This is a genomic window from Pseudomonas sp. Marseille-Q1929 (assembly GCF_017316265.1).
Classification (GTDB): Bacteria; Pseudomonadota; Gammaproteobacteria; order Pseudomonadales; family Pseudomonadaceae; genus Aquipseudomonas.
This window is the reverse complement of sequence record NZ_JAFLWU010000021.1, coordinates 56,850-103,412: the sequence shown is the minus strand read 5'-3', so window position 1 is coordinate 103,412 and position 46,563 is coordinate 56,850. Positions and strand designations below refer to the sequence as shown.

The 46,563-nt window shown below is 61.6% G+C and carries 40 protein-coding genes (1 of these 40 cut by a window edge); 18 read left to right on the top strand and 22 right to left on the bottom strand.

Going from position 1 to position 46,563, the window contains the following annotated elements:
* Positions 1 to 91: 91 nt before the first annotated feature.
* The 6 genes from J1G37_RS20895 to J1G37_RS20870 form a co-directional block, all read right to left on the bottom strand.
* Positions 92 to 1,186, bottom strand: coding sequence for a PepSY-associated TM helix domain-containing protein (locus J1G37_RS20895; RefSeq protein WP_207045171.1), 1,095 nt, complete (start codon positions 1,184 to 1,186; stop codon positions 92 to 94).
* Positions 1,187 to 1,249: 63 nt separating this feature from the next.
* Entirely contained in the window at positions 1,250 to 3,688 is a 2,439-nt protein-coding gene (locus J1G37_RS20890; RefSeq protein ID WP_207045169.1) for a TonB-dependent siderophore receptor, read from the bottom strand.
* A 205-nt stretch (positions 3,689 to 3,893) separates the two neighbouring features.
* Complete coding sequence (locus tag J1G37_RS20885) at positions 3,894 to 4,862, bottom strand: FecR family protein (RefSeq protein WP_207045167.1); 969 nt, start codon at positions 4,860 to 4,862, stop codon at positions 3,894 to 3,896.
* Entirely contained in the window at positions 4,859 to 5,377 is a 519-nt protein-coding gene (locus tag J1G37_RS20880; RefSeq protein ID WP_177059263.1) for an RNA polymerase sigma factor, read from the bottom strand. Before J1G37_RS20880 ends, J1G37_RS20885 begins: the two co-directional genes overlap by 4 nt.
* A gap of 100 nt (positions 5,378 to 5,477) precedes the next feature.
* On the bottom strand, positions 5,478 to 6,185 hold the full coding sequence (locus J1G37_RS20875) for a 3'-5' exonuclease (protein ID WP_207045165.1): 708 nt from the start codon (positions 6,183 to 6,185) through the stop codon (positions 5,478 to 5,480).
* A complete protein-coding gene (locus J1G37_RS20870) occupies positions 6,182 to 8,104 on the bottom strand; it encodes a putative nucleotidyltransferase substrate binding domain-containing protein (RefSeq protein WP_207045162.1) in 1,923 nt (640 codons plus the stop codon). Before J1G37_RS20870 ends, J1G37_RS20875 begins: the two co-directional genes overlap by 4 nt.
* A 246-nt stretch (positions 8,105 to 8,350) precedes the next feature.
* On the opposite strand from J1G37_RS20870, the gene J1G37_RS20865 reads away from it, so the two are divergent.
* Complete coding sequence (locus J1G37_RS20865) at positions 8,351 to 8,797, top strand: response regulator (RefSeq protein WP_017738467.1); 447 nt, start codon at positions 8,351 to 8,353, stop codon at positions 8,795 to 8,797.
* Between the two features lie 177 nt (positions 8,798 to 8,974).
* Here the strand turns inward: J1G37_RS20865 and J1G37_RS20860 are convergent, their stop codons facing one another.
* Positions 8,975 to 11,152, bottom strand: a complete 2,178-nt coding sequence (locus J1G37_RS20860) for a malate synthase G (protein WP_207045149.1) — start codon at positions 11,150 to 11,152, stop codon at positions 8,975 to 8,977.
* 266 nt (positions 11,153 to 11,418) lie between these two features.
* Between J1G37_RS20860 and J1G37_RS20855 the strand changes: the two genes are divergently transcribed.
* A complete protein-coding gene (locus J1G37_RS20855; protein WP_124527166.1) occupies positions 11,419 to 11,931 on the top strand; it encodes an ACT domain-containing protein in 513 nt (170 codons plus the stop codon).
* A 223-nt stretch (positions 11,932 to 12,154) separates the two neighbouring features.
* Here the strand turns inward: J1G37_RS20855 and rarD are convergent, their stop codons facing one another.
* The 5 genes from rarD to J1G37_RS20830 form a co-directional block, all read right to left on the bottom strand.
* Positions 12,155 to 13,039: an EamA family transporter RarD gene (gene rarD / locus J1G37_RS20850; protein ID WP_207045147.1), complete on the bottom strand. Its 885-nt coding sequence runs from the start codon at positions 13,037 to 13,039 to the stop codon at positions 12,155 to 12,157.
* Positions 13,040 to 13,216: 177 nt separating this feature from the next.
* Positions 13,217 to 14,191, bottom strand: coding sequence for a serine/threonine protein kinase (locus J1G37_RS20845; protein WP_207045144.1), 975 nt, complete (start codon positions 14,189 to 14,191; stop codon positions 13,217 to 13,219).
* 171 nt (positions 14,192 to 14,362) lie between these two features.
* Complete coding sequence (locus J1G37_RS20840) at positions 14,363 to 16,261, bottom strand: PhoX family phosphatase (protein WP_207045130.1); 1,899 nt, start codon at positions 16,259 to 16,261, stop codon at positions 14,363 to 14,365.
* Between the two features lie 79 nt (positions 16,262 to 16,340).
* Positions 16,341 to 17,105, bottom strand: a complete 765-nt coding sequence (locus J1G37_RS20835) for a TOBE domain-containing protein (RefSeq protein ID WP_207045128.1) — start codon at positions 17,103 to 17,105, stop codon at positions 16,341 to 16,343.
* 58 nt (positions 17,106 to 17,163) lie between these two features.
* Complete coding sequence (locus J1G37_RS20830; protein WP_207045126.1) at positions 17,164 to 17,901, bottom strand: ComF family protein; 738 nt, start codon at positions 17,899 to 17,901, stop codon at positions 17,164 to 17,166.
* Positions 17,902 to 17,993: 92 nt separating this feature from the next.
* Here J1G37_RS20830 and bioB point away from each other — a divergent pair, with 92 nt between their 5' ends.
* From bioB to J1G37_RS20780, 10 genes are all read left to right on the top strand, one after another.
* On the top strand, positions 17,994 to 19,049 hold the full coding sequence (gene bioB / locus J1G37_RS20825) for a biotin synthase BioB (protein ID WP_122513954.1): 1,056 nt from the start codon (positions 17,994 to 17,996) through the stop codon (positions 19,047 to 19,049).
* Positions 19,050 to 19,209: 160 nt separating this feature from the next.
* Positions 19,210 to 20,391, top strand: a complete 1,182-nt coding sequence (gene bioF, locus J1G37_RS20820) for an 8-amino-7-oxononanoate synthase (protein ID WP_207045124.1) — start codon at positions 19,210 to 19,212, stop codon at positions 20,389 to 20,391.
* Positions 20,384 to 21,115: an alpha/beta fold hydrolase gene (locus J1G37_RS20815; RefSeq protein WP_207045121.1), complete on the top strand. Its 732-nt coding sequence runs from the start codon at positions 20,384 to 20,386 to the stop codon at positions 21,113 to 21,115. Before bioF ends, J1G37_RS20815 begins: the two co-directional genes overlap by 8 nt.
* Positions 21,108 to 21,920, top strand: coding sequence for a malonyl-ACP O-methyltransferase BioC (bioC, locus tag J1G37_RS20810; protein ID WP_207045119.1), 813 nt, complete (start codon positions 21,108 to 21,110; stop codon positions 21,918 to 21,920). Before J1G37_RS20815 ends, bioC begins: the two co-directional genes overlap by 8 nt.
* On the top strand, positions 21,917 to 22,597 hold the full coding sequence (gene bioD, locus J1G37_RS20805) for a dethiobiotin synthase (protein ID WP_124527157.1): 681 nt from the start codon (positions 21,917 to 21,919) through the stop codon (positions 22,595 to 22,597). Before bioC ends, bioD begins: the two co-directional genes overlap by 4 nt.
* Positions 22,598 to 22,703: 106 nt before the next feature.
* Positions 22,704 to 22,985: a pyrroloquinoline quinone biosynthesis protein PqqE gene (locus J1G37_RS20800; RefSeq protein ID WP_207045118.1), complete on the top strand. Its 282-nt coding sequence runs from the start codon at positions 22,704 to 22,706 to the stop codon at positions 22,983 to 22,985.
* Positions 22,986 to 23,327: 342 nt separating this feature from the next.
* Entirely contained in the window at positions 23,328 to 25,133 is a 1,806-nt protein-coding gene (locus J1G37_RS20795; RefSeq protein WP_207045116.1) for a phenylacyl-CoA dehydrogenase, read from the top strand.
* Positions 25,134 to 25,341: 208 nt separating this feature from the next.
* Entirely contained in the window at positions 25,342 to 26,631 is a 1,290-nt protein-coding gene (locus J1G37_RS20790) for a GGDEF domain-containing protein (RefSeq protein ID WP_207045114.1), read from the top strand.
* Positions 26,632 to 26,721: 90 nt separating this feature from the next.
* The gene (locus J1G37_RS20785; RefSeq protein WP_207045112.1) at positions 26,722 to 28,491 is read left to right on the top strand and encodes an acyl-CoA dehydrogenase C-terminal domain-containing protein; all 1,770 of its coding nucleotides are present in this window, start codon (positions 26,722 to 26,724) and stop codon (positions 28,489 to 28,491) included.
* Between the two features lie 123 nt (positions 28,492 to 28,614).
* Positions 28,615 to 30,393 (top strand): acyl-CoA dehydrogenase C-terminal domain-containing protein, encoded by a 1,779-nt coding sequence (locus J1G37_RS20780; RefSeq protein ID WP_207045110.1) that lies wholly within the window; start codon positions 28,615 to 28,617, stop codon positions 30,391 to 30,393.
* 226 nt (positions 30,394 to 30,619) lie between these two features.
* On the opposite strand, the gene J1G37_RS20775 is transcribed toward J1G37_RS20780, so the two are convergent.
* Positions 30,620 to 31,519: a LysR family transcriptional regulator gene (locus J1G37_RS20775; RefSeq protein WP_207045108.1), complete on the bottom strand. Its 900-nt coding sequence runs from the start codon at positions 31,517 to 31,519 to the stop codon at positions 30,620 to 30,622.
* A gap of 209 nt (positions 31,520 to 31,728) precedes the next feature.
* On the opposite strand from J1G37_RS20775, the gene J1G37_RS20770 reads away from it, so the two are divergent.
* Both J1G37_RS20770 and J1G37_RS20765 read left to right on the top strand, forming a co-directional pair.
* Positions 31,729 to 32,988, top strand: coding sequence for an aminotransferase class III-fold pyridoxal phosphate-dependent enzyme (locus J1G37_RS20770; protein ID WP_207045105.1), 1,260 nt, complete (start codon positions 31,729 to 31,731; stop codon positions 32,986 to 32,988).
* A 183-nt stretch (positions 32,989 to 33,171) separates the two neighbouring features.
* Complete coding sequence (locus tag J1G37_RS20765; protein ID WP_010207008.1) at positions 33,172 to 33,330, top strand: YqaE/Pmp3 family membrane protein; 159 nt, start codon at positions 33,172 to 33,174, stop codon at positions 33,328 to 33,330.
* A gap of 5 nt (positions 33,331 to 33,335) precedes the next feature.
* Here the strand turns inward: J1G37_RS20765 and pqqE are convergent, their stop codons facing one another.
* From pqqE to J1G37_RS20720, 9 genes are all read right to left on the bottom strand, one after another.
* On the bottom strand, positions 33,336 to 34,466 hold the full coding sequence (gene pqqE, locus J1G37_RS20760; RefSeq protein ID WP_017739526.1) for a pyrroloquinoline quinone biosynthesis protein PqqE: 1,131 nt from the start codon (positions 34,464 to 34,466) through the stop codon (positions 33,336 to 33,338).
* Positions 34,459 to 34,734, bottom strand: a complete 276-nt coding sequence (gene pqqD / locus J1G37_RS20755) for a pyrroloquinoline quinone biosynthesis peptide chaperone PqqD (protein ID WP_207045103.1) — start codon at positions 34,732 to 34,734, stop codon at positions 34,459 to 34,461. Before pqqD ends, pqqE begins: the two co-directional genes overlap by 8 nt.
* Complete coding sequence (gene pqqC, locus J1G37_RS20750) at positions 34,731 to 35,483, bottom strand: pyrroloquinoline-quinone synthase PqqC (protein WP_017739525.1); 753 nt, start codon at positions 35,481 to 35,483, stop codon at positions 34,731 to 34,733. Before pqqC ends, pqqD begins: the two co-directional genes overlap by 4 nt.
* Before the next feature lie 11 nt (positions 35,484 to 35,494).
* Positions 35,495 to 36,406: a pyrroloquinoline quinone biosynthesis protein PqqB gene (gene pqqB / locus J1G37_RS20745; RefSeq protein ID WP_207045100.1), complete on the bottom strand. Its 912-nt coding sequence runs from the start codon at positions 36,404 to 36,406 to the stop codon at positions 35,495 to 35,497.
* A 69-nt stretch (positions 36,407 to 36,475) separates the two neighbouring features.
* Positions 36,476 to 36,550 (bottom strand): pyrroloquinoline quinone precursor peptide PqqA, encoded by a 75-nt coding sequence (gene pqqA / locus J1G37_RS20740; protein ID WP_003194766.1) that lies wholly within the window; start codon positions 36,548 to 36,550, stop codon positions 36,476 to 36,478.
* A 159-nt stretch (positions 36,551 to 36,709) separates the two neighbouring features.
* Entirely contained in the window at positions 36,710 to 39,064 is a 2,355-nt protein-coding gene (pqqF, locus tag J1G37_RS20735; protein ID WP_207045097.1) for a pyrroloquinoline quinone biosynthesis protein PqqF, read from the bottom strand.
* 48 nt (positions 39,065 to 39,112) lie between these two features.
* A complete protein-coding gene (locus J1G37_RS20730) occupies positions 39,113 to 39,907 on the bottom strand; it encodes a carbon-nitrogen hydrolase family protein (RefSeq protein WP_207045094.1) in 795 nt (264 codons plus the stop codon).
* A gap of 11 nt (positions 39,908 to 39,918) precedes the next feature.
* Entirely contained in the window at positions 39,919 to 41,610 is a 1,692-nt protein-coding gene (locus tag J1G37_RS20725) for an NAD(P)/FAD-dependent oxidoreductase (RefSeq protein WP_207045091.1), read from the bottom strand.
* A 146-nt stretch (positions 41,611 to 41,756) separates the two neighbouring features.
* The gene (locus J1G37_RS20720; protein ID WP_207045088.1) at positions 41,757 to 42,203 is read right to left on the bottom strand and encodes an Lrp/AsnC family transcriptional regulator; all 447 of its coding nucleotides are present in this window, start codon (positions 42,201 to 42,203) and stop codon (positions 41,757 to 41,759) included.
* Between the two features lie 333 nt (positions 42,204 to 42,536).
* Between J1G37_RS20720 and J1G37_RS20715 the strand changes: the two genes are divergently transcribed.
* From J1G37_RS20715 to J1G37_RS20700, 4 genes are all read left to right on the top strand, one after another.
* Positions 42,537 to 43,916 (top strand): integrase, encoded by a 1,380-nt coding sequence (locus J1G37_RS20715; RefSeq protein ID WP_207045085.1) that lies wholly within the window; start codon positions 42,537 to 42,539, stop codon positions 43,914 to 43,916.
* A gap of 73 nt (positions 43,917 to 43,989) precedes the next feature.
* A complete protein-coding gene (locus J1G37_RS20710; RefSeq protein WP_207045083.1) occupies positions 43,990 to 44,568 on the top strand; it encodes a hypothetical protein in 579 nt (192 codons plus the stop codon).
* A gap of 79 nt (positions 44,569 to 44,647) precedes the next feature.
* Positions 44,648 to 44,848, top strand: a complete 201-nt coding sequence (locus tag J1G37_RS20705) for an AlpA family phage regulatory protein (protein ID WP_207045081.1) — start codon at positions 44,648 to 44,650, stop codon at positions 44,846 to 44,848.
* A gap of 118 nt (positions 44,849 to 44,966) precedes the next feature.
* On the top strand, positions 44,967 to 46,563 hold the 5' portion of the coding sequence (locus J1G37_RS20700; protein WP_207045079.1) for a YfjI family protein. Its footprint extends 245 nt past the window's final position; the window shows 1,597 of its 1,842 coding nt (coding positions 1–1,597); it begins with the start codon at positions 44,967 to 44,969; its stop codon lies off the right edge, out of view.

The window sequence follows — 46,563 nt, the reverse complement described above, 5'->3', positions numbered from 1 at the left end:
CCCAGCAACGCCGCAAACAACCCCGCCGCACTGAGCAAACCAATCCCCAGCGGAATCGCAAACACCTTCCAGAAACTCGACTGTCTTGGCTTCATGTCTTACGCCTGACGATCCACAGATAAACCCCACTGCCCAACACGATGATGGTCAGCACATCCAGCACCGCCCACAAGATCTTCATCGGCATGCCGCCATAGTCGCCAAAGTGCAGGGGCTGGGACATGCCCATGGCGTCCATGTACCACGGCCGTTCGGCGATGGCCGTGACGGCCAGGGTGCTGGCGTCGATCAGCACCGGCGTGAGCAGGTGCGAGGTCAGGTGGGTGCTGCCTTTCATGAACACCGCATAGTGATGCTCACTGGAAAACCGCGTGCCGGGGAAGGCGATAAAGTCCGGCTGCATGCCGGGCGCGGCCTTGGCGGCGATGGTCAGCAACTCGCTGGCCGGTGCGCGTTGGCTCAGCGGTGGCGCGTGTTTGTACGGCTCGATCATGGCGCTGAGGCTGTCCTGGCGCCAGGCGGCGATGATCAGGTCGGCGCAGGCGCTGATCACACCCGTGACGCCCACCACCAGCGCCCAGGTCAGGGTGACCACGCCGAGCAGGTTGTGCAGGTCGAGCCAGCGCAAGCGCGTGGATTTGTCCTGGCGCACGGTGGCGAACTTCAGGCGACGCATGAACGGCAGGTACAACACCGTGCCCGAAATGATCGCCAGCACAAACAGAATGCCCATGAACGCCAGCAGCAACTTGCCCGGCAACCCGGCAAACATATCCACATGCAGGCGCAGCAGGAACAGGGTAAAGCCGCCATTCGCTGACGGCATCTCCACCGCATCCCCGGTACGCGCATCCAGCATGAAGGTGTGGGACGAGTTCGGCTCGGTGCCGGCGGTGGCGGCCATGATTGCAATCACGCCGTTCGCGTCGTCTTCGTCCCAGGCCAGGTACTGCATGGCTTCGCCGGGGCGATGGGCCTGGGCCTTCGCCACCAGTTGCTCCAGGTTGAGCTGCGGCGTGTCGGCGGGCATTTGCGCCAACTGTGGCTCGTTGCCCAGCAGGTGATCGATCTCGTGGTGAAACACCAGCGGCAGACCGGTGAGGGCGAGCAGCAGCAGGAACACTGTGCAGATCAGGCTGGTCCAGGTGTGGATGAAGGACCAGCGGCGGATGGTTTTGCTTTTCATCACGGCTCCAAGGCAAAAAGGGCCGCAGTTCAGGCGGCCCTTCGTCAGCGGTTTTTCACCGTCTTAGAATTTGTAATTCACGCTGGCGACTACGTTGCGTTGGTCGCCGTAGTAGCAGTAGAAACCATCGCAGGTGGACAAGTAGTCCTTGTTGAAGATGTTCTTGGCGTCGACCGCGACGGTCACACCTTTGAGGGTGTTGTTCACACGGCCAAGGTCGTAGTGCACCGACGCGTCGTACACGGTGTACGAGCCGACATGGCCCAAATCGGTGTTGGTGGCGTTGCCGTAGGTGTCGCCGACGTACCGCACGCCCGCACCCACACCAAAACCGTCCAGCACGCCGCTGCGCCAGGTGTAGTCGGCCCAGCCAGTGGCTTGGTTGCGTGGCAGTTGATTCATGCGGTTGCCTTTTTCGGCGGCAGCACCTTCGATGATTTCACTGTCGTTATAGGTGTACGAACCCACCAGCTTGAGGCTTTCGGTGACGTCGGCGCTGGCTTCCAGTTCAAGGCCGCGAACGCGCACCTCACCGATTTGGCGGGTGATGCTGCCTTCGGTCACGGTGGAGTTCTGCTGGGTCAGGTCAAACACCGCAGCAGCAAACAGTGCCTTGGTGCCCGGTGGTTGGTATTTGACACCGGCTTCGTATTGCTTGCCTTCGGTTGGCTTGAACGTTCCGGTGCTCGCCACTTGGGTACCGGTACCCGCCTGGAACGATTCTGCGTAGGACAGATACGGGGTGATGCCGTTGTCGAACACGTAGCTCAGCGCCGCGTTGCCGCTGAAATGCTTGTCGCGCTGGGTGTTGGTGGCGTCATTCAGGTTGTGGAACGTAGTGCCGGTATGCACCCAGTCCTCACGCCCACCGAGGGTCAGGCGCCAGTTGTCGAGAGCCATCTGGTCCTGGACGTAAAGGCCAGTCTGTTGGGTCTTTTGGGTGTAGTCGTACATTTTGAAGTACTGGACGTTGGAGAAGTCCTGCCCATACACCGGGCGGTTGAAGTTGATGGTCGGTACACCGGCCGAACCCCACAACCAGCGCGCATCGCTGTCGGACCGCTGATGATCGAGGCCCAACAGCAATGTGTGGCTCACTGGGCCGGTCTGGAAGTCGGCCTGGAAGTTGTTATCCACGGCGAACTGACCGATGTTTTCATCGACCTTGCCGGCAGAACGAGTGACGTTGCCAGCGTCGTCGACTGCGAGTTCCGGGCCGTTTGGATAGAACGCGCCCCCGGCCGTGATGCCTTGGAACGACAGATCATTCTTGGTGTAGCGCAGGTTCTGGCGGAACTGCCACGTGTCGTTCAGACGCGTTTCAAAGGCGTAGCCCAGCGCGTAGTAGGTGCGGTCATAGAATTCCCAGTCTGGATCGCCGAGGTTCTTGTGATGGGAGATCTTGCCGGCAGGGGAGCTGAGCTTGGTACCTTGCAGTGGCAAGAACTGCCCGGTGATCCCGGTATCGTCGCGGGTGAACTGGGTGAGCAACGTCAGCTTGGTGTCGTCGTTGATATTCCAGGTCAGGCTGGGGGCGACGTTGTAGCGTTTGTCCGGGATGTGATCCACGGCGGTATTGCTGTCGCGCACGACGCCGCTGATGCGGTAGAGGAACTGGCCCTCGTCATCGATCTTGCCGGTGCTGTCGAAGTTGATCTGCTTGTGGTTGTTGCTGCCGGCCTGCACTTCGATTTCATTCGAACTTTCGGCTTGCGGGCGACGGCTGACCATATCCAGCAAGCCGCCCGGTGGGGTTTGCCCGTAGACCGATGACGCCGGGCCGCGCAGGACGGCAATGCGCTCCAGGTCCCAGGTGTCGATTTTTGGCGTGGCGTAGTTGCCTTTCGGCAATGGCAGGCCGTCGAGGAATTGAGTCGGTACGAAACCGCGCACCAGCAACCAGTCACTGCGCGAGTCGGAACCGTAGCCGCTGCTCTGTACGCCAGCGGTGTAGCGCAGGGCGTCGTTGAGGTTGAGTACGGAGCGGTCTTCCATTTGTTTGCGGGTGATGACCGAGACAGAGCGCGGCAGTTCGGCAATCGGTGTATCGGTCTTGGTGCCGGCAGCGGTGCGTGTTGCGACATAGCCGTCCGCTGGCCCCCATGCGTTTTCATAGCTGCCTTGACCGGTGATATTGGTCTCCGGCAACGCCACCACACCCTCCGGAATCGCCACCAGCGTGTACGTCCCGGCGCTGCTTTGCTCCAGCTGCAAACCGGTGCCACGCAGGGCCTCGCGCAGTGCGCCTTGTGCATCGAACTGACCTTGGACCGGGGCAGAGGTCTTGCCGGCGGCGAGCGCCGGGTTGAGGGTCAGCGCCAGGCCCGCCTGGCTGGCGATCTGGTTCAAGGTACTCGCCAGGGGAGCCGCCGGCAGGTTGTAGGCGCGCACGCTGGAGGCCTGTTCGGCAGCGATTAGCAAGGGGCTGGCCAGCGGGGCGCTGAGGGCGATGGCCACGGCTAACAGGCTGGGGCGCAACAGGGTGTCTAGCGTGCGGGACATGGGGCGGCTCCTGAATGGAAATATTTCTCAATTGCCTAGGTGCCGAACGAGAATCGAAAAGTGATAGGGCTGGGTGGAAATATTTTTTTGGGGTGTTCTTGAGGGCCTCATCGCAGGCAAGCCAGCTCCCACCTTTGACTGTGTTCACCAATCAAATGTGGGAGCTGGCTTGCCTGCGATAGCAATCGCCCAGGCACCACAGAACCTAAGGCTTGCCGCCGACAGTCACCCACCACGGCGTGTGCTGTTCGATCTGCACCGGCAACGTCGGCAGCAGCGCATTCAGCGCCAGGGTGGTGTCATGCAACGGGAAGCTGCCGGTAATGCGCAGGTCCGCCACATGCTTATCCACACCCAGGTGCCCGGTGCGGTAGCGCGCCAGTTCCGCGACCACATCGCCCAGGCGCGCGTTGTCCACCACCAGCATGCCGCGCGTCCACGCATCGGTGGCGGGGGTGACGGCCAGCGTAGGGCCCAGGCCGTCGCTGCGCATCAGCACCTGCTGGCCTTCCTTGAAGATCTGTTCCTGCGGCAACGCTTCGGGCTGGGCGCCGACGGCCGATTGCAGCACGCTCAAGCGCGTGGCGTCGTCTTCGCGCCTGACGATAAACCGCGTGCCCAGTGCGCGCAGGCTGCCGTCGCGGGTCTGCACATAGAACGGCCGCGCATCGTTGTGGCCGGTCTCGACGAGGATTTCGCCTTCCTGCAACACGATCAGCCGGCGCTTTTCATCGAAGCGCACATCGATGGCGCTGTGGGTGTTGAGGTTTATCAGCGTGCCATCCGCCAGTTTCAGCGTGCGCTGCTCGCCGGTGGCGGTGCGCTGGTCGGCCAGCCAATAGTGGATCGGCACATAGCGTTCCCCGGCAAACAACGCCAGGCCGATGACCACGGCGATGCTCGCCAAGCCACTGCCGAGCTTGCGCACCCGCTGGCGAATGCCCTCGCGTGACTGCAACAACGCCACCCGCGCCGGGCCCGAGGCTGCGCTGAAACGCTGGTCGAGCATGCCCAGCTGGCGCCAGGCGCGGGCGTGTTCTTCGTCGCTGGCTAGCCATTTGTCGAACTCTTCGCGCTCCACCGGGCTGCCATCCCCCGAATCCAGGGACAGTTGCCAGGCAATCGCCGCATCCAGCACACGGGCCGAGACCGGTTTGGCGCTGATCACGCTCACAGCGGCTCGCCATACAAGGCGATGTAGCACTGGCGAATGCCCTGGGCCAGGTACTGGCGCACACGCGGCACCGACACGCCGAGGCGCTGGGCGATTTCGGCGTGGCCCAGGCCGTCGAGACGGTTATAGAGGAAGGCGGCGCGGGCCTTGCTCGACAGCTTGCCGAGCAGGCGGTCGATGGCCTTGAGGTCTTCGAGGATCAGTTGCTGCTCTTCCGGCGACGGGTGTTCGCTTTCCGGGATCAGCATCAATTCGGTGAGGTAGGCCTGTTCCAGCGCGGCGCGACGGAAGTAATCGAACAGCAGCCCCTTGGCGATGGCCACCAGGAACGCCCGTGGCTCACGGGGTTCGCGCAGCTCGTCACGGCCCAGCAGGCGCATGAAGGTGTCCTGGCTCAGGTCTTCGGCGCGGCTCGGACACGCCACGTTGCGTCGCAACCAAGCCAACAGCCAGCCACGATGGTCGCGGTACAACGCGCCAACAAGCTCACTGTGTGGGTTCTGGATCGACGACAAGGCATCACCTGGCAAACAAAACGTTTAAACTAACGAGAATTATTCGCGATTGTGTCAGAGGCGTCGGGTGGGCGCAATTGGCGTCTGTCGGCTGATGCTATTAAAACGAGGGCGCCTGTTTACGCCGTTTCCATTGGCTCAAACGCTCGTGCAGTGCTTGCGGCGTATCAATGTGCTGCTGCCGCGCGCGGCTGAACAGGATCAACATCAGCTCGGCCGTGGCCAAGGCGTCGGCGCTGGCGTGATGGCGTTCGCCCACGTGCAGGTTGAAGTGGTTGATCCAGTCGTCCAGCCCGGCTTCGCGGATATGCGCCTCGGGGCACAGCAGCGGGGCGATATCGGCCACATCCAGGAACGGATGGGCCAGGCGATAGCCCAGGCTGTCCTTGAGCGCCCGGCACAGCATGTGTTGATCGAACGGCGCATGGAACGCGAGCAACGGGCTGTCGCCGACAAACGCCATGAAATCCAGCAACGCTTCCACCGGATCACTGCCGGCGGCAATCGCGCTGGGGCCGAGGCCGTGGATCAACACGCTGGGGCCGGGCTTGGCTTCGGCCCGTTGCAAGGTGCGCTCGAACATCTGCGAGAAATCCACCGCGCCGTCTTCGATTACCACCGCGCCGATGGACAGCACCTGGTCGCGGTTGAGGTTCAGGCCGCTGGTTTCCAGGTCCAGGACCACCCAGCGCTGGCTGCGCAAGGTGCCCGCTCCCAGCGCGGCGGGCGTGGGCAACTGCGCCAGACACTGTTGTTGTGTGGGGTCAAGCCCTGGTTTTTTCGCACGCAACCAACTGAACAGACTCACAGCTGATACCGCAATGTCAGGCTGCTTTGCAGGCGCTGGGCCTGGCGCAGGGATTCGCGCAGGATGCGCCGGTCGAGGTGGTTGAGGCTGTCGGGATCGACGCGGTTGGAGTAGGGCTGGTTTTCCCGGGTCTGCAACTGGTGCTGCTGCATGCGGGTTTGCTGGATAAAGTGATACGCCTCCTCATAGGCGGCGCCGTCCAGCGGCTCGATGACTTCCTTGACCACCAGTTGGCGCAGACGCTCCAGGGTGTTGTTGGCGTGGATGCCATTGGCCAGCGCGAGCAGGCGCGCACCGTCGACGAAGGGCGTGAGACCCTGCACCTTGAGGTCCAGCGTGGCCTTTTCGCTGCCTTTGCGCGACAGCACAAACTCGCGGAAACGTCCTACGGGTGGGCGCTGGCGCAAGGCGTTCTCTGCGAGCATGCGCTGGAACAAGCGGTTATCGGCGACCTGATCGAGAATGCCCTGGCGCAGTTGCTCACAGCCGCGCTCATCGCCCCACACCACGCGCAGGTCGAAATAGATGCTGGAGCCCAGCAGATTCTCCGGCGTCGCCTCGCGGATAAATGCTGCAAAACGCCGCGCCCATTCGCCTCGCGACAGGCACAGCTCGGGGTTGCCGGCCATGATATTGCCCTTGCACAGGCTGAACCCGCACAGCGCCAGGCTCTGGTTGATCTGCTGCGCCAGCGGCAACAACTGGGCACGAATCTGCGCGGCTTCGGCGGCGTCCTTGGCGTCGAACAGGATGCCGTTGTCCTGGTCGGTGTACAGCGTCTGCTCGCGGCGGCCTTCGCTGCCGAAACACAGCCAACTGAACGGCACGCCGGGGTCGCCTTTTTCCGCGAGGGTCAGCTCGATCACCCGGCACACGGTGTGATCGTTGAGCAGGGTAATGATGTGGGTGATCTGGGTGGACGACGCGCCATGGGCCAGCATGCGTTCGACCAGTTGGCCGATTTCGCCGCGGATCGCCACCAGGTTTTCCACCCGGGGCGCGTTGCGGATGGTGCGGGCCAGGTGCACCAGGTCCACGCGTTGCAGGGAAAACAGATCGCGTTCGGACACCACTCCACACAGGCGCTGGTCTTTCACCAGGCAGACGTGGGCGATATGCCGCTCGGTCATGGCGATGGCCGCGTCGAAGGCGCTGTGGTCCGGGGTCAGGTAGAACGGCGCCTGGGTCATGTGGCCGGCGATGGCCTGGCTGAAATCGCTGACACCGTCCGCGACCACGTGGCGTAGGTCGCGCAGGGTGAAAATCCCCAGGGGTGCCTTGTGCTCGTCGACGATCACGATGCTGCCGACCTGCTGTTCATGCATCAGCGTCACGGCTTCGCGTAGCGGCGTAGTGGGGCTGCACGTCACCGGATGGCGCATGGCCAATTCGCCGAGGCGGGTGTTCAGGGAATATTGGGTGCCGAGGGTTTCCACGGCTTTTTGCTGGACTTGCTGGTTGACCTGGTCCAGCAGGCTGCTTACGCCGCGTAGGGCAAAGTCGCGAAACGGGCTGGAAAGGGCGAACAGCTTGATGAACGCCGGCTTGTTCAGTTGTAGGCAGAAGGTGTCTTCAGCGGCTTTATGCTCGGTGCGGGTGGCGCGCTCGCCTAACAGCGCGGCGAGGGGGAAGCATTCGCCGGTGGTGATTTCGAAGGTGGTCTCTGCCGAGTCTGGGCGTTCGCCGACCACACGGCCCTGTTTGACGATGTAGAAGTGCTCCACCGGCCCGCCCGACGGCTTGAGGATGCTCTCGCCGGGCCCAAAGAAGCGCAATTGGCATTGTTCCACCAGAAACGCCAAATGCGCGTTTTCCATCTGGTTGAACGGCGGGAAGCGTTGCAGGAACTGCAAGGTGCCGTGAATGTTCTGCAACACAGCAGTTTTCCCCGCCTGGGCGAAGGCATCAGCTTTACTCATAACAGTGACCGCAATTTTATTGTCGTTTTCGTCCTGCATGGTCGGCTCCTGCGGGTCGGGTGCCCATTGGACGTAAGTCTAGGTCCCGGGAGTCGGTGTAAATCTAGGGAAAAACCTTATATGAAGATTGTGCAAAACCCGTAGAACGCCCACTAGGCAAACTTTCCGACGAAGTGCACATTGTTCGCCCTTCCGCAGATGTCTGACGAGTGTGCTGGGAGATTGATGAGAACTGCTGAGAACCGTATGTCCGACCACGATATTTTGAGTGATGCCGAGCGCGAGGCGCTGAGCGCCGTGATGCTGGAGCCTGATTTACCGCCGCAACGGGTGTTGATCGTCGATGACGACAAGGACGCCCGTGAACTGCTGGCGGAAATCCTCGGGCTGGACGGTATTCGCTGCATGACCGCCGAGAGTGGCGAGGCGGCGTGGGCGTTGTTGCAGTCCAGCGGTTCCATTGGCCTGCTCATCACCGACCTGCGCATGGCGCCCAGCAACGGGTTGGAGCTGATCCGCAAGGTGCGCGAGTCCACGCGGGCGGCGTTGCCGATCATCATCATGTCGGGGGACGCGGAAGCGCTGGATGTGATCGATGCGATGCATCTGAGCGTGGTGGACTTTTTGCTCAAGCCGATTGATAGCGTGAAGTTGGCGAAGATGGTGAAGCGGGAGTTGGGGATGGCGGCCTGATTTTTGTGGTGACTGGGCGGGCGCTATCGCAGGCAAGCCAGCTCCCACAGTTGACCGCGTGTATCCTGTCGGAACTCGATCAAAATGTGGGAGCTGGCTTGCCTGCGATGAGGCCGCCACATTCACCACAACTCCCCAAAGAAAAAGCCCCGGTCTCTCGACCAGGGCTTTTTTCATTTACAGGCCATTCTTGGCCTTGAACTCCCGACGCCGACGATGCAACACCGGCTCGGTATAGCCATTCGGCTGCTTGGTCCCTTCAATCACCAACTCTACCGCTGCCTGGAACGCGATGTTGCTGTCGAAATCCGGTGCCAGTGGGCGGTACAACTTATCCCCAGCGTTCTGACGGTCCACCACCGGCGCCATGCGCTTGAGGCTTTCCAGCACCTGGGCTTCGTTGACGATGCCGTGGCGCAGCCAATTGGCGATGTGCTGGCTGGAGATGCGCAGGGTGGCGCGGTCTTCCATCAGGCCGACATCGTTGATGTCCGGCACTTTCGAGCAGCCGACGCCCTGGTCGATCCAGCGGACTACATAACCGAGGATGCCCTGGGCGTTGTTGTCCAGCTCATTACGGATTTCTTCGTCGGACCAATCGGTATTGGTCGCCAGAGGAATGGTCAGGATGTCGTCCACGGACGCGCGTTCACGTGTGGCCAGTTCGGCCTGGCGGGCGAAGACGTCGACCTTGTGGTAGTGCAGCGCGTGCAGCGCAGCGGCGGTCGGCGACGGTACCCAAGCGGTGTTGGCACCGGCCAGTGGGTGGGCGATTTTCTGTTCGAGCATCGCCGCCATCAGGTCGGGCATCGCCCACATGCCTTTACCGATCTGCGCACGGCCTTGCAGGCCGGTGCTCAGGCCGATATCGACGTTCCAGTTTTCGTAGGCGCCGATCCATTTTTCCGCCTTCATCGCCGCCTTGCGCACCATCGCGCCGGCTTCCATGGAGGTGTGGATCTCGTCGCCGGTGCGGTCGAGGAAGCCGGTGTTGATAAACACCACGCGTTCGCTGGCCGCCTTGATGCAGGCCTTGAGGTTGACCGTGGTGCGGCGCTCCTCGTCCATGATCCCGACTTTCAGGGTGTTGCGCGGCAGGTTCAGCACATCTTCAATGCGGCCGAACAGCTCGTTGGTAAACGCGGCTTCTTCCGGGCCGTGCATCTTCGGTTTGACGATGTACACGGAACCGGTGCGGCTGTTCTTGCGGCTGCTGTTGCCGCTGAGGCTGTGGCTCGCGGCCAGGCTGGTGACCAGGCCGTCGAGGATGCCTTCTGGCACTTCGTTGCCGTCTTTGTCGAGGATCGCGTCGATGGTCATCAGGTGACCGACGTTGCGCACGAACAGCAGGGAGCGGCCGTGCAGGGTCACGTCCTGGCCATTTACGCCGGTGTAGACGCGGTCGGCGTTCATGGTGCGGGTGAAGGTCTTGCCGCCCTTGGCCACTTCTTCGGCCAGGTCGCCCTTCATCAGGCCGAGCCAGTTGCGGTAGATCACCACTTTGTCATCGGCATCGACGGCGGCGACGGAGTCTTCGCAGTCCATGATGGTGGTGAGCGCGGCTTCCATCAGCACGTCTTTGACGCCGGCGGCGTCGGTCTGGCCGACCGGGGTGCTGGCGTCGATCTGGATTTCGAAGTGCAGGCCGTTGTGTTTCAACAGCACGGCGGTCGGTTGCGCGGCGTCGCCATGGAAGCCGATCAGTTGCGCATCGTCGCGCAGGCCGCTGTTGCTGCCGCCCTTGAGGCTGACGATCAGCTTGCCATCAACGATCTTGTAACCGGTGGACTCGACGTGGCTGCCGGCGCTGAGCGGTGCGGCTTCGTCGAGGAAGGCGCGGGCGAAGGCAATCACTTTGTCGCCACGCACTTTGTTGTAGCCCTGGCCCTTTTCGGCGCCGTCGGCTTCGCTGATGGCATCGGTGCCATACAGCGCGTCATACAGCGAGCCCCAACGCGCATTGGAGGCGTTGAGGGCGAAGCGCGCGTTCATCACCGGCACTACCAGCTGCGGGCCGGCCATGCGGGCAATCTCGTCGTCGACGTTTTGGGTCGTGGCCTGGAAATCCGCGACTTCTGGCAGCAGGTATCCGATATCTTGCAGGAAGGCCTTGTAGGCCACCGCGTCGTGGGCCTGGCCGGCGTGGGTCTGGTGCCAGGTGTCGATGCGCGCCTGGAAATCGTCGCGTTGGGCGAGTAGGGCTTTGTTCTTCGGCGCCAGGTCATGGATAACCTTGTCGGCACCGGCCCAGAACTGGTCGGCAGTAATGCCGGTGCCGGGAATGGCTTCGTTGTTCACGAAGTCGAACAGGACTTTGGCGACCTGCAGGCCACCGACTTGAACGTGTTCAGTCATTGCTTGCCTCACTCTGCACAGCTTAAGCGCTTTTTAGATTTTCATTATGTAGTGCCAGGTTGCGCATACTACATGATGACTTGCGGTTGTGAAAATTAGACTAAATACGTCGTTTAGCGACCCACTTTGGTCGTACGGTCACAGCGGAGAACGGGATGTTCTCAAAAAACTATTGGATTGTTCCAGATAAATATAAAAATGGTACACGATTTGTTTTCGGCGGCTGCCGAGTCCACCTTGTAGATTGAATTCCAGAGGGCTTTGCCATGGACCATCTTGTACTCACAATTATCGCCGCCGACAAACCCGGCCTGGTTGAACGCATCGCGCAGAACATCGCTGCCCACGGCGGCAACTGGCTGGAAAGCCGCATGGCCCACATGGCCGGGCAGTTTGCCGGGATCCTGCGGGTCAGTGTTCCTACCGAGAACCGTCAGGCCTTGGTGGGCGCGCTGGAGGACTTATCCACACATGGCATTCGCGTGCTGGTGGGCGAGGGCAGCAGTGGGCAGGCGTCGGCGTCCAAATCCATCATGATGACGCTGGTGGGCAATGACCGTTCGGGCATCGTGCGCGAGATCACCGCGCTGCTGAGCAAACAGGGGGTGAATCTGGAGAGCCTGAGTACCGACGTGCGCCCGGCGCCGATGAGCGGAGACCCGCTGTTTACCGCCGAGGCGCTGTTGCAGGTGCCCGCGGCGCTGTCCCTGGATACCTTGCAGCTATCCCTGGAAACCCTGGCCGATGACTTGATGGTGGAACTGCACCACGAGGAATAATCTGCCCACAAGGTTATGCATGGAAATCTTGCATGGGCCTGTGGATAACCTGTAGAGACCCGGCGCCAGGCCACGCCGGCCGGGGTTCTCGGCTGTTTGAGAAAAAAACGAGCAATTTCAAAAGCTTGTGCACAAATGGCGGGGATGAGGTTGTGGATAACCTTGGGGTGGATGTCTGCAAGCCACGCCCGCTGTGGCTTGCAGAGGTTTGTGCGTTATTTGATCAGCGTTTGCGCACGCTCAGCCAGGCATCCACGCTGTAGACCACCAGGCCCGCCCAGATAAATGCGAAAGCGATCAGGGTGCTCGGTGCCAGGTGCTCACCGAACAGCAGCACGGCTTCCAGCAGGACCAGGGTCGGCGCGACGTACTGCAAAAAGCCCAATGCGGTGTAGGGCAAATGCCGTGCGGCGGCGTTGAAGCACACCAGCGGGATCAGCGTCACCGGGCCTGCGGCCACCAGCCACCAAGCTTCGGACGTGCTCCAGAACTCAAGTTGTGCACTGTGGGCGGTCGGGTTGAACAACAACCACGCCACGGCAATCGGCACCAGCATCCAGGTTTCCACCACCAGCCCCGGCAGTGCCTTGACCGGCGCCTGTTTGCGGATCAAACCGTAGAAACCGAAGGTCAGCGCCAGCACCAGCGACACCCACGGCAAACTGCCCACCTGCCACACCTGCTGCGCCACACCCACCGCAGCCAGTGCGACCGCGGCCCACTGCAAGCGCCGCAGGCGTTCGCCGAGGATCAGCATGCCCAACAGCACATTCACCAATGGGTTGATGTAGTAACCCAGGCTCGCTTCCAGCATGCGCCCGCTATTTACCGACCACACATAAGTCAGCCAGTTACCCGCAATCAACGAACCGCTGAGGGCCAGGATCGCCAGGCGCTTGGGGTTGTCACGCAGTTCACGGAACCAGCCGGGGTGTTTCCACACCATCAGCAACAAACCGCCGAACAGCGCGGACCACAACACACGGTGCACGATGATTTCGGCGGCCGGGACGCTGGCGATGGCTTTGAAGTAGAGCGGGAACAGACCCCAGATGACATAGGCGCTCAGGCCCAGGATGTAACCCTTGCGGGGGTTGGCGGCGTGCATTGCAGAATCCTTGCTTAGGCAGCTATCAAAGCGCGATTGTAAGGATATTTGTCAGGTAAGGGGTGGTGCTTTTCTGTGGGAGCTGGCTTGCCTGCGATAGCGGTCGTTCAGACACATTCATGCTGAATGTGCCGCCGTCATCGCAGGCAAGCCAGCTCCCACAGGGGAGAGGGTGGGTCAGAAGAGTTTCAGCGGTTCTTCGTTGAGGGCTGACAGCTGCTCACGCAACGCCAGCACCTGGTCGCCCCAGTACCGCTCACTGCCAAACCACGGGAAGCTATGGGGGAACGCCGGGTCGTCCCAACGCCGCGCCAGCCAGGCGCTGTAGTGCATCAGGCGCAAGGCGCGCAGGGGTTCGATCAGGGCCAATTCACGCGGGTCGAAGTCGTGGAACTCCTGGTAGCCGTCCATCAATTCCGACAATTGCCCCAGGCATTCCTGACGGTCACCGGCGAGCATCATCCACAGGTCCTGCACCGCCGGGCCCATGCGGCAGTCATCCAGGTCGACGATGTGGAACATCTCGTCGCGGCACATCATGTTGCCGGGGTGGCAATCGCCGTGCATGCGGATGTTCTTGTGGGGCGTGGCCTTGTACACCTCTTCCACGCGCTTGAGCAGGTCGCGGGCCACGGACTCGTAGGCCGGCAGCAGGCTCTTGGGGATAAAGTTGCCTTCGAGCAGGGTGTTGAGGGAATCGTGACCGAAGTTCTTCACCCCCAGCGCTTCACGGTGTTCGAACGGGCGGGTGGAACCCACCGCATGCAAACGGCCCAGCAGTTGCCCGAGGCGATAGAGCTGGTCGAGATTGCCCGGCTCTGGCGCGCGGCCGCCACGGCGGGGGAACAGGGCGAAACGGAAACCCGCGTGTTCGAACAGGCTTTCGCCGTTGTGGATCAGCGGCGCGACCACCGGCACTTCGCATTCCGCCAGCTCAAAGGTGAAACGGTGTTCTTCGAGGATCGCTTCGTTGGTCCAGCGCTGCGGGCGATAGAACTTGGCGATCAGCGGTTCGGCTTCGTCGATGCCCACCTGATAGACGCGGTTTTCGTAGCTATTGAGCGCCAGGACGCGCGCATCGCTGAGGAAACCGATGCTTTCGACGGCGTCGAGGACCAGGTCGGGGGTGAGTGTTTCAAACGGGTGGGCCATGCGAACTCCTGCGCGCAGCAGGGCGCCGCGTCCGGCCGGGTATGGTAACAGCATAGATAGGCGGTGGCTGTGCGGACGCCTTCGCGGGCAAGCCCGCTCCCACAGTTGACCGAGTTCCAGCATAGGAATGCGGTCAACTGTGGGAGCTGGCGTGCCTGCGATGAGGCCCTATCAGGCGCCGACTATCCCACCATCATCCCGCCGAATCGCCATCACCGACGAGCGCGGCTTGCCATTCGGCAAATGCTCCGGCCACGTCGAGCCGCCGGTTTCCCCTGGATGCTGGATCCCTACAAACAGTGTCTTCTGATCCGGCGAGAAGCTGATGCCTGTCACCTCACACGCCACCGGTCCGACCATGAAGCGGCGGATTTCCCCAGTGGCCGGATCGGCACACAGCATCTGGTTATTGCCCATGCCGGCGAAATCGCCTGCGTTGCTGTAGTCGCCGTCTGTAAGAATCCACAAGCGCCCGGCCTTGTCGAAACCCAGGCCATCAGGGCTGTTGAACATGTTCTGCGGGTTGATATTTGACGAGCCACCTTTCGGCGTACCGGCATGCACGCCGGGGTTGCCGGCCACGACAAACAGGTCCCAGGTGAACGTGTGGGCGCCGTGGTTATCGGCGTCGGCCTTCCAGCGCAGGATCTGGCCGTAGACGTTTTTCTCCCGTGGGTTGGGCCCGCCCACCGGCTGGCCGTCTTCGCCGCGCTTGGCGTTGTTGGTCAGGGTGCAATAGACCTGGCCGTCGTTGGGGCTGACCACGATCCATTCCGGGCGGTCCATGCGCGTGGCTTTCACCACGCTGGCGGCGAGGCGCGCGTGGATCAGCACCTCGGCCTGGCTGGCGAAACCGCTGCTGGCGTCGATGCCGTTCTTGCCATGGGTCAGCTCGACCCATTGGCCGGTGCCCTTGGGGTGGTCGACGTTGCCGTCGCCGGCGTCGAAGATCGCCACATACAAGGTGCCGTGGTCCAGCAGGTCTTTGTTGGCCTTGGGGTTTTTGTGGTTGATCTTGTCGCGGCTGACGAACTTGTAGATGAACTCACCGCGTTCGTCGTCGCCCATGTACACCACGGCGCGGCCGTCGGGGGTTTCGGCCAGCGCCGCGTTTTCGTGCTTGAAGCGGCCGAGGGCGGTGCGCTTGACCGGGGTGGACTTTGGATCGAACGGATCGATTTCCACTACCCAGCCGTGGCGATTGAGTTCGTTGGGATTCTTGGCGATGTCGAAGCGCGAGTCGTGTTGATGCCAGTTGATCTCTTTGCTGGCGGCCACCGCGCCGTAGCGCTTTTGCCCGGCGTCGAAGGTTTGTTGTGGGTTGCTGCTGCCGAAGCAGTCGGTGAAGTTCTCTTCACAGGTCAGATAAGTGCCCCATGGCGTCTTGCCGTTGGCGCAGTTCTGGAAGGTGCCGAGGGCTTTGGTGCCGGTTTTGTCGGCGGCTGTTTTCAGCCAGGCGTGGCCAGCCGCGGGGCCGCCCAGGCGGATCGGCGAGTTGCCGTGGATGCGCCGGTTGTAGCGCGAGTCCTGGACGAACTGCCAGGTGTCGCCCTTGCGCCGCACTTCAATCACCGACACCCCTTCGCTGGCCAGGGCCTTGCGCACTTCTTCGGCCGATTGCGGCGCGCCGCCGTGGGGGAAGAGGTAGCGGTAGTTGGTGTATTCGTTGTTGATCGCCATGAGCGCGCGGTTATCGTCGCCGGGGAAGGCGAACAGGCTCATGCCGTCGTTGTGGTCACCGAATTGCTGTTCCTGGGCCGCGGCCGTGCCGTTGCCGGACGGGTCGAAGGCCGGCGCGTTCTTGCTCAACGGTTGGCCCCAGCTGATCAGCACCGAAGCGCTGTAGCCGGGCGGCAAGGTAATGGCGTCGCTGGTGGCGGCGGCGATGCTGGTGAAACCCAGCAACGGGCTGGCGGAGGCGGCGTTGACCGCCAGCGCACTGCGGCTCAGCAGGTTGCCGCCGAGGAACATCGCCGCGCCGCACAGGGCGCCGGCGCCGATAAAACGGCGGCGGGTGAGGCCGACCATCTGTTCAAGGTCGGTGGCTTGGTTTTCTTCTAATAGGCTCATCTCAGGCTCCCTGCGGTTTTTGCAGACACCTTAAGGAGCGCGCGTGACGAAATTGTTGCAGTTTGACGGCGAGCGTTGCCTACACCGGGGTGCCGAGCAGCACATTGCTTGGGGCGAATTGCACCTGGATCGCCTTGCCCTCGGCGGCGCCCAGGGCCTTGAGTGCGTTGGGCTGGGCCAAGGCGCATAAAACCTGGCCATTGGGCAGGGCGATGCGTACTTCGCTGGGGCCGTCGTCGGCGGCGAGAATCGCGTCGAGGGTGCCATCCAGGCAATTGTGTCCAGGTGTTTCAGTAGCGCCTGGGGCCAGCAATTCCAACCAGCCGGCTTTGATCAGCGCGACCACTTCCACACCGATCTCCAGCTCCAGGCGCTGGGTGCTGTCGTGGGTGATCTGCGCTTGCAATGTCAGGCCACCGGCCAGTTGCAGGCGGATCAGGTCGTTGCGGCCATGGCGTTCAATCGCCACGACTTGGCCGTGCAACTGGTTGCGCGCGCTGGTGCGCAGCATCAGGCGGCCGAGCAGATTGAAGTCGCTGGCGGCCTCATCCGAACCCAGCAGTTCGGCTTGCAACACTTGCAGGCGCTGGTAGAGACGCAACACCCGCTCACCTTCGGCCGTCAACTTGGCGCCGCCGCCGCCCTTGCCGCCGACGCTGCGCTCCACCAGGGGCTTTTGTGCGAGGTTGTTGAGTTCGTCGATGGCGTCCCAGGCGGCCTTGTAGCTCAAGCCGGCGCTTTTTGCCGCGCGGGTGATCGAGCCCTGTTCGGCGATATGCCCCAGCAAGGCAATGCGCTGGGGGCGACGGATGATGTGTTGGCTGAGGGAGGCTGGCAGAGACATGGCGACACGCTTGGATGAGATAAACCGAACGTTGCGGGCAAGGCGCGGCGGCGTCAAGTCAGGTGCCCGGTTTGGGCGTGCGGGCCAGGCAATACACATCGACGCGGCGTGCGCCGGCGTGGATCAACAGGCGGGCGAGGCTGTGGGCGGTGGCACCGGTGGTGAGTACATCGTCCACCAGGGCGAAGTGGCGGCCCGCCACGTCGGCGTTGGCGGCCAGGGCGAAGGCCGTTAGCAGGTTGCGCTGGCGGCTTTTGGCGTCGAGGGCCTGCTGGGCGACGGTGTCTTGTGGACGTAACAGCAGGTGTTCATCAACGGCGATGTCGAGGTCTTGGCTGAGCCATCGCGCCAGCATTTGCGCCTGGTTGAAGCCGCGTTCACGCAGGCGCTTGCGCGCCATGGGCACGGGCAGCAGGCAGTCGGGGCGGGGCAGTTCGGTGTTGTCCAAGCGGTGTTGCAGGTGCTGGCCCAACAGCCGCGCGAGCATTTGCCCGAAGGGCCAGCGGGACTGGTGCTTGAAGCGGCTAATCAGGCTGTCGATGGGGAAGCTGTAGGTCCAGGGGGCAATCACCTGTTTAAAGGCGGGCGGTTTTTTCAGGCATTGGCCGCATATCAGACCGTCCATCGGCAAGGGCAGGGCGCAGATTTCGCACGGCGTCATCAGCCAGGGCAGCTCGGTTTCGCAGACGTTGCACACACAATGGCTGGATTGTGTCGCTTCATCGCAGATTAAACAGGTGTGTTCGTTTTTTAACCAGATGTAAACCTGGTGTTTGTGGTCAGGTTGACAGTGCATGAATCTTCCTTAAATATGCCGAGCATCCGTGTCGTGTCTGTGGGTATTGCCCTTCCCGCAGCGCTTGCCAAAGCATAATCAAGGAATCGCCCATGAGCGCCAGCACCACCGCCACCTTGCGTCACGATTGGTCCCTCGCCGAAGTCAAAGCGCTGTTTGTGCAGCCGTTCAATGACCTGCTGTTCCAGGCGCAGACCGTGCACCGCGCGCATTTCGACGCGAACCGTGTGCAGGTGTCGACCCTGCTGTCGATCAAGACGGGCGCCTGCCCGGAAGATTGCAAATATTGTCCGCAGTCGGGCCACTACAACACTGGCCTGGAAAAAGAAAAGCTGATGGAAGTGCAGAAGGTCCTCGAAGAGGCCGCCCGCGCCAAGGCCATCGGTTCGACGCGTTTCTGCATGGGCGCCGCGTGGAAGCACCCGTCGGCCAAGGACATGCCCTACGTGTTGCAGATGGTCCAAGGCGTCAAGGCTATGGGCCTGGAAACCTGCATGACCCTCGGTCGTCTCGACCAGGACCAGACCGAAGCCCTGGCCCAGGCCGGTCTGGACTACTACAACCACAACCTCGATACGTCGCCGGAGTTCTACGGCAGCATCATCACCACCCGCACCTACAGCGAGCGCCTGCAAACCCTGGCGTATGTGCGTGATTCGGGGATGAAGATCTGCTCCGGCGGCATCCTCGGCATGGGCGAGTCCCTCGACGACCGCGCCAACCTGCTGATCCAGCTGGCCAACCTGCCGGAACACCCGGAGTCGGTGCCGATCAACATGCTGGTGAAGGTGGCCGGTACGCCGCTGGAGAACGCCGAGGACATCGACCCGTTCGACTTTATCCGCATGCTCGCCGTGGCGCGCATCCTCATGCCGCAGTCCCATGTGCGCCTGTCGGCGGGTCGTGAGGCGATGAACGAGCAGATGCAGGCCCTGGCGTTTTTTGCCGGTGCCAACTCGATCTTCTACGGCGACAAGTTGCTGACCACTGCGAATCCCCAGGCGGACAAGGACATGCAGTTGTTCTCGCGTTTGGGGATCTTGCCGGAGGCGCGTGAAGAGCACGCTGATGAGGTGCATCAGGCGGCGATTGAGCAGGCGTTGGTGGAGCAGAAGAGTAGCGAGCAGTTCTACAACGCGGTGGTTTGACGCCCATCTCTCTATTGATTGGAATGCAATCCAATGTGGGAGCTGGCTTGCCTGCGATAGCGGTCTTTCAGACACATTGATGCTGAATGTGCCGCCGTCATCGCAGGCAAGCCAGCTCCCACATTGAGACTGTGTTCATCCAGATCTATCCGAGGCCAGCATGTCTTTCGATCTCTCCGCGCGCCTCGCTGCCCGCCGTGCCGAACACCTTTATCGCCAACGCCCGCTGCTGCAAAGCCCCCAAGGTCCGGAAGTGGTGGTGGACGGCCAGCCGTTGCTGGCGTTCTGCAACAACGATTACCTGGGCCTGGCCAATCACCCGCAAGTGATCGAAGCCTGGCGCGCCGGTGCGTCCCGCTGGGGCGTGGGCGGTGGCGCTTCGCACTTGGTGGTGGGGCATGCGACGCCACACCATGAACTGGAAGAAGCTCTGGCCGACCTCACCGGTCGCCCACGCGCGTTGCTGTTCACCACCGGCTACATGGCCAACCTCGGCGCAGTCACGGCGCTGGTGGGACAGGGCGATACGGTGCTGGAAGACCGGCTTAACCATGCGTCGTTGCTGGATGCGGGCTTGCTCTCCGGCGCGCGTTTCAATCGCTATTTGCACAACGACGCCGGCAGCCTGGCCAAGCGCCTGGAAAAGGCCACCGGCAACACCTTGGTGGTCACCGACGGCGTGTTCAGCATGGACGGCGATCTGGCCGACCTGCCTGCATTGGCCCGTGAAACGCGCGCAAAAGGCGCGTGGCTGATGGTGGACGACGCCCACGGGTTTGGTCCGCTGGGCGCCACCGGCGGCGGGATCGTCGAGCACTTCGGCTTGAGCCAGGAGGACGTGCCGGTGTTGGTCGGCACCCTCGGCAAGGCCTTTGGCACGGCAGGCGCATTTGTGGCCGGCAGTGAAGAGCTGATCGAAAGCCTGATCCAGTTCGCCCGGCCGTATATCTACACCACCAGCCAACCGCCGGCGCTGGCCTGCGCCACGTTAAAGAGCCTGGAGTTGCTGCGCACCGAGCATTGGCGGCGCGAACATCTCAACGGCCTGATCCGCCAGTTCCGCCAGGGCGCCGAGCAGCTTGGCCTGGATTTGATGGCAAGCTTTACGCCGATCCAGCCGATCCTGATCGGCGACAGCGCCAAGGCCGTGCGTCTGTCGCAGATGCTGCGCGAGCGTGGCCTGATGGTCACGGCGATCCGCCCACCCACTGTGCCGGCCGGCAGCGCGCGTTTGCGCGTGACCTTGACGGCGGCCCACACCGAGGCGCAGGTGCAGCTATTGTTAAACGCATTGGAAGAGTGTTTCCGCTTGTTAGGCGCCACGGAGCCCGACCATGCGTGATCGACTGATCTTGTTGCCCGGCTGGGGCCTCGGCGTATCGCCGCTGGAACCCTTGGCCGCCGCCTTGCAGGGCCTCGACGAACACCTGCGGGTGCAGATCGAACCGTTGCCGGCCCTGGATTCCAGCGACCTCGACGAATGGCTGGATGAACTCGACGCCACATTGCCGGACAACGCCTGGCTGGGCGGCTGGTCCCTCGGCGGCATGCTCGCCACGGCACTGGCGGCGCGGCGCGGTGAACGCTGTTGCGGCCTGCTGACCCTGGCGAGTAACCCGTGTTTCGTCGCCCATGACGGTTGGCCGAGTGCGATGCCCGCCGAAACCTTCGACGCCTTCCTCGCCGGTTGCCATGCGGATTCCCAAGTCACCCTCAAACGCTTCGGCCTGCTGTGCGCCAAGGGCGCCGCCGACCCACGTGGGCTGGCGCGTTTGCTGGTCAGCGGGGCGCCGAATATGCCGTCCCGCGTGTTGATGACCGGTCTTGAACTGCTCGCCCAACTCGACACCCGCGAAGCCTTGCTGGCGTTTCGCGGCCCGCAGATGCACCTGTTCGCCGGGCTGGATGAACTGGTGCCCGCCGAGGCGGCAAGCGCCCTGTTGCACTTGCTGCCGGATGTTGAAATCGGTTTGATTGAACAGGCCGGTCACGCTTTTCTTCTGGAAGACCCCCACGGTGTTGCGGGGGCCATCCAGGCTTTTTTGCATGAGTGCGTTGATGACTGATTTATCCCACCCCCAACTGCCGGGCGCCTTGCCGGACAAGCGCCAGGTAGCGGCGTCGTTCTCCCGTGCTGCGGCCAGCTATGACAGCGTGGCCGAGTTGCAACGCGCGGTAGGCAGTGAATTGCTCACCCGTCTGCCGGAGGCCCTCGCGCCGCAACGCTGGCTGGATATGGGCTGTGGCACCGGGTATTTCAGCCGTGTGCTGGGTGAGCGTTTGCCGGCCAGCCAAGGTGTGGCGCTGGATATTGCCGAGGGCATGCTCAACCACGCCCGGCCATTGGGCGGCGCTCACCACTTCATCGCAGGCGACGCCGAACGCTTGCCGCTTAAAGCTGACAGCTTGGGGCTGCTCTTCTCCTCTCTCGCGGTGCAATGGTGTGCGAATTTCGAGGCGGTGCTCAGCGAGGCCTATCGTGTGCTGCAACCCGGTGGCGTGCTGGCGTTCGCCAGCCTGTGTGTCGGCACGCTGGATGAGCTGCGTGAAAGCTGGCGCGCGGCGGACGGCCTGGTGCACGTCAACCGCTTCCGCACGTTCGAGGCGTACCAGCAGTTGTGCGCGGCCAGCGGTTTGCGTGTGGTCAGCCTGGAGCGCCAGCCCCATGTGCTGCATTACCCGGATGTGCGCAGCCTGACCCATGAATTGAAGGCGCTGGGCGCGCATAACCTCAACCCGGGCCGGCCCGGAGGGTTGACGGGGCGCGCGCGGATTGTTGCACTGGTGGACGCTTACGAGCAGTTCCGTCAGGCCCAGGGCCTGCCTGCGACTTACCAGGTGGTGTACGCAGTACTGGAGAAACCGTTATGAGCGTCGCTTATTTCATTACGGGCACCGACACCGATGTCGGCAAGACCACCGTCGCGGCCGGGCTGCTGCATGCCGCGCGACAGGCCGGAAAAAGTACCGCCGCAGGTAAGCCGGTGGCCTCCGGTTGCCAGGTCACGCCCAAGGGCCTGCGCAATGCCGATGCACTGGCGTTGTTGGCCGAGTGTTCATTGCCGCTGAGTTACGCCGAGGTCAACCCGGTGGCGTTCGAGCCGGCCATCGCGCCCCATCTGGCGGCACGGGAAGCCGGTGTTGCGCTCACGGTGCAGTCGTTGCTCAAGCCCATGCAGCAGGTGTTGGCACGGGACGCGGATTTCACCTTGATCGAAGGCGCGGGCGGCTGGCGCGTGCCCTTGGCCGATCAGGCGAATCTGTCGGACCTGGCCATCGCGCTGAAGCTGCCGGTGATCCTGGTGGTGGGCGTGCGCCTGGGGTGCATCAGCCATGCGTTGCTCACGGCCGAAGCCATTGCGCGGGACGGTTTGCCACTGGCGGGTTGGGTGGCGAATATCATCGACCCCAAGACCTCCCGTCTGGAAGAAAACCTCGCCACCCTGGCCGAACGCCTGCCTGCGCCATGCCTGGGCCGCGTGCCGAAACTCAAGCACGCCGGGGCCGAAGCCGTTGCGGAGTACTTGCAGCTGGACCTGCTTGACTGATTTTGGCTATCACTAAGGCATTGTGCCATTAGTGTTTTTGACGGGTGTTTTGCCGGTTTCTCTGCTTCAATCAGTGTTCACGATTCTCTAAAGGCAGGCTTACGCCATGGACATCTCTGGAAGCAGCGCGTTTTATTCGGGCCTGAGCACCATTCAGACCGGGCAGAACCGTGTCGACCAGGCCGCCGGTAAAATCGCCAGCGCTGCGACGACCCAGCCCTCGGATGCACAACTGGATCGTCTGCGCGCCAATGACCGGGCCCAGCCTTCCAACTCGGCGAGCAATATGGTCGAAATGGCGCAGGGCAAGTTTCAAGTGGAGCTGGGCGCCAAGGTTGCCAAGGCTTCGGATGAAATGCTTGGGACCTTGATCGACACCTACGCGTAACCCCCCTCTCTCCAGGCTTGCTGGCTCTTCTGTGGGAGCTGGCTTGCCTGCGATGGCCTCTACTCGATTCTTCTGATACACAGCGGCGCCCGCATCGCAGGCAAGCCAGCTCCCACACAAGCCAGCTCCCACATTTGACCTCGGTCGTCCTTCTGAACTCCTACACTTCCTTTGCTGTGGCAACCCGCCACAAGCATCGCCGTGCGCGTCATTGATTCGCGTCATGACAAACGGCGTCTTGACATCCCCAGGTCGTAAACGTATGTTTCAAACACCTGTTTGACCGCTACAACAAATCCACGCGGTTGTTCATTCCAGATACATCAGCAGAGGTTTATCGCTATGCCTGACTACAAGGCCCCCTTGCGTGATATTCGCTTCGTTCGTGACGAACTGCTTGGCTATGAAGCGCACTATCAAAGCCTGCCGGCTTGCCAGGACGCTACCCCGGACATGGTTGACGCCATTCTCGAAGAAGGCGCCAAGTTCTGTGAGCAAGTACTGGCACCGTTGAACCGCGTGGGCGACATCGAAGGGTGTACCTGGAGTGAGTCAGGCGTTAAAACCCCTACGGGTTTCAAAGAAGCCTACAAACAATTCGTCGAAGGCGGCTGGCCAAGCCTGGCCCACGACGTGGAGCACGGCGGCCAAGGCCTGCCGGAATCCCTGGGCCTGGCAGTCAGCGAAATGGTTGGCGCCGCCAACTGGTCGTGGGGCATGTACCCGGGCCTGTCCCACGGTGCGATGAACACCATTTCCGAGCACGGCACCCCTGAGCAGCAAGACGCTTACCTGACCAAGCTGGTGTCGGGCGAATGGACCGGCACCATGTGCCTGACCGAGCCACACTGCGGCACCGACCTGGGCATGCTGCGCACCAAGGCCGAGCCTCAGGCCGACGGTTCCTACAAAGTCTCCGGCACCAAGATCTTCATCTCGGCCGGTGAACACGACATGGCCGACAACATCGTCCACATCGTGCTGGCGCGCCTGCCGGATGCACCGGCTGGCACCAAAGGCATCTCGCTGTTTATCGTGCCGAAGTTCCTGCCGAATGCAGACGGTTCGATTGGCGCGCGCAACGCCGTGACCTGTGGCTCCCTGGAACACAAGATGGGCATCCACGGCAACGCCACCTGCGTGATGAACTTCGACGCGGCCACCGGTTTCCTGATCGGCCCGGCGAACAAAGGCCTGAACTGCATGTTCACCTTTATGAACACCGCGCGCCTGGGCACTGCGCTGCAAGGCCTGTCCCACGCCGAGATCGGTTTCCAGGGCGGCCTGAAATACGCTCGTGACCGCCTGCAAATGCGCTCCCTGACTGGCCCGAAAGCGCCGGATAAGGCCGCTGACCCAATCATCGTGCACCCCGACGTGCGCCGCATGCTGTTGACCATGAAAGCCTTCGCCGAAGGCAACCGTGCGATGGTGTACTTCACCGCCAAGCAAGTGGATATCGTCAAGTACGGCACCGACGACGAAGCCAAGAAGCAAGCCGACGGCCTGCTGGCGTTCATGACCCCGATCGCCAAGGCGTTCATGACCGAAGTCGGTTTTGAATCCGCCAACCACGGCGTGCAGATCTACGGCGGCCACGGTTTCATCGCCGAGTGGGGCATGGAGCAGAACGTGCGCGACAGCCGCATTTCGATGCTGTACGAAGGCACCACCGGCATCCAGGCCCTCGACCTGCTGGGCCGCAAAGTGCTGATGACCCAAGGCGAAGCGCTCAAGGGCTTCACCAAGATCGTGCACAAGTTCTGCCAGGCCAACGAAGGCAACGAAGCCGTCAAGGAATTCGTTGCACCGCTGGTGGCACTGAACAAAGAGTGGGGCGAGTTGACCATGAAGGTCGGCATGGCCGCGATGAAAGACCGTGAAGAAGTCGGTGCCGCCTCGGTGGATTACCTGATGTACTCCGGTTACGCCTGCCTGGCTTACTTCTGGGCCGACATGGCGCGCCTGGCAGCCGAAAAACTGGCCGCCGGCACCACCGAAGAGGCGTTCTACACCGCCAAGCTGCAGACCGCGCGCTTCTACTTCCAGCGCATCCTGCCGCGTACCCTGGCCCATAAAGCCACCATGCTGTCGGGTGCCAACAACCTGATGGACATGAAAGAAGAAGACTTCGGCCTGGCTTACTAAGCCTTACCGGGTTCACTTCCAGAGCCGCCGCTCCTTCACGGGAGTGGCGGCTTTTTTGTGGGCAATAAAAAACCCCAGTACAGCGCTCAGGGATTACCGTCGGCTGCCGTTACAGTGATGGCAATGTGATACATGCGTGCCAGGTTGTGCTTAACTGTCGGCATGCAGGCATAGTGCTATCATTCATTTGCGGGTCGGAGTTTTACCCTTGTCACGCGTGTCCGCTGTACGGTTCAGTCATTTCCTCCCTTCGTTGCTGCTGTTGCTGGCCGGGCTTTCGGCTGCGTACGTCAAGGACCTCAACGTCTTCTTCACCTCGCTGTTCAACGTGCTGCCGACCCTGGTGCTGTTGCTCGGCGGTTCGTATTGCGCGGTGTACCGTCGACAGCGCGAGCTGTTTTTGATGATCACGGTGTACGTCGCGTATTTCCTGCTGGATACCCAGACCGATTACTACCGCGACAATGGTCGCGTGCGCGAAGACGCCGCCGTGGTGTTCCACCTGTGTTGCCTGTTGTTGCCGCTGTTGTTCAGCATCTACGCGCTGTGGCAGGAAAAGACCCACCTGTTCCGTGACTTCGTCGCACGCTGTGCGGTGCTGTTTGCCGTCGGCAGTGTTGCCTTGGCGCTGGAGCAAAGTTATCCCCAGGTGCTGCTGAACTGGCTGGCCGAGATTCGCTGGCCGGCGCTGCATGGCAACTGGATGAGCCTGATCCAATTGTCGTACCCGATGTTCCTGATCGGCTTCCTGACCCTGGCGGCGCAGTATTGGTACCAGCCACGCCCGCTGCACGCGGCGCAGCTTGTGGGGTTTGTCGGGTTGTTCTGGATGTTGCCGCAAACCTTCATCCTGCCGTTCACCCTCAACATCATGTGCAGCCAAGTGATGCTGATGATCGCTGCCGGCGTGGCCCACGAGGCGTATCAAATGGCCTTCCGCGACGAGCTGACCGGCTTGCCGGGGCGCCGTGCGCTGAACGAGCGCATGCAGCGCCTGGGTCGCAACTATGTACTGGCGATGACCGACGTCGATCACTTCAAGCGCTTCAACGACACCCATGGCCACGACGTCGGGGACCAGGTGCTGCGCCTGGTGGCGAGCAAGTTGGCCAAGGTCAACGGTGGTGGGCGCGCCTATCGGTATGGCGGCGAAGAGTTTGCCGTAGTGTTCGCCGGCAAGACTTTGGACGAATGCATGCCGCACCTGGAAGAGATCCGCGAGATCATCGCCAACTACGACATCAAGCTGCGCAACCCGGACCGTCCCCAGGACGATCAGCAAGGTCGCCAGCGGCGCGTGGGCAGCGGTGCAACCAGTGTGTCGGTGACTGTGAGTATCGGTGTGGCCGAGCGCCAGGCCGAGCAGCGCACCAGCGAAGAAGTGCTCAAGTCCGCCGACCAGGCGCTGTACGCCGCCAAGGGCGCGGGGCGCAATTGCGTGATCGCGGCCGGGCAAACCCGGCGTGGCGCGGTGCGCATGGAAAGCGCTGCCGGTTGAGTAATGGCGCTGTATTCAGCAGCGCTACAGTGATTGTCCAGGCGGGTTGCCGGCAGTAGGTTGAAGCCATCTGCTGCCGGAGACATTGCCATGCCTGACTACAAAGCTCCCCTGCGCGACATGCGCTTTCTGATCGACAACGTGTTTGATTTCCACGGCCACTACGCGGCGCTGGGGGCGACAGACGCCAGCCCGGACATGGTCAGCGCGATCCTCGAAGAAGGCGCGAAATTCTGCGAAAACGTGCTCGCACCCCTGAACCGCAGTGGCGATGAAGAAGGCTGCCATTTCGACAACGGCGTGGTCACCACGCCCAAGGGCTTCAAGGAAGCCTTCGCCCAATACGTCGAGGGCGGCTGGCACGGCGTGGCGGCAGATCCTGCCTACGGCGGCCAGGGCTTGCCGCAGTCCCTGGGCCTGGTGCTCAGCGAGATGATCGGCTCCAGCAATACCTCCTGGGGCATGTACCCGGGGCTGACCCATGGCGCGATGTCGGCGATCCACGCCCACGGCAGCGCCGAGCAGAAAGACACCTTCTTGAGCAAACTCACCGCCGGCGAGTGGACCGGCACCATGTGCCTCACCGAAGCCCACTGCGGCACCGACCTGGGCCTGATCAAGACCCGCGCCGTGCCCCAGGCGGACGGCAGTTATGCGGTGACCGGCAGCAAAATCTTCATCTCGGCCGGCGAGCACGACATGAGCGCGAACATCATCCACCTGGTGCTGGCCAAGCTGCCGGATGCGCCGGCGGGCACCAAGGGCATCTCGTTGTTTATCGTGCCCAAGTTCCATGCGGATTCGGGCGAGCGCAACGCGGTGCACTGCGGCTCCATCGAACACAAGATGGGCATCAAGGCGTCGGCCACCTGCGTGCTGAACTTCGACGGGGCCAAGGGCTTTTTGATCGGCGAGGCGAACAAAGGCCTCAACTGCATGTTCACCATGATGAACCACGCGCGCCTGGGCACCGGCATGCAGGGCTTGTGCAATGGCGAGGCGAGTTTCCAGGGCGCGATCAAATACGCCAACGACCGCCTGCAAATGCGTGCGCTGACCGGCGCCAAGGCCCCGGACAAAGCCGCCGATCCGATCATCGTGCACCCCGACGTGCGGCGCATGTTGCTGACCATGAAAGCCTTCAACGAAGGTAACCGCGCCCTGACTTACTTCACCGCGCAGTTGCTCGACACTGCGCACTTAAGCAGCGACGCGGCCCAGCGCCAGGAGGCCGAAGACCTGTTGGCGTTCCTCACCCCGATCTGCAAGGCCTTTATGACCGACACCGGCCTGGAGGTGACCAACCACGGCATGCAGATTTTCGGCGGCCATGGCTACATCCGCGAATGGGGCATGGAACAACTGGCGCGGGATGCGCGGATCGCGCCGATCTATGAGGGCACCAATGGCATCCAGGCCCTCGATTTGCTCGGGCGCAAGGTGCTCGGCAGCCAGGGCAAGCTGTTGCGTGGGTTTACCAGGATTGTGCATAAGTTCTGCGGAGCAAACGCCGAGCATCCTCAGCTCAAGGCTTATGTGGCGCAACTCAATCAACTCAATGGGGAATGGGGCGAGCTGACCACCAAGGTCGGTATGGCCGCCATGAAGAATCCCGATGAGGTCGGCGCGGCGGCTGTGGATTACTTGATGTACAGCGGCTACGTGGTACTCGCCTACCTATGGTTGCGCATGGCGATCGCTGCGCTTGAGCAGGATGATGCCGACTTCGCCAAGGCCAAGCTGGCCACTTGCGAGTTCTACTTCAAACGCTTGTTGCCACGTACCGCTACGCACCGCGCCGCGGTAGAAGCGGGCAGCGAATGCCTGATGAGTCTGCCGGCGGAGGCATTTGCGCTGTGATGACTTAAAAATACCAATCAGTCACAAGTGGACCCTATGTGTCTGAAAAGTTGTTCGGGTACACTCGGAGCCTGTAAAACCGACACTTACCGAATTACTTTTCACGTTCTCACGAGGTTTGCCATGGCTGATTACAAAGCGCCGCTGCGTGATATGCGCTTCGTCCTCAACGAAGTCTTTGAGGTTGCCAACACTTGGGCTCAATTGCCGGCATTGGCAGACACCGTTGACGCCGAAACCGTAGAGGCCATCCTCGAAGAAGCCGGCAAGGTCACCGCCAAATCCATCGCCCCCCTCAGCCGTGGCGGCGATGAGCAGGGTTGCCGTTGGGAAGACACCGCGGTGTTTACCCCGGATGGTTATCCACAGGCCTACAAAACCTACGCAGAAGGCGGTTGGGTTGGCGTAGGCGGAGACCCGGTGTTCGGCGGCATGGGCATGCCCAAGGCGGTCTCGGCCCAGGTCGAGGAGATGATCAACTCGTCGAGCCTGGCATTTGGCCTGTACCCGATGCTGACCTCCGGCGCCTGCGTGTCGATCAACACCCACGCCAGTGAAGAACTCAAGGCCATCTACCTGCCGAAGATGTACTCCGGTGAGTGGGCCGGCTCTATGTGCCTGACCGAAGCCCATGCCGGTACTGACCTGGGGATTATTCGCACCAAGGCAGAGCCGCAGGCGGACGGTTCCTACACCATCAGCGGCACCAAGATCTTTATCACCGGTGGCGAGCACGACCTGACCGACAACATCATCCACCTGGTGCTGGCCAAGCTGCCGGATGCCCCGGCCGGTCCCAAGGGCATTTCGTTGTTCCTCGTGCCCAAGTTCATGGTCAATGCCGACGCCAGCCTGGGCGCGCGTAACCTGGTGAGCTGTGGCTCGATCGAACACAAGATGGGCATCCAGGCGTCCGCGACCTGTGTGATGAACTTCGATGGCGCCGTGGGTTACCTGGTGGGCGAGCCGAACCGAGGCCTGGCAGCGATGTTCACCATGATGAACTACGAGCGTCTGGGCGTTGGCATCCAGGGCCTGGCGTCGGGTGAGCGTTCGTATCAGAACGCGATTGAATACGCGCGTGACCGCCTGCAAAGCCGTGCGCCGACCGGTGCCCAGGCCAAGGACAAAGTCGCCGACCCGATCATCGTCCACCCGGACGTGCGTCGCATGCTGCTGACCATGAAGGCGGCGAACGAAGGCGGCCGTGCATTCTCCACTTACGTGGCGACGCAACTGGACATCGCCAAGTTCAGCGAAGACCTGGCGGCCCGCGAACGTGCGGATAACCTGGTGGCGCTGCTGACACCCGTCGCCAAGGCGTTCTTGAGCGACCTCGGCCTGGAAACCACCGTGCTCGGCCAGCAAGTGTTTGGCGGCCATGGCTACATTCGTGAATGGGGCCAGGAACAACTGGTGCGTGACGTGCGCATCACCCAGATCTACGAAGGCACCAACGGCATCCAGGCGCTGGACTTGATGGGCCGCAAGATCGTGGGCAGCGGTGGTGCGTTCTACACCTTGTTCGCTGATGAGATCCGCCAGTTCATCGCGTCGACAGGCGCCGAGTTGGCCGAATTCACCAAGCCGCTGAGCGCGGCGGTGGACAACCTCGACGAATTGACCGCCTGGGTGCTGGACCGCGCGAAGACCAACCCGAATGAAATCGGCGCGGCCTCCGTGGAGTATTTGCATGCATTTGGATACATGGCCTACGCCTACATGTGGGCACGCATGGCCAAGGCGGCGCTGGGCAAAGAGGCCGAGGAAGACTTCTACGCCAGCAAGCTGGGTACGGCGCGCTTCTATTTTGCGCGCCTGCTGCCGCGTATCCAGTCGCTGAGTGCGTCGGTAAAAGCTGGTAGCGAATCACTGTTTTTGCTGGATGAAGCACTGTTCTAAGGGCTTGGAGGGCGTGTAAGCATTCTCTTACATGACGTGCTGCTATTCGTCCTCTATCGCCAAATTGGATCCACAGATAATCTACTTCACATGGACGTCGCGCAGGAAGCGCAAAGCAACAACACGGACACGTAGGATTCTGCCAGGACGGCGGAGTGAAATGGATGTCAGGGAAACAGTCTGCAAAGCCCCGCTTCGGCGGGGTTTTCTTTTGCCCGCGAAAAAGTCAGGCGCCTGCCTGCGGGGCATTCATCACGTCTTCGAGCAAGGTACGCAACAGCGCTACCGTCGCCTGCTGGCGCTGCGCATCGCGGCACACCAAGCCCACTTTCAACGGCACCCTGGGTTCGCTCAAGGGTTTCCACAGCAGTGACTGGCTGTTGTGTTCGTCCTGGGAACGTCCTGGCAGCACCGTCGCCAGTTTGGTGTTGGGCAAACTGTCGAGAATCCCCACCATGGTGTTCAACTCGGCCTGCACCTGCGGGCGTCGCCCAAGGTTGGCCAACTGGCCCTGCCAGATCTGCCGCACCTGAAACTCTTCCCCTAGCAGCAGCATGGGCAACTCGGCCGCCTGTTTCAGCGAGACTTTCTTGAATTCGCGCAGCGGATGATCCTCGGGGATGACGACCTTCAACTCATCTTCGTACAGCAGCGCGCCGTGCAGTCCGGGCTGGCGTGGCGGCAGGTAGCTGATGCCGATGTCCAGCGAGCCGTTCAGCAGTCGCCGCTCAATCTCCAGCCCGGTCAATTCATAGATCTGCACCACCAGATGGGGCTGTGCCTTGCGCACACGTTCAAGCATTTGCGGCACCAGGCTGGTGTGCACGGTTTGCAGCACGCCGATGGCCAAGGTGCGCATGGCCTGGCCCTTGAAGTTGCGCAAGGCCTCGACAGCTTGTTGCATGCCATCGATCAGCGGCAACGCGTGGTTGTACAGCGTGTGGGCCGCCAGGGTCGGCAACAGGCGTTTGCTGCTGCGTTCGAACAGGCTCACATCGAGGTTCTGCTCCAGTTGGCGGATCTGTTGGGACAGCGCCGGTTGGGAGATCGACAGACGCTCGGCGGCACGGCCGACGTGGCCTTCCTCATACACCGCGACGAAATAACGCAGTTGCTTGAAATCCATAAGACTTACTTATCGAAAAAGCTGGAAAATCGAAATGGCCGTTGGCCCCCGAGGCGCCTAGTCTAGCGCCTATTCGTAGGGCTTACAGGGCCAGATCGGGCAATGAACAGCGTTTATTCAGACAGCGTTTACATAGGCAAGGCAAAAAACCTCATGGCCCTAGTCGCCGGGTGTACCGACCAAGGTCCGGTTGCTATCGGGGGCGAGCTGTGAACCTGTTCAATATGCGTCGACCTGCGCCGAGCCTGGATGACCTGATTCTGGATGAAGCGCCGTCGGGGGATTCCCTGATGCCCACCGTGGCACGGCCGCCGCAAGTTTTCGTACGCGGCCAGGGCTCCTGGCTGTGGGACAGTGAGGACCGTGCCTACCTGGATTTCAGCCAGGGCAACGCCGCCAACAGCTTAGGCCATAGCCCGCAAGTGTTGATCAAAGCCCTGGCAGACCAGAGCCAGGTGCTGATCAACCCTGGCCATGGTCTGTATAACCGCGCCCAACTCAATCTGGCCGAGCGCCTGTGCCACCGCACTGGCAGCGACCAGGCTTACCTGCTCAACAGCGGCGCGGAAGCCTGCGAAGCGGCGATCAAGTTGGCGCGCAAATGGGGCCAGCGGCATCGCGGCGGCGCCTATCGGATCATCAGCGCCAGCGCCGGTTGCCATGGGAGAAGCTTCGCCGCGATGGCCGCTTCGGCGGGCGCCGCTGGCAACCGCTTCGAACCGCAATTGCCGGGCTTCAGCTACGTGCCCTTCAACGATTTGCCAGCCCTGCACGCCGCTGTGGATGCGCAAACCGTCGCGATCATGCTCGAGCCGATTCAGGGCGAAGCGGGCGTGATTCCTGCGACTGAGCATTACCTTAAAGGTGTGGAGCGCCTGTGCCGCGAGCTGGGCATCCTGCTGATCCTCGACGAAGTGCAAACCGGCCTCGGTCGTTGCGGCACCTTGCTCGCCGAACAGCAATACGGCGTGCGCGCCGACATCATCACTCTCGGCAAAGGCCTGGGCGGCGGCGTGCCTCTGGCAGCGCTGCTGGCGCGGGGCAACGCCTGTTGCTTTGAAGTGGGCGAGTTGGAAGGCACCCATCACGGCAATGCGCTGATGGCGTCGGCCGGTGTGGCCGTACTCGATACTGTGTTGGAACACGGCTTTCTAGAGCATGTACGCGAAGCCGGCCTACATCTGGGTGAAGGCCTCGCCCGCCTGGCTTACCGCTACGACCACGGCCAACTGCGCGGCCACGGCCTGATGTGGGGCCTGACTTTGTCAGATGATTCCGCGGATGCAGTGGTAAAAGCGGCGCTGCACGAAGGCCTGATCCTCAACGCCCCGCAAGCCAACTGCCTGCGCTTTACCCCGGCGCTGACGGTGAGCAAAAGCAACATCGACGAAATGCTTCTGCGCCTGGCGCGCGCCTTCTCCCGCGTGCGCACCGCGCAACTGCAATGCCGCAAGGGCATCGCTGTTTAACCCTTATTTCCTGAACCGTCTCGCGGTATACGCGGCGCCTCCGGCCTGATTCTTTTGGCTGGGGGCGTTTTTTTGTCTGCGTCGTTAAAGGTGGCGCTATGCCAGATCCCACTGAACCCTCACGAACCCCCAAGGTCGATTAGCTACACGGCTCACACGAGCCGATTTTCTGGAGCTGAACCCATGGACATCATTCGTATCATCATCGCCATCCTGCTGCCGCCACTGGGTGTGTTCCTGCAAGTGGGTTTCGCCGGTGCGTTCTGGCTGAATATTCTGCTGACCCTGTGCGGTTATTTCCCGGGCATCATTCACGCGGTGTACATCATCGCCAAGCGCTGAGGCCGTCAGCCTTTGGCGATGAGCCGTGAATTACGCTCATTGCGAAAGGCCAGTTGCTCGATGGTCTGAGTGGCGTGTTCGGCTTCTTCCCGCGCCTTGAGGATGATGCCGTGCTGCTCGGACTTGCTGCACACCGGGTCGGCATTGCTCGCGTCCCCCGTGAGCATGAAGGCCTGGCAACGACAGCCGCCGAAGTCTTTTTCCTTTTCATCGCATGAACGGCACGGCTCGGGCATCCAGTCGTAGCCGCGAAAGCGGTTGAAACCGAACGAGTCGTACCAGATGTGCTGCATGCTGTGCTCGCGCACATTGGGAAATTGCACCGGCATCTGTCGGGCTCCGTGGCACGGCAGGGCGGTGCCGTCCGGCGTGACGGTCAGAAAGATACTACCCCAGCCATTCATGCAGGCTTTCGGGCGCTCTTCGTAGTAGTCCGGGGTCACGAAGATCAGCTTGCACGGGTGGCCTTCGGCTTCCAGTTTGGCGCGGTATTCGTTGGTGATGCGTTCGGCGCGCACCAGCTGTTCCTGGGTGGGCAGCAACCCGACGCGGTTGAGCTGCGCCCAGCCGTAGAACTGGCAGGTGGCGAGCTCGACAAAGTCCGCTTCCAGCGCGATGCACAGCTCGATGATGCGGTCGATCTTGTCGATATTGTGCCGATGGGTGACGAAGTTCAGCACCATCGGATAGCCGTGGGCCTTCACCGCGCGGGCCATTTCGAGTTTTTGCGCGAAGGCTTTTTTCGAGCCGGCCAGCAGGTTGTTCACTTGCTCGTCGCTGGCCTGGAAGCTGATCTGGATATGGTCCAGGCCGGCCTTCTTGAAGTCGCTGATCTTCTGCTCGGTGAGGCCGATGCCGGAGGTGATCAGGTTGGTATAGAACCCCAGTTTGCGCGCCTCGGCGATCAGTTCGGCGAGGTCCTGGCGCACCAGCGGTTCACCGCCGGAGAAGCCCAGCTGCGCGGCGCCCATTTCCCGCGCTTCGCGAAACACCTTGAACCACTGCTCGGTGCTCAGCTCCTTGCCCTGCTCGGCAAAATCCAGCGGGTTGGAGCAATACGGGCACTGCAACGGGCAGCGGTAGGTCAGCTCGGCGAGCAGCCACAACGGCAGGCCAATCGGCGGTTTTTCAGGCAAGGGTGATCCAGTGCTCAGCACGGGCGACCTCCATGAATTGCTCGATGTCGTCGCACAGCTCAGGCACGCCGGGAAACTGCTTATCCAGCTCGGCAATGATTGCCGCCACGTCGCGCTCGCCGTCGATCAAACCACCGATCAGCGCGGCGCTGTCGTTGAGCTTGATCATGCCCTCGGGGTAGAGCAGCACATGGCCCTTTTGCGCGGGTTCGTACTGGTAGCGATAGCCTTGGCGCCAGGTCGGTTTCTTGCTGCGGTCAAAGCTCATAGGGCGATCCCTTTATGCCACACCCGTTGGTCGGTCACGCTGTGATACGGCGGGCGTTTCAGTTCGTAGGCCATGCTCATGGCGTCCAGCATGCTCCACAAGATATCCAGTTTGAACTGGAGAATTTCCAGCATGCGTTCCTGGCCCTCACGGGTGGTGTAGTGCTGCAGGGTGATCGCCAAACCGTGTTCCACGTCGCGCCGGGCCTGGCCCAGGCGGGTGCGGAAATATTCGTAGCCGGTGGGGTCGATCCACGGGTAATGCTGCGGCCAGCTGTCGAGACGCGACTGGTGGATCTGCGGCGCGAACAGTTCGGTCAGCGAGCTGCTGGCGGCTTCTTGCCAGCTGGCGCGACGGGCGAAGTTGACGTAGGCATCGACCGCAAATCGTACGCCGGGCAGGACCAATTCTTGCGAACGCAGTTGATCCGGGTCGAGGCCGACGGCCTGGCCCAGGCGCAGCCAGGCCTCGATACCGCCGTCTTCGCCGGGTGCGCCGTCGTGGTCGAGCAGGCGCTGGATCCACTCGCGGCGGATCTCGCGGTCCGGGCAGTTGGCCAGGATCGCCGCGTCTTTGAGCGGGATGTTCACCTGGTAGTAGAAGCGGTTGGCGACCCAGCCCTGGATCTGCTCGCGGCTGGCGCGGCCTTCATACATCGCCACGTGGTACGGGTGATGGATATGGTAGAAGGCGCCCTTGGCCCGCAGGGCGGCTTCGAATTCAGCAGTGGTCAATGGCGTGTCAGTCATTTCGATCGCTCCTACAATTCAATGCTCATGCCGTCGTAAGCCACTTCGACATTGCGCCGCACCAGTTCCGCTCGCTCGGGGGAGTCTTCATCGAGGATCGGGTTGGTGTTGTTGATGTGGATAAGCACTTTGCGCTGCTCGGGCAACTGCTCCAGCACTTCGAGCATGCCGCCGGGGCCGTTCTGTGCCAGGTGGCCCATCTCGCGTCCGGTGCGGGTGCCGACGCCACGGCGCTGCATTTCGTCGTCATCCCACATCGTGCCGTCCACCAGCAGGCAGTCGCTGCTGGCCATGATCTCCAGCAGCGGCGCGTCGACTTTGCCCAGGCCTGGGGCGTAGAACAGCTTGCCGCCGGTGCGCAGGTCTTCGACGATCAGGCCGATATTGTCGCCAGGGTGCGGGTCGAAGCGGTGCGGCGAGTAGGGCGGCGCGGCGCTGCGCAGTGGCAGCGGGGTGAAACGCAGGTTGGGGCAGGCCGGGACGGTGAAGCTGGTGTCCAGCTCGATGCGGTTCCAGGCCAGGCCGCCGTTCCAGTGGGTGAGCATGGTGAACAGCGGGAAGCCGGTGCTGAGGTCTTCATGGACCATGTCGGTGCACCACACCTGGTGCGGGCAACCTTCGCGCAGGCTCAGCAGACCGGTGGTGTGGTCGATCTGGCTGTCCATCAGGATGATCGCGCTGATGCCGGTATCGCGCAGGGCGCGGCCCGGTTGCATCGGCGCAAAGCCTTGCAGTTGCGCCCGAATATCCGGCGAGGCGTTGCACAGGACCCAATTCACGCCATCGTCGGAGATCGCGATGGACGACTGGGTACGTGCCTGGGCCCGCAGGCTGCCATCACGGAAACCTGCGCAGTTCACGCAGTTGCAGTTCCACTGGGGGAAACCACCGCCGGCGGCGGAACCTAGAATCTGGACAAACATGGTAGCTCCCAAGCAAAGCTCAAAACAAAAACGCCCCGGGCGGGCCGAGGCGTTGTATTACCCAGCGGATTAACGGCTGGCGAAGTACATGGTGACTTCGAAACCGATACGCAGATCAGTGTAAGCAGGTTTGGACCAGGTCATATTCTTACTCCTACCAAGGGATGGGACTTTCACTACCAAGTAATACATATAGTCCACCTCCAATCGGAGATGTTCAGCTGTGTGCGTAGGAATAATACTCAGATCTGTTCAAGTTAGCGCTGTCTTGGCGGAAAAAGCCTGTTGCAGGGTTGGCAATGATCAGCCTGGAGACTGCCATTGGCCCTTGATGATTGGGCCGTTGGCGATACAGCGCCAGCCTCCTGTGGCGTCGATCAATTGCTCGGCGGCGTGCAGCATCTGTTCACGCGTAAGGCTCTGGATTGATTGTTGAAGGCGTTCCAGATAATCCGCCGGATGCTCCGCCAAACGCGCGTGCCAGAGCAGCTCGGCGGCCTGGGCAAGGGGTAGCGTCTCAGTCGAGAACTGTTGCGCCAGCGCCAGGTTGCCGAGATCTTCGCTGCTGCTGATGCGTGCCGGTAACTGCGTGAGGAAGGTATGCAGGTGCTCGACGATCCCAGCGAGGGACACGTTGGGGGATTGCACGCCAAACAGCAGGCCGGTTTGCCCGTTGATCTGTCGGACGCCGCTGAATACCGCGTAGCCGATTTGCAGTTCTACCCGCAGGCGTTGGTAAAACGGGCCCTGGAGCATATGCCCAAGCAGGCGCCACGCAGCCTCATCCGCCAGGGATTGGCTGGGTGTCGGGCAAAACAGCAGCAGGGCGGCTTCGTTGGAATCGGTTTGCACCGCATGCCAGACACGCTGGCCGCCGAGGGTTGCCGGGACCTGTTCGAAATTTGCAGGGTGCCCGGGCAGGCGGGCCGCTGCGGCTTTGACCGCTGCCTCAGACACGGCTGAAAACCCCAGTCCCAGGCCTTGCCACTGTGCGGTGGCCCAGGTGGCTTCGGCGTTTTCTGGCACGATCATGGCGCAGCAAGCAGGCAGCGCCTTGAGCAATTCGCGGATTGCAATCATCGGCGTAGGTACGCAGGGTGCCTGTTGCGTCTGATTCAGGCTGTGCGCCAACGCGTCCAGCACTGCCGGCATGGGTTCGGGTAACCCGATCAGTTTCACCAGCCAGTCATTGCCGACGGTTTCAAACGACAATTCAACGCCCGCCTGGCGAGCATTCTCACGCAATGACTGCAGGGCGCCTTCCAGGCCAACGGGCGCAAAACGCCAGTTCAGGTACAGCGCCGCTTCATCGATGTCATCCGCCAGCGCTTGGCTGAAGGTCAGCGCCGAGACTTCCCGACGCCCCCGTGAACGGTCCTGGGCGAACGTACGTAAACCCCGGTGCGCGCTGGTCTGGCCGCGAATCAGGCCGGCGCGTTCTTCCTTGAGCGGCGGGCGCAGGAAGGGATTGTTGGGGGGCAGTTGCCAAGTGTGTCGGGCGGCCGGCAGGTGCAGGGCGTCGAGCATGGCTTTGAGGGCGGCGATGCTCTGCTCTGACACGTCTTTGCTGGCGTGTTGAGCCAGGGCCAGGGCGCCTCGGGTCTGTTGCTGGCGAGCGGCGAGCAGGGCGAACTCTTCTCTCAGTGAGGTCCAATCGCTGTGTGCGAAAAAGCTCAGCCAGTCGTACAGCAAGGATTCAATCAGTGTCGCCTGTTCACCTTGTGCGCCGAGGGTAAAGTCGATATCGAGCACGGCTTGTCCGGCGAAGTGATACAGCACCGTCGCCTGCAAGTCGGTGGCCAGTTGTCGTGTTTGCAGCTCGGCCATCAGCCCGCCCGGCGCCGAGGCGTTGAGCCAGGTGCAAAGGAACTCCAATGCCGCGCGGGGCGCATGGCAAGTGATGACCTGATGCAGGTGATTGTCGGCGTTGTACTGATAGCCCTGGGCTTGGCCGGCCATCAATGCCGGCGGTGCGGCTTGCGGGCGCAACGGGCCTGTGGACAGCTGCTTGCTGAGTCGCTGGGCCAGGGCTTCCAGTTCATCCAACGGCTGCGGCCCGGCAAGGCTCAAGCTCATCTGCCCGCTCTGGTAAAACTGCTGATGGAATTCCCGCAAGGCCTGCTGAAAAGCCTCACGCTCCACCGGCAGGCTGTCGCGGTTGCCCGCATGAAAGCCGCGCAGTGGATGATCTGCCGCCAGACCTACCAGCAACGCCACCTGCTGCTGTGCCTTGGCATCCTGGGACCAGGCGACAAACTCCGCTTGCAGCACTTCGCGCTCGCGCAGTTGATCGTCCAGCGTGAGGCGCGGGTTGGCCAGCATGTCCGCCAAGCGTTCCAGCCCATCGGCAAAGGTTGCTACCGGCAGCTCGAAGAAGAAGTCGGTGGTGCGCTCACGGGTGCTGGCATTGACCTGGCCACCGTGGCGTTGCACGTAAGCCATCAACCCTTCGTTGGTAGGAAAGCGCTCTGTTTCGAGAAACAACAGGTGTTCAAGAAAATGCGCGAGCCCCGGCCAAGCCAGCGGCACGTCATGGCTACCGGCAGCCACCTGTAAGGCAGCGGCGCAGCGCTTCAAGCGTGGCGCGTGGAGCAGGGTAACCCGCAGGCCATTGGCGAGGGTCAGTTGACGATCAAGGGGGTGGGCCGGCGCAGGCATGGGCACTTCCGAAACGTAGGAAGTGCCTATGCTAGCAAACCCAATGGGTCAGGGCTTGTGCAGCGCGCCGTACAGTTCGGGGCGGCGATCGTGCAGGTAGTGGTTGGCGGCGCGGGCATCGAGGATCGATTGGCGCTCCAGGGTGCCGACGATCAAAGCTTCATCCAGCCCCGCCTGGGCAATGCGCTGGCCATCCGGCGCGGCGATGCTGCTTTGCCCGCAGTAGTGGATCTCGCCTTCATGCCCGCAGTAGTTGGCGTAGGCCACGTAGCACTGGTTCTCGAAGGCCCGCGCCCGCACGGTGACATCGGCGACGAAGTCGAACGGCACCATGTTCGCCGTGGGTACCAGGATCAGCTCGGCGCCGGCCAGGGCCAGGCGCCGGGTGTTTTCCGGGAACTCCAGGTCGTAGCAGATCAGCATTCCCAGCTTCCAGCCGTTGAGCTCCACCAGCGGCAAGTCGTCGCCGCCGGCGCTGAACATCGAATGATCCAGGTCGCCAAACAGATGGGTCTTGCGGTAGTTGCACAGGCGCTGGCCGTGGGCGTCGATCAACTGCACGGCGTTGTAGATCTGCCCGTCTTCAGCGCGCTCCGGGTAGCCATACACAATCGCCAGGCCCGCGCTTTGCGCCAGTTCGGCAATCGTCTGTGCGCTGGGGCCATCGGCCGCCTCGGCCAAGGCGCCAACGGCTTCGGCGCCGATGTTGTAGCCGCTGAGGAACATCTCCGGCAGCACCAGCACATCGGCGCCGGAGGCTTCATGCGCCAACTGGTGCAGGCGCGCGAGGTTGCCGGCCACATCCAGCGGCAGTGGCGGGCATTGGTACAGGGCGACACGCATGGTTTGGCTCCTTACTCAGCCAGGGCGATCGGGCCGATTGCATCGAACACATCGCCCGGCCCCGGGTTCTCGGGGTGAGTGCTGCCGCCGAAGTGGGTCATGATGCCCCACACCGCGTTCAGCGAAGTTTGCACGGCGCCTTCCACCCAGGCCGGGGTCCAGGAAACGTCGTCACCGGCGATAAAAATCCCACGCTGCTCAGCGGGCATGTCCTTCTGCATGAAGTGCGCATACATACGCTGGTTGTAGCGATAGTGACCGGGCAGAGCGCCTTTGAAGGCCCCGAGGAAGTGCGGGTCGGCTTCCCAGGACACGGTGATCGGGTCGCCGATGATGCGCGCCTTGATATCGACTTTCGGGTAGATCTTCTTCAGGGCGTCGAGGGCCAGCTTCACGCGCTTGTCGATGGGCTGCGGGAGCATTTTCAGCGCGTCGCTCATCCACGAGTAAGACAGGCAGATCACGCCCGGCTTGTCGTCGCCGTTGTCGAACAGGTAGGTGCCACGGGTCAGGCGGTCGGTGAGGGTCATGCTCATCAAGTCGCGGCCGGTTTCCGGGTCTTTGTCTTTCCAGAACGGGCGATCGACCATTACGAAGGTTTTCGAGGATTGCATGTAGCGGGTGCGGTCCAGGGCCATCCACATCTTTTGCGAGAACAGGCTTTCGTCGCATTCGATCTGGGTGGTCAGCAGCCAGCTCTGGCAGGTGGTCAGCACGGCGGCGTATTCGCGGGTGTCGCCGTAGTTGTCGGTGACGGCGAAACGGCCACCGTCAGCGTGGGCAATGCGCTTCACCCCGGCCCGTGGCGCGCCACGGTGCAACGAACTGAGGCTGGTGCCGGCCGGCCAGTGGGCACAACGTTCCGGCACATGGCGCCAGATGCCCATGGGCACTTGCGCTACGCCGCCGACCACGAGGTGCTGGTGGTCGTCGCAGTTGGTCATGACCACGCGGAAGATTTCCAGCATGGAGTTGGGGAAATCCGAGTCCCAGCCACCGGTGCCGAAGCCGACCTGGCCGAAGACTTCGCGGTGCAGGAATGACAGCTTGGCAAACGCCTTGGAGGTGGCGACGAAGTCGTAGAAGGTGCGGTCGTCCCACAGCGGCACGAGCTTGTTCCACAGCTCCTTGAGGCGCGGCACGTCACGGTCGCGGATAGCTTGCTGGATGTCACCGAACTGCGAGCCGGCCTCCAGGGCATCGGCCCAGGCGTCGGCAACTTCCTGGAACAGCACCGGTAAATCCGACAGCTTTTGTGCGTAATGGGTCTGGCCTTCCAGGTCGATCACGGTACTGCCAGACGCTGGGGTCAAAGGGTTGGGGAACGGTTTGGTTTCCAGCCCGAGCTTGTCCACGTAGTGGTAGAACGCAGTGGACGACACCGGGAAGCGCATGCCGCCGAGCTCGGCGATGATGCCCTCGGCGCCTTCAAATGCCTGGGAGCGCAAGCGGCCGCCCATTTTCGAGGCTTCGTACACCACGGGCTTGAGGCCCAGCTTCATCAGCTCGTAGGCGGCGACCAGGCCGGCAATGCCCGCGCCGACAATTGCCACTTCGGCGCCATGGTGGGCGGCGGGAATGCTACCCAGGCCGGCGGGGTGCTCGATCCAGTCGTCAAAGGCGAAGGGGAAATCCGGGCCAAAGATGGTGATGGGTTTTTTACCGTCTGCAGGGTGGCGATTGTTTTTGTTGAATGGGTTCATGGCTGACCTGGCTGGCGACTCGGCGGGGCACGTCCCGCTGAGTATAGGAAAAGATGGCAGCCAGTTTAGGGAGCGTAGCGTGCGTTAATAAGACGCAATGTGTCGTCGTATTGAACTGTTTTTAGTCAAAGTGACGAAGTTGGCGGTCAGACTGGCTGTCCGCGATCCAATTTGTTGCTGAGGATGATCGAAGTGGTGGTTTTCTCCACGCCATCGACGCTGCCGATCTGGTCCAGCAACTGGTCAAGCTGCTCCGGCGAATCGGTGCGTAGCCAAGCCACGTAATCGAACTCGCCACTCACGGCGCACAACTGCTGGACCTGAGCCATCGCACTGAGGCGGCGCAGCACTTCCTTGCCTGAGCGCGGTTGTACCGTGATCCCGACATACGCTTGCAAACCGCCATCGGCCACCCGTTGGCCCAGGCGTACACCGTAACCGGTGATGACCTGGGTCTTTTCCAGGCGTGCCAGGCGCGAGGTCACCGTGGTGCGCGCGATGCCCAACTGCCGGGCGAGCATGGCCACGCTTTCGCGCGCGTTGATCTGCAGGGCGGCGATCAGTTGGCGGTCGATTTCATCTAGGGCGGGCAAGGGCGGGCTCCGGTGAGTGGGCGATGAGAGTGTGGACGCTTTTTGGACACTTTCGGTGTTTTATTCGGCGGGATGGGCCGGGAAACTATTGCGCCAGAAACGCGAAAGCCGCGCAATGCGCGGCTTTGGAGTTGGTGGGCCCACACGGACTTGAACCGTGGACCAAAGGATTATGAGGCATAAGATTACTTAATTTTGTGTAACGTTATGGAGTGCTAAGACCAGTAAATACAAGGCTTTCAGCTAGATCAATCGTTTCGTGACATTTCCCAAAAATCCCCTATATTGCTGGCATTCGTTGAGCAATTCGTTAAGCGGTTTTAGGGGCTGAAAGTGGCGCAGAAACTAGCTCACAGCAGAATCAATGCCTTGAAGAAAGGCACTTTGTCCGAGGCGCTGGACGTGAAGGGCTCAGGCTCGCTGATCTTTGAACGCAGGATTAGTGGAATATTGGTCTATCTGAGTCTGCGCCGTGACGGCAAGCAAGAGAGGCTCAAGCTGGGCAGCTATACAGATAGGCCCCTGACTGATTGGCGGACTTATGCCGCTGCTAGGTCGCTGGAGGTTCGCGGGTTCTCTACCATTGAGGATTACCAGAGCGCCCAAAGTGAGCGCCAGCGCACCGCGCAGCGAGCCGCCAATCTGGAGGCCAGGCAAGGCACTTTTGCGCAGTTGCTCGACGCCTATGTCGAGGATATGGAAAGACGTGGCAAGACCAGTGCTAAGGAAGTGTGCGGCGCTCTAAAACTGAACGTGCTAACCCCATTTCCTGAACTGTCCGCGCGTAAGGCTAAGGAGGTCGAGCCCGGTGATATTGCTGAGCTTCTGCGCCATTGCCTAAACCGGCCAGCCGCCAGCAAAGGGCGCGGGGTGCGGCTCACCACAGCTAACGCCACCAATGGCAAGAAGCGCCAAGCGGACAAGCTACGCAGCTATCTGCAAGCGGCATTCTCCTTTGGGCTGGCGAACGACCTTAACCCACTGCGTGCGGGTGACGCCGTTCAATATGGATTGAAATTCAATCCGGCGCGTGACGTACCGACCATCGAGGGCGCTAACCAGGCGAACACTTGGGCACTGACCAAGGATGAATTGAGGGCTGCCGTTCTCGCTGTCGAGGATCTACCTGAGCGTCGCCGTGCTATCGCCAAGGCCATGCTTTATCTCGCCGGGCAGCGCGTGGAAATGCTCTGCCGTGTTACTTGGCAGGACCTATACGACGATGGCGAGCATGGCCCGGTAATGCGTTTGCTGGATCTGAAAGGGGGAAAGGGCACCCCGCCGCGTGAGCATCTTCTGCCAATGGTCGAACGTCTGGGCGAGATTTTGGCCCCGTTGCTAGCCCTAGAGAGCGAAGGTAAAGCCCCTGGCCCGTTCTCACTGCGAGGCAAAGTGACGATTGCGCCGGGTACTGCACTGGATATTTTTCAGGGTCTAGGTGAACGCCTGGCGGGAGAGGGCAAGGCCCGCCGTTTCACCTGGCGCAACATGCGCGCAACTATCGAAACCCATTTGGCAGCGTTGGGCGTGAATCAGGAGCGCCGCGCTTGGCTGCTGTCGCATGGTCGGAGCGGGGTACAGGCAAAGCACTATGACCGTTGGAACTATCTACCGGAAAAGCGCGCTGATTTGGACAGGTGGGCGCGCTACTTGGATGAACTTGTGGGAGTCGTGCCTGCGGGCAACGTGGTGCAACTGCGGGGGCGTGGTTGATGAGCGATTGGGCCGTACGTGCTGCGAAGGTGTCAGCAGCAGAAGTTATCCAGTTCAACCGGGAGGCCAGCGCATGACTACCAAAGAAAAGGAAAAGACTTTAAGCGATCTATTTGATGACTGGCAGAAACGTCCGGACTCACCTGCGCTCAGCGATCTTGAAAATTTCAAGGCGCGTGTGCTGGCCGTATTCGCTGAGGATGAAACGCGACAACGCAGCGACCGCAATGCCTTCGACGCAATGAATTCAGCGCTCAAACATACAATGAAGGCTATCAAGGTGCTGGAGGCTGTTCACGCTAAAGGTTACAGCAATAGGCAAAGCCGCCGACTTCTGGAACTTCTGGGGGAGGCATACAATGGTGCGGGCGCGAAAGATAAAGGCGAGCGCCACATAAGCCACTACCACGCCGACTCTGATAGTTGGGTTGACTCAGTACTGACCGCAACATCTAAAAAAAAGAGATCCGCAACAGCTCGGTTAATTTTTAACCTGGAAAACCTGTGGTTCTCTGAGTTCAAAGAAAGACCGAACAACGCTGATGAACCAAAGTTTTACATATTCGCGGGAGACATGATGGGAATCGACCCGAGTAGCGTTAAAAAGCAAAGGGAGCGCACCGTGCCACCCGTGCAGACAGATAGGGGCTAAAAAAACGGCTTATCTGTCCAGCCTCGAAAACCATTGGAATGGGCAAGCTGAAACCTCTCATTTCTAGAGGCTTCATAACATGCACCAAGAAACCGACCCCATTTTCCGTAACAAAGCCGCAGCAGATTACTTGGGTAGTATCTCGCTTGTGACCCTTTGGCGTCTTTCCCAGACCGAGGACTTCCCCCGCAAGATCAAGCTTAGCGCCCGCGCCGTGGGCTATCGGAAATCCGAGCTTGATGCCTGGCTGGCTACCCGCCAGGGCGAGGCGCGCAAATGAAGAAAGCCGCCCCCAATACCAGCAGAGCAGCCCGCGCAAGGCCAATCCTAACACCCATACCGCCGCTCAAGAACAGCACTCGGCTGTTGCTGCTGGCGCCGCTAACGAAGGTGGCGTAATGAATATGCCCTTTGAGCCTGGTGAGGATCTGTCCGACGGACCCGACCTTGATAGCCCGCCAGATTATGAGCAAGTGCCTGACGATGCGTACCTAGCAGACGTGGAAAGCGGAATGTTTGGTGATGACCTGAATAATGCCGAGCAGGGCTATGAACACGCAGCGCCGACAAAGGAGTCTGATCCGTCTGCCGAGCTTGCGGCTAGTGATGATCCGTTTGCCGACGAGCCCAGTACCGCGCCGCCTGCCGACACTCGCCCACGACTACCCAATGGGGAGCTAGACATGGGACCGGCACTAGCTCCCAAGCCTATCGGGCTTATTAAAAAGCCTGCACCAAACCGCCATTATGTTCCCGAGTTTCTGGAGCCGATCCCCGAGCCACGCCCGATACCGGACTCTCTGCCGCCAGTTTCGGCGTTTGAATCGGAGATGCTGCCGGAGTCGATTCGTGGCTATGTGATGGACGTGTCGCAGCGTATGCAGGCAGCACCCGATTACGCTGCTGTAGTAGCTATTTGCGCTTTGTCCGGCGTCCTTGGCAGAAAGGTACTGATCCGCCCAAAACAGCATGACGACTGGACAGTGACACCGACCGCATGGGGCGCTGTGATTGGTGGGCCTAGCACGATGAAATCACCTTCGATGGCAGAGATGCTACGACCCGTCCACAGTATTGAGGCGCGCGCGGCTACTGAGTGGAAGGAACGTATCAAGCTGCACAAGGCCGAAGTCGAGGTAGCCGAAATTGGAAACGGACTCGCCAAGGTTGCCGCCAAAAAGATGATTCAGGACGGGCGTAAGGAAGAAGCAATCATGTACTTGGCTGCGTCGGAGTGTGGCGAGGAGGAGCCAACGTTACAGCGTGTCATTGTGAACGATGCTTCGGTCGAGGCGCTGGGCGAGCGAATGCAGGAGAACCCAAACGGCCTGCTAATGGTACGTGACGAACTGTCCGGCTGGATAAGCACGCTGATGCAGGAAGACCGCCAGCCGGATCGCGCATTCTTTCTGGAGGCATTCAACGGTAATAGCAGTTTTACCTATGACCGCATCGGGCGCGGCACCGTCCGTATCGAGAACTGCACACTGTCCGTTATTGGCGGCATTCAGCCCAGCAAAATAGCACCGCTTGTGCGTGGCGCTGTGCGTGGCACGGCTGACGATGGCCTGATTCAGCGGCTTCAGCTTGCCGTCTGGCCTGACCCTATCAAGTCGTGGCAATGGGTTGACCGGGCACCCGACCCGCAATCCCACGCTCGCTACTGTGATGCTTTCGACCGCCTGCACGCCCTGGAGCTGCCGGTCGAGGAGGAAGGTTCAGCCTGCCTGCGATTCAGTACAGACGCTCAAGCGATGTTCATCGAGTGGATGGAGGAAATACAGACTGCCGCCCGGGGCGATGATATGCCCGAAGCGATGCAAAGCCACCTGTTGAAAATGCCTAAGACCGTTTCCGGCTTGGCGCTGCTGTTCGAGTTGCTGGACGGCGGCACCGAATCGGTCGGAAAGGTTGCTACTGCTCGTGCTCTGGATTGGGCGGACTACCTGCGCACCCATGCCAACCGCCTATACAGCGCCACTACGCACGGTGGCA

Coding starts and splice junctions, on each gene's coding strand:
- bioD (WP_124527157.1), top strand. CDS start 21,917: ATGAGCGTCGCTTATTTCATTACGGGCACCGACACCGATGTCGGCAAG.
- J1G37_RS20845 (WP_207045144.1), bottom strand. CDS start 14,191: ATGGCCCACCCGTTTGAAACACTCACCCCCGACCTGGTCCTCGACGCC.
- J1G37_RS20785 (WP_207045112.1), top strand. CDS start 26,722: ATGCCTGACTACAAAGCTCCCCTGCGCGACATGCGCTTTCTGATCGAC.
- J1G37_RS20710 (WP_207045083.1), top strand. CDS start 43,990: ATGACTACCAAAGAAAAGGAAAAGACTTTAAGCGATCTATTTGATGAC.
- pqqD (WP_207045103.1), bottom strand. CDS start 34,734: ATGAGCTTTGACCGCAGCAAGAAACCGACCTGGCGCCAAGGCTATCGC.
- J1G37_RS20725 (WP_207045091.1), bottom strand. CDS start 41,610: ATGAACCCATTCAACAAAAACAATCGCCACCCTGCAGACGGTAAAAAA.
- bioF (WP_207045124.1), top strand. CDS start 19,210: ATGTCTTTCGATCTCTCCGCGCGCCTCGCTGCCCGCCGTGCCGAACAC.
- bioB (WP_122513954.1), top strand. CDS start 17,994: ATGAGCGCCAGCACCACCGCCACCTTGCGTCACGATTGGTCCCTCGCC.
- J1G37_RS20765 (WP_010207008.1), top strand. CDS start 33,172: ATGGACATCATTCGTATCATCATCGCCATCCTGCTGCCGCCACTGGGT.
- J1G37_RS20860 (WP_207045149.1), bottom strand. CDS start 11,152: ATGACTGAACACGTTCAAGTCGGTGGCCTGCAGGTCGCCAAAGTCCTG.
- J1G37_RS20775 (WP_207045108.1), bottom strand. CDS start 31,519: ATGGATTTCAAGCAACTGCGTTATTTCGTCGCGGTGTATGAGGAAGGC.
- J1G37_RS20895 (WP_207045171.1), bottom strand. CDS start 1,186: ATGAAAAGCAAAACCATCCGCCGCTGGTCCTTCATCCACACCTGGACC.
- J1G37_RS20830 (WP_207045126.1), bottom strand. CDS start 17,901: ATGCACTGTCAACCTGACCACAAACACCAGGTTTACATCTGGTTAAAA.
- J1G37_RS20865 (WP_017738467.1), top strand. CDS start 8,351: ATGTCCGACCACGATATTTTGAGTGATGCCGAGCGCGAGGCGCTGAGC.
- J1G37_RS20870 (WP_207045162.1), bottom strand. CDS start 8,104: ATGAGTAAAGCTGATGCCTTCGCCCAGGCGGGGAAAACTGCTGTGTTG.
- J1G37_RS20780 (WP_207045110.1), top strand. CDS start 28,615: ATGGCTGATTACAAAGCGCCGCTGCGTGATATGCGCTTCGTCCTCAAC.
- rarD (WP_207045147.1), bottom strand. CDS start 13,039: ATGCACGCCGCCAACCCCCGCAAGGGTTACATCCTGGGCCTGAGCGCC.
- J1G37_RS20840 (WP_207045130.1), bottom strand. CDS start 16,261: ATGAGCCTATTAGAAGAAAACCAAGCCACCGACCTTGAACAGATGGTC.
- J1G37_RS20890 (WP_207045169.1), bottom strand. CDS start 3,688: ATGTCCCGCACGCTAGACACCCTGTTGCGCCCCAGCCTGTTAGCCGTG.
- bioC (WP_207045119.1), top strand. CDS start 21,108: ATGACTGATTTATCCCACCCCCAACTGCCGGGCGCCTTGCCGGACAAG.
- pqqF (WP_207045097.1), bottom strand. CDS start 39,064: ATGCCTGCGCCGGCCCACCCCCTTGATCGTCAACTGACCCTCGCCAAT.
- J1G37_RS20815 (WP_207045121.1), top strand. CDS start 20,384: ATGCGTGATCGACTGATCTTGTTGCCCGGCTGGGGCCTCGGCGTATCG.
- J1G37_RS20795 (WP_207045116.1), top strand. CDS start 23,328: ATGCCTGACTACAAGGCCCCCTTGCGTGATATTCGCTTCGTTCGTGAC.
- J1G37_RS20800 (WP_207045118.1), top strand. CDS start 22,704: ATGGACATCTCTGGAAGCAGCGCGTTTTATTCGGGCCTGAGCACCATT.
- J1G37_RS20835 (WP_207045128.1), bottom strand. CDS start 17,105: ATGTCTCTGCCAGCCTCCCTCAGCCAACACATCATCCGTCGCCCCCAG.
- pqqB (WP_207045100.1), bottom strand. CDS start 36,406: ATGTTTGTCCAGATTCTAGGTTCCGCCGCCGGCGGTGGTTTCCCCCAG.
- J1G37_RS20705 (WP_207045081.1), top strand. CDS start 44,648: ATGCACCAAGAAACCGACCCCATTTTCCGTAACAAAGCCGCAGCAGAT.
- J1G37_RS20730 (WP_207045094.1), bottom strand. CDS start 39,907: ATGCGTGTCGCCCTGTACCAATGCCCGCCACTGCCGCTGGATGTGGCC.
- J1G37_RS20855 (WP_124527166.1), top strand. CDS start 11,419: ATGGACCATCTTGTACTCACAATTATCGCCGCCGACAAACCCGGCCTG.
- pqqC (WP_017739525.1), bottom strand. CDS start 35,483: ATGACTGACACGCCATTGACCACTGCTGAATTCGAAGCCGCCCTGCGG.